The organism is Candidatus Pantoea formicae (assembly GCF_011752625.1).
Classification (GTDB): domain Bacteria; phylum Pseudomonadota; class Gammaproteobacteria; order Enterobacterales; family Enterobacteriaceae; genus Pantoea; species Pantoea formicae.
Genome location: NZ_VWXD01000006.1, coordinates 1 through 57011 on the forward strand (window position 1 = coordinate 1; position 57011 = coordinate 57011).

The 57011-nt window shown below is 53.3% G+C and carries 56 protein-coding genes and 1 tRNA gene (1 of these 57 running past the window's edge); 26 read left to right on the forward strand and 31 right to left on the reverse strand.

The genetic code is table 11. The features are described 5' to 3' along the window. Positions 1–182 precede the first annotated feature (182 nt). Positions 183–1091: a LysR family transcriptional regulator gene (locus F3J38_RS17390; protein WP_167140515.1), complete on the reverse strand. Its 909-nt coding sequence runs from the start codon at positions 1089–1091 to the stop codon at positions 183–185. Positions 1092–1221: 130 nt separating this feature from the next. On the opposite strand from F3J38_RS17390, the gene F3J38_RS17395 reads away from it, so the two are divergent. Beyond that, a complete protein-coding gene (locus tag F3J38_RS17395) occupies positions 1222–1782 on the forward strand; it encodes an antibiotic biosynthesis monooxygenase (RefSeq protein WP_167140517.1) in 561 nt (186 codons plus the stop codon). A gap of 19 nt (positions 1783–1801) precedes the next feature. Next, positions 1802–3670, forward strand: coding sequence for an amidohydrolase (locus tag F3J38_RS17400; RefSeq protein WP_370661731.1), 1869 nt, complete (start codon positions 1802–1804; stop codon positions 3668–3670). 21 nt (positions 3671–3691) lie between these two features. On the opposite strand, the gene F3J38_RS17405 is transcribed toward F3J38_RS17400, so the two are convergent. After that, positions 3692–4639: a sensor domain-containing diguanylate cyclase gene (locus F3J38_RS17405; RefSeq protein WP_167140521.1), complete on the reverse strand. Its 948-nt coding sequence runs from the start codon at positions 4637–4639 to the stop codon at positions 3692–3694. A gap of 380 nt (positions 4640–5019) precedes the next feature. On the opposite strand from F3J38_RS17405, the gene uxuA reads away from it, so the two are divergent. Next, positions 5020–6084, forward strand: coding sequence for a mannonate dehydratase (gene uxuA / locus F3J38_RS17410; protein ID WP_167140523.1), 1065 nt, complete (start codon positions 5020–5022; stop codon positions 6082–6084). 245 nt (positions 6085–6329) lie between these two features. After that, positions 6330–6740, forward strand: a complete 411-nt coding sequence (locus F3J38_RS17415) for an ester cyclase (RefSeq protein ID WP_167140525.1) — start codon at positions 6330–6332, stop codon at positions 6738–6740. Here the strand turns inward: F3J38_RS17415 and F3J38_RS17420 are convergent. The 13 genes from F3J38_RS17420 to F3J38_RS17480 all read right to left on the reverse strand — a co-directional run bounded on the left by F3J38_RS17420 (position 6737) and on the right by F3J38_RS17480 (position 18717). Further along, positions 6737–7153 (reverse strand): MarR family winged helix-turn-helix transcriptional regulator, encoded by a 417-nt coding sequence (locus tag F3J38_RS17420; RefSeq protein WP_167140527.1) that lies wholly within the window; start codon positions 7151–7153, stop codon positions 6737–6739. The genes F3J38_RS17415 and F3J38_RS17420 overlap by 4 nt on opposite strands. Before the next feature lie 137 nt (positions 7154–7290). After that, entirely contained in the window at positions 7291–8553 is a 1263-nt protein-coding gene (gene fabF, locus F3J38_RS17425; protein ID WP_167140529.1) for a beta-ketoacyl-ACP synthase II, read from the reverse strand. Positions 8554–8562: 9 nt separating this feature from the next. Next, positions 8563–10119, reverse strand: a complete 1557-nt coding sequence (locus F3J38_RS17430) for a DHA2 family efflux MFS transporter permease subunit (RefSeq protein ID WP_240156025.1) — start codon at positions 10117–10119, stop codon at positions 8563–8565. After that, entirely contained in the window at positions 10116–11156 is a 1041-nt protein-coding gene (locus tag F3J38_RS17435; protein ID WP_167140531.1) for an HlyD family secretion protein, read from the reverse strand. Before F3J38_RS17435 ends, F3J38_RS17430 begins: the two co-directional genes overlap by 4 nt. Then, positions 11153–11695 (reverse strand): winged helix-turn-helix transcriptional regulator, encoded by a 543-nt coding sequence (locus F3J38_RS17440; RefSeq protein WP_167140533.1) that lies wholly within the window; start codon positions 11693–11695, stop codon positions 11153–11155. Before F3J38_RS17440 ends, F3J38_RS17435 begins: the two co-directional genes overlap by 4 nt. 166 nt (positions 11696–11861) lie before the next feature. Next, the gene (locus F3J38_RS17445; protein ID WP_167140535.1) at positions 11862–12554 is read right to left on the reverse strand and encodes an amino acid ABC transporter permease; all 693 of its coding nucleotides are present in this window, start codon (positions 12552–12554) and stop codon (positions 11862–11864) included. Positions 12555–12570: 16 nt separating this feature from the next. Then, positions 12571–13260, reverse strand: a complete 690-nt coding sequence (locus F3J38_RS17450) for an amino acid ABC transporter permease (RefSeq protein WP_205298314.1) — start codon at positions 13258–13260, stop codon at positions 12571–12573. Between the two features lie 79 nt (positions 13261–13339). Then, complete coding sequence (locus F3J38_RS17455) at positions 13340–14155, reverse strand: transporter substrate-binding domain-containing protein (protein ID WP_039327144.1); 816 nt, start codon at positions 14153–14155, stop codon at positions 13340–13342. 20 nt (positions 14156–14175) lie between these two features. Further along, positions 14176–14913, reverse strand: a complete 738-nt coding sequence (locus F3J38_RS17460) for an amino acid ABC transporter ATP-binding protein (protein WP_160833014.1) — start codon at positions 14911–14913, stop codon at positions 14176–14178. Between the two features lie 12 nt (positions 14914–14925). Next, the gene (locus F3J38_RS17465; RefSeq protein WP_167140539.1) at positions 14926–15492 is read right to left on the reverse strand and encodes a peroxidase-related enzyme; all 567 of its coding nucleotides are present in this window, start codon (positions 15490–15492) and stop codon (positions 14926–14928) included. Then, a complete protein-coding gene (locus F3J38_RS17470) occupies positions 15489–15971 on the reverse strand; it encodes a CMD domain-containing protein (protein WP_167140542.1) in 483 nt (160 codons plus the stop codon). The genes F3J38_RS17465 and F3J38_RS17470 overlap by 4 nt, the downstream gene beginning before the upstream one ends. Beyond that, entirely contained in the window at positions 15968–17422 is a 1455-nt protein-coding gene (locus tag F3J38_RS17475) for an NAD(P)-binding domain-containing protein (RefSeq protein WP_167140544.1), read from the reverse strand. The genes F3J38_RS17470 and F3J38_RS17475 overlap by 4 nt, the downstream gene beginning before the upstream one ends. 335 nt (positions 17423–17757) lie before the next feature. Further along, positions 17758–18717, reverse strand: coding sequence for a LysR family transcriptional regulator (locus tag F3J38_RS17480; protein WP_167140546.1), 960 nt, complete (start codon positions 18715–18717; stop codon positions 17758–17760). A gap of 262 nt (positions 18718–18979) precedes the next feature. On the opposite strand from F3J38_RS17480, the gene F3J38_RS17485 reads away from it, so the two are divergent. From F3J38_RS17485 to F3J38_RS17525, 9 genes are all read left to right on the forward strand, one after another. Further along, the gene (locus tag F3J38_RS17485; protein ID WP_167140548.1) at positions 18980–20374 is read left to right on the forward strand and encodes an MFS transporter; all 1395 of its coding nucleotides are present in this window, start codon (positions 18980–18982) and stop codon (positions 20372–20374) included. A 538-nt stretch (positions 20375–20912) separates the two neighbouring features. Beyond that, positions 20913–21446: a fimbrial protein gene (locus F3J38_RS17490; protein ID WP_167140550.1), complete on the forward strand. Its 534-nt coding sequence runs from the start codon at positions 20913–20915 to the stop codon at positions 21444–21446. Positions 21447–21533: 87 nt separating this feature from the next. After that, positions 21534–22082, forward strand: coding sequence for a fimbrial protein (locus F3J38_RS17495; RefSeq protein WP_167140552.1), 549 nt, complete (start codon positions 21534–21536; stop codon positions 22080–22082). Positions 22083–22095: 13 nt separating this feature from the next. After that, positions 22096–24597, forward strand: coding sequence for an outer membrane usher protein (locus F3J38_RS17500; RefSeq protein WP_369411015.1), 2502 nt, complete (start codon positions 22096–22098; stop codon positions 24595–24597). A 50-nt stretch (positions 24598–24647) separates the two neighbouring features. Then, positions 24648–25412 carry a fimbria/pilus periplasmic chaperone gene (locus F3J38_RS17505; protein WP_167140554.1) on the forward strand — a complete coding sequence of 255 codons (765 nt, stop codon included), beginning with the start codon at positions 24648–24650 and terminating at the stop codon, positions 25410–25412. 28 nt (positions 25413–25440) lie between these two features. Further along, a complete protein-coding gene (locus F3J38_RS17510; protein WP_167140556.1) occupies positions 25441–26046 on the forward strand; it encodes a fimbrial protein in 606 nt (201 codons plus the stop codon). Continuing rightward, positions 26039–26539 (forward strand): fimbrial protein, encoded by a 501-nt coding sequence (locus F3J38_RS17515; protein ID WP_167140559.1) that lies wholly within the window; start codon positions 26039–26041, stop codon positions 26537–26539. Before F3J38_RS17510 ends, F3J38_RS17515 begins: the two co-directional genes overlap by 8 nt. Positions 26540–26620: 81 nt before the next feature. After that, a complete protein-coding gene (locus F3J38_RS17520) occupies positions 26621–27367 on the forward strand; it encodes an MrpH family fimbial adhesin (RefSeq protein ID WP_167140561.1) in 747 nt (248 codons plus the stop codon). A 102-nt stretch (positions 27368–27469) separates the two neighbouring features. Beyond that, positions 27470–27793 carry a gamma-glutamylcyclotransferase family protein gene (locus F3J38_RS17525; protein ID WP_167140562.1) on the forward strand — a complete coding sequence of 108 codons (324 nt, stop codon included), beginning with the start codon at positions 27470–27472 and terminating at the stop codon, positions 27791–27793. Here the strand turns inward: F3J38_RS17525 and F3J38_RS17530 are convergent. Continuing rightward, the gene (locus tag F3J38_RS17530) at positions 27785–28741 is read right to left on the reverse strand and encodes a MurR/RpiR family transcriptional regulator (protein WP_167140564.1); all 957 of its coding nucleotides are present in this window, start codon (positions 28739–28741) and stop codon (positions 27785–27787) included. The two genes, F3J38_RS17525 and F3J38_RS17530, sit on opposite strands and share 9 nt — an antisense overlap. 292 nt (positions 28742–29033) lie before the next feature. Here F3J38_RS17530 and F3J38_RS17535 point away from each other — a divergent pair, with 292 nt between their 5' ends. The 6 genes from F3J38_RS17535 (at position 29034) to F3J38_RS17560 (ending at position 35489) form a co-directional block, all read left to right on the forward strand. Then, positions 29034–29339, forward strand: a complete 306-nt coding sequence (locus F3J38_RS17535; protein ID WP_167140566.1) for a PTS sugar transporter subunit IIB — start codon at positions 29034–29036, stop codon at positions 29337–29339. Between the two features lie 60 nt (positions 29340–29399). Then, positions 29400–29741, forward strand: coding sequence for a PTS lactose/cellobiose transporter subunit IIA (locus F3J38_RS17540; RefSeq protein ID WP_167140568.1), 342 nt, complete (start codon positions 29400–29402; stop codon positions 29739–29741). Next, positions 29734–31050 (forward strand): 6-phospho-beta-glucosidase, encoded by a 1317-nt coding sequence (locus F3J38_RS17545; RefSeq protein ID WP_167140570.1) that lies wholly within the window; start codon positions 29734–29736, stop codon positions 31048–31050. The genes F3J38_RS17540 and F3J38_RS17545 overlap by 8 nt, the downstream gene beginning before the upstream one ends. Positions 31051–31245: 195 nt before the next feature. Beyond that, the gene (celB, locus tag F3J38_RS17550; RefSeq protein WP_167140572.1) at positions 31246–32598 is read left to right on the forward strand and encodes a PTS cellobiose transporter subunit IIC; all 1353 of its coding nucleotides are present in this window, start codon (positions 31246–31248) and stop codon (positions 32596–32598) included. Between the two features lie 220 nt (positions 32599–32818). Further along, positions 32819–33436, forward strand: a complete 618-nt coding sequence (locus F3J38_RS17555) for a glutathione S-transferase family protein (RefSeq protein ID WP_167140574.1) — start codon at positions 32819–32821, stop codon at positions 33434–33436. A 10-nt stretch (positions 33437–33446) separates the two neighbouring features. After that, on the forward strand, positions 33447–35489 hold the full coding sequence (locus tag F3J38_RS17560; RefSeq protein WP_167140576.1) for an FAD-binding oxidoreductase: 2043 nt from the start codon (positions 33447–33449) through the stop codon (positions 35487–35489). A gap of 3 nt (positions 35490–35492) precedes the next feature. Here F3J38_RS17560 and bglB read toward each other — a convergent pair whose 3' ends face one another. Both bglB and F3J38_RS17570 read right to left on the reverse strand, forming a co-directional pair. Beyond that, on the reverse strand, positions 35493–36635 hold the full coding sequence (gene bglB / locus F3J38_RS17565) for a beta-galactosidase BglB (protein ID WP_167140578.1): 1143 nt from the start codon (positions 36633–36635) through the stop codon (positions 35493–35495). A gap of 3 nt (positions 36636–36638) precedes the next feature. Then, complete coding sequence (locus tag F3J38_RS17570) at positions 36639–37721, reverse strand: alcohol dehydrogenase catalytic domain-containing protein (protein WP_167140580.1); 1083 nt, start codon at positions 37719–37721, stop codon at positions 36639–36641. Positions 37722–37988: 267 nt separating this feature from the next. On the opposite strand from F3J38_RS17570, the gene F3J38_RS17575 reads away from it, so the two are divergent. Beyond that, positions 37989–39275 (forward strand): MFS transporter, encoded by a 1287-nt coding sequence (locus tag F3J38_RS17575; protein WP_167140583.1) that lies wholly within the window; start codon positions 37989–37991, stop codon positions 39273–39275. Here F3J38_RS17575 and F3J38_RS17580 read toward each other — a convergent pair. The 4 genes from F3J38_RS17580 to F3J38_RS17595 all read right to left on the reverse strand — a co-directional run bounded on the left by F3J38_RS17580 (position 39247) and on the right by F3J38_RS17595 (position 42468). Continuing rightward, the gene (locus tag F3J38_RS17580; RefSeq protein WP_167140584.1) at positions 39247–40239 is read right to left on the reverse strand and encodes a LacI family DNA-binding transcriptional regulator; all 993 of its coding nucleotides are present in this window, start codon (positions 40237–40239) and stop codon (positions 39247–39249) included. The two genes, F3J38_RS17575 and F3J38_RS17580, sit on opposite strands and share 29 nt — an antisense overlap. Before the next feature lie 344 nt (positions 40240–40583). Next, positions 40584–40751, reverse strand: coding sequence for a YhfL family protein (locus tag F3J38_RS17585; RefSeq protein WP_167140586.1), 168 nt, complete (start codon positions 40749–40751; stop codon positions 40584–40586). A 458-nt stretch (positions 40752–41209) separates the two neighbouring features. Continuing rightward, on the reverse strand, positions 41210–41629 hold the full coding sequence (locus F3J38_RS17590) for a hypothetical protein (RefSeq protein ID WP_167140588.1): 420 nt from the start codon (positions 41627–41629) through the stop codon (positions 41210–41212). 41 nt (positions 41630–41670) lie between these two features. Further along, on the reverse strand, positions 41671–42468 hold the full coding sequence (locus F3J38_RS17595; RefSeq protein ID WP_167140590.1) for a hypothetical protein: 798 nt from the start codon (positions 42466–42468) through the stop codon (positions 41671–41673). A 263-nt stretch (positions 42469–42731) separates the two neighbouring features. Between F3J38_RS17595 and F3J38_RS17600 the strand changes: the two genes are divergently transcribed. Further along, on the forward strand, positions 42732–43343 hold the full coding sequence (locus F3J38_RS17600) for a hypothetical protein (protein WP_167140592.1): 612 nt from the start codon (positions 42732–42734) through the stop codon (positions 43341–43343). Between the two features lie 192 nt (positions 43344–43535). Here F3J38_RS17600 and F3J38_RS17605 read toward each other — a convergent pair. Beyond that, positions 43536–43611 (reverse strand) — tRNA-Phe (locus F3J38_RS17605). Positions 43612–43806: 195 nt separating this feature from the next. On the opposite strand from F3J38_RS17605, the gene F3J38_RS17610 reads away from it, so the two are divergent. The 5 genes from F3J38_RS17610 to F3J38_RS17630 all read left to right on the forward strand — a co-directional run bounded on the left by F3J38_RS17610 (position 43807) and on the right by F3J38_RS17630 (position 48117). After that, positions 43807–45129, forward strand: a complete 1323-nt coding sequence (locus tag F3J38_RS17610; protein WP_167140594.1) for a methyl-accepting chemotaxis protein — start codon at positions 43807–43809, stop codon at positions 45127–45129. A gap of 100 nt (positions 45130–45229) precedes the next feature. Continuing rightward, entirely contained in the window at positions 45230–46453 is a 1224-nt protein-coding gene (locus F3J38_RS17615; protein WP_167140596.1) for a SpoIIE family protein phosphatase, read from the forward strand. A gap of 11 nt (positions 46454–46464) precedes the next feature. Then, complete coding sequence (locus F3J38_RS17620; RefSeq protein WP_084934795.1) at positions 46465–47016, forward strand: SiaB family protein kinase; 552 nt, start codon at positions 46465–46467, stop codon at positions 47014–47016. Positions 47017–47023: 7 nt separating this feature from the next. After that, entirely contained in the window at positions 47024–47410 is a 387-nt protein-coding gene (locus tag F3J38_RS17625; RefSeq protein WP_167140598.1) for a DUF1987 domain-containing protein, read from the forward strand. Then, positions 47407–48117, forward strand: coding sequence for a GGDEF domain-containing protein (locus F3J38_RS17630; protein WP_240156026.1), 711 nt, complete (start codon positions 47407–47409; stop codon positions 48115–48117). The genes F3J38_RS17625 and F3J38_RS17630 overlap by 4 nt, the downstream gene beginning before the upstream one ends. Positions 48118–48212: 95 nt before the next feature. Here the strand turns inward: F3J38_RS17630 and mrdA2 are convergent, their stop codons facing one another. From mrdA2 to F3J38_RS17665, 8 genes are all read right to left on the reverse strand, one after another. After that, positions 48213–50090, reverse strand: coding sequence for a peptidoglycan DD-transpeptidase MrdA2 (gene mrdA2, locus F3J38_RS17635; RefSeq protein ID WP_167140600.1), 1878 nt, complete (start codon positions 50088–50090; stop codon positions 48213–48215). 240 nt (positions 50091–50330) lie between these two features. Further along, on the reverse strand, positions 50331–51044 hold the full coding sequence (gene deoD / locus F3J38_RS27965; protein WP_034828492.1) for a purine-nucleoside phosphorylase: 714 nt from the start codon (positions 51042–51044) through the stop codon (positions 50331–50333). Between the two features lie 33 nt (positions 51045–51077). Further along, entirely contained in the window at positions 51078–52301 is a 1224-nt protein-coding gene (gene deoB, locus F3J38_RS27970) for a phosphopentomutase (protein WP_205298308.1), read from the reverse strand. Between the two features lie 91 nt (positions 52302–52392). Further along, complete coding sequence (deoA, locus tag F3J38_RS17645) at positions 52393–53715, reverse strand: thymidine phosphorylase (RefSeq protein ID WP_167140602.1); 1323 nt, start codon at positions 53713–53715, stop codon at positions 52393–52395. Positions 53716–53794: 79 nt separating this feature from the next. After that, positions 53795–54574, reverse strand: a complete 780-nt coding sequence (deoC, locus tag F3J38_RS17650; RefSeq protein ID WP_084934800.1) for a deoxyribose-phosphate aldolase — start codon at positions 54572–54574, stop codon at positions 53795–53797. Positions 54575–54864: 290 nt separating this feature from the next. Then, entirely contained in the window at positions 54865–55641 is a 777-nt protein-coding gene (locus tag F3J38_RS17655) for a TatD family hydrolase (protein ID WP_167140604.1), read from the reverse strand. Next, complete coding sequence (locus F3J38_RS17660; protein ID WP_167140606.1) at positions 55638–56681, reverse strand: patatin-like phospholipase family protein; 1044 nt, start codon at positions 56679–56681, stop codon at positions 55638–55640. Before F3J38_RS17660 ends, F3J38_RS17655 begins: the two co-directional genes overlap by 4 nt. 179 nt (positions 56682–56860) lie before the next feature. After that, on the reverse strand, positions 56861–57011 hold the 3' portion of the coding sequence (locus F3J38_RS17665) for a DUF1328 domain-containing protein (RefSeq protein ID WP_007893192.1). Its footprint extends 11 nt past the window's final position; only the last 151 of its 162 coding nucleotides appear in the window; its start codon lies beyond the right edge, outside the window — the gene reads right to left on this strand; its stop codon occupies positions 56861–56863.

A 57011-nucleotide genomic window follows, 5' to 3' on the forward strand; every position in this document is an offset into this window, starting at 1 on the left:
TGAGTGCTTGCCGAGATCGATACCAATGAGCGATACGTTTTGCATGATGATCCCCTTCAGAAAGAAAAACACCCTGTCAGCATAGCGCCCGACAGGGTGGAGGTGACCATCTCATTAAGGCCGCCATTTTAAGAAAATGACAGCCTCACCTGAAGAGCCCCTTAACTGACAAGCATTAGGCATTACGCAGGAGAATAAATCTCCTGCAAACCTGGCAGTGTGAGCAAACGCTCGCGCCACCATGTTGCAGCATTGCCACAGGCCGTTTCATTCCATGCCAGATACGCCATATCACGCCGACATTCGCTATCCAACTGACGCGCCACCAGCGCCCCACTCTCCAGATGGGGTTTCGCCAGATACAGCGGCAAATAACCGCAGCCCAAACCATCCAGCTGCGCCTGCAATTTTGCCGGGAAGTCATGCACGCTCAGCGTTTTCTGTTCATCCAGCACACGTAGGTCAATGCCTGCACTATGTCGTGAGGAGTCATGCACTGTCACCGCTCGATACTGACGAATCTGCTCGCGCAGCAGCGGTTCTGGTGCGGCGGCAAGCGGATGCTCTGGCGCAACGGCAAACACATACTCCAACCAGCCCAGCGGCTGGCAGACAATCTCTTTGCGCGTGGCGGGTTCCTGCACTGCGCCAAAGACAATGTCCGCTTCGCCATAATTCAGCGCTTCCCAGCAGCCAGAAAGCACGTCCTGGCGGAATTGCAGCTGAGTATGCGGATGTTCCTGATAAAACTGATCGATCAACGGAGTGAGAATGCGAAACGGCAGTGAGGCATCGACGCTGATCACCAGCTGGCTCTCCCAGCCGCTTTCGACGTAGCGCGCCTGCTGTTCGAGTTCATTCACCGCACGCAGCAGAGTGCGGCCTTTTTCCAGCATTAAACGACCGGTCGGGGTGAAGGTGGCGCGATGGCCGGAGCGATCGAGTAGCGTGATCTTTAAATCGCTCTCCATCTTTTGCACGGTATAGCTCAACGCCGACGCAGTTTTAAACAAGCGCGCCGCCGCTGCCGCAAAGGTGCCGTGACGATCCAGCGCATCCAAAATCAGCAGCGCTTCAAGGTTTAAACGCATTCCCCATCTCTCCCCAAAAATTGTTGAACAACAACCCAAAATCTATCCGTTATCAATAAACGCTCTCATTTCGTATTTTTTTACTTAACGAAGCAAGCACTTTCACCAGCGGAAAATAAAGGAACACACCATGAATTACTCACAACAGGCCAACCATGTGACGCTGGTGATTACTCACAGCATCCTGCCTGAAAAGCAGGCTGACTATGAACAATGGCTCGATACCATCATGCCGCAAGCGGCCAGCTTTCCCGGCCACCTTGGCGTTAACGTGCTGCGCCCAGTCCATGGCGACAACGCTTACACCGTGCTGATTCGCTTTACCGGACTGGATGAGCTGTACGCCTGGCTGAAATCCGATCAACGTCAGGCGCTGATTAAAGACTTACCGACGATGCTGGCACAGCCGGAACATATTGAAGTACGCCCCGGTGCCGCCTTCTGGTTTACCCCGGTGCAAAAAGGCCAGGTGAAACCGCCTAAATGGAAACAATACTTACTGACGCTGGGGGTGATTTTTCCCTCAACCAACCTGGTACCGTGGTTTTGGAATCAGGTATTGCCCGCCGCGCATGGCACGCTGTGGGGTCACTTGTTGAATGATGCCAGCGTGGTGGCATTGGTGGTGTTCTTATGGATGCCCGTCGTCACCCGAGTGTTAAAACAGTGGCTAATTGGCCGCAACGCGTAATCTAACTGGAGAAGAGATGATGACAACGGCCTCACTGATTTTTACTAACGGCAAATTCCACACCGTGGATCGCGCTAACCCTTTAGCCACCGCAGTGGCGATCAAAGACGGCAAGTTTCTCGCGGTGGGCAGCGAAGCGGAAGTGATGCGCTTTGCTGGCAGCGATACGCAGATTATTGATGCCAAGGGCCACACGGGTATTCCCGGCCTCAATGATTCACACCTGCACCTGATTCGCGGCGGTCTTAACTACAATCTTGAACTGCGCTGGGAAGGCGTGCCGTCGCTGGCCGATGCATTGCGCATGCTGCGTGAACAGGCGCTGCGTACGCCATCACCACAGTGGGTACGCGTGGTCGGCGGCTGGAGTGAGTTCCAGTTTGCGGAACGTCGTATGCCCACGCTGGATGAGATCAACGCTGCCGCGCCGGATACGCCAGTATTCATTCTGCACCTGTACGATCGCGCCCTACTCAACCGCGCCGCGCTGCGCGTCGTGGGTTATACCAAAGACACGCCAAACCCTCCTGGCGGTGAGATCCAGCGCGACAGCAATGGCAATCCAACCGGTATGCTGATTGCCCGCCCTAACGCCATGCTGCTGTACGCAACGCTAGCGAAAGGCCCCAAGCTGCCGCTGGAACAGCAGGTCAACTCCACCCGTCAGTTTATGCGTGAGTTGAACCGTCTCGGCCTGACCAGCGCCATTGATGCTGGCGGCGGCTTCCAAAACTATCCCGATGATTACGATGTGATTTCTGAGCTACACGCTAAAAAGCAGCTGACGGTACGCATCGCCTATAACCTGTTCACCCAAAATCCGGGCAACGAACTGCAAGATTTTGAGAAGTGGACCGATATGCTGAAGCCGGGCCAGGGCACGGACTTCCTGCGTCACAACGGTGCGGGCGAGATGCTGGTGTTCTCCGCAGCCGATTTCGAAGACTTCCTTGAGCCACGTCCCGATCTCGCACCGGGCATGGAAGATGAACTAGAGCGCGTGGTGCGTCACCTGGTTGAACATCGCTGGCCGTTCCGCCTGCATGCCACCTATAACGAATCGATCAGCCGCATGCTGGACGTGTTTGAAAAAGTAAACCGCGACATTCCGTTCAACGGCTTGCACTGGTTCTTTGACCACGCAGAAACCATTACCGAGGCCAACATCGAACGTGTAAAAGCGCTGGGTGGTGGGCTGGCAGTACAACATCGCATGGCGTTCCAGGGGGAATACTTTGTTGATCGCTACGGCAAAGAAGCGGCGAAACAGACCCCGCCTGTTGCACGTATGTTGGACGCGGGCGTACCGGTAGGCTTAGGGACGGATGCCACCCGCGTGGCCAGTTATAACCCATGGACTGCGCTCTACTGGCTGGTTTCAGGCCGTACCGTGGGCGGCATGCAGTTGTACGATGATAATGCCCGTATTGATCGTGAAACCGCGCTGATGTTGTGGACCAAAGGCAGCGCGTGGTTCTCCAGCGAACAAAATGCCAAAGGTGAGATCAAAGTCGGTCAGCTGGCGGATCTGGTGCTGCTGTCGAAAGATTTCTTCAGCGTGCCGGAAGAGGAAATTAAAGGGATTGAATCCGTGTTGACGCTGGTCGATGGTGAAGTGGTGTATGCCGCTGGTGGGTTTACGCCACTGTCTCCACCACCGGTGCCTGTGCTGCCTGAGTGGTCACCGGTGGTCACCGTGCCAGGCCACTATCGCAGCGCGCCACCGCAGGCCAGTGGTCGTGCGGCGATGATGCCGAAAGTGCACCAGTGTAGTGGCCCTTGTGGTGTACACAGCCACTCACACGATGTGGCACGCCAGTCATCCGTGCCGGTCTCCGATAACCATGCATTCTGGGGTGCGCTCGGCTGTTCTTGCTTTGCGTTTTAAGTGGGGAGCGGGGTAATAACGTTACCCCGCCAAACCAAACCCTTGCTTGCCGTTCTTCTTAATTAAATACATCGCTTCATCGGCGCGCGTCAGCGCCTCATCAAAACTGTGATGCTCCTGAACTGGCGCCACACCAATCGAAGCACCGATTTGCGCATGGCCGTTATCGACATCAAACGGCGTCAGTGCGGCATCCAACACCGCATTCATCATGATGCGCACTTTGGGAAAATCGATCAGGAACGGCATGAGCAACACAAATTCGTCACCGCCTAAGCGCCCGACAACCACATTCGGTGGCACCAATTCACTGATGCGTTGGCTGAGCTGAATCAGCACTTCATCACCACTGCGATGACCGAGTGTGTCGTTAACATGCTTGAAGTTATCGAGGTCGATAAAGGCGATACACAGGGGTCCTTGCGCTTTCATTTTGGTGAAATGGGTATGCAGCGCATGACGGTTGGTCAGGCCGGTCAGCGGATCGTGATGCGCCAGAGAGGAAAGCTGCGCTTCGTAGTTTTTCTCTTTGGTCATATCGATGTGCGTGCCGGTGACTTTGAGCGGATTGCCCTCTTCGTCCCACTCGGTGACACGGCCGCGATCCAGTACCCAGGTAATTTTGTCATTCTTACCCAGCATGCGGTGCAGCGCCTCATAGTAGGGCGCGCGCCCTTCTATATGATCATAAAAGGCTTTCAACACCTCGTCGGCATCGTCGGGATGCAGGCGTTCACGCCAGACCTCAAACTGCGCCTTGGTCTCTTTTGGCTGAAAACCCAGCATCGAGCCCCAGCGACGATTGAAAATCACCAGCTTGCCGCTGGGAATATCCAGTTGCCACAGACATAAACCGGTTCCATCCAGCGCCGCACTCAGCTTGTTACGCGCGTCATGCGCTATGCGCTTTAAGCGCGCATTATGCTTTTTCAGATTCTGAATCTGCTGACGTAGCGCTTCTTCGGACATGATGACGGTCGGAGAGGAAATAAGGGCTATTTTGCCTATCTGGAAGTTTCTGTAAATAAAACAAATGAAAAGCCGATCAGCAGCGGTAAATTGCATGGACCTCAGACGGAACGGCGAAGTTATCCTGAAAATTCAGCAAACAAAACTTTCTTTAGCGAAAACAGGCAGTGGAATACGCGCCAACCCACGAAACAAATCATTCCTCAATACGCTCAGCACTGACATCAAATCTGAACGACCTCACTAAACATCCCCCTTCAGTGAAAGAATTACGTTCTGTGACGCGGATCAAGGGTTAATCGCCTGGCGATGCTGTCATCATGTTTACTAGAATGGTAGTTTAACAGTATTGCAGCAACACGATGACGGTGGATGAGATTATGCAACTGACAATGCGTTGGTTTGGTCCGAAAGAAGATAAAGTTTCGCTGGAATATATTCGCCAGGTTCCGGGTGTACGCGGCGTGGTCGGCGCACTGTACGATGTACCCGTCGGGGAAACCTGGCCCAAGGATAAGATTAAAGCGTTAGTTGATCAGGTGCATGCCGCCGGGCTAACGGTCGAAGTGATCGAGAGCGTCAACATTCACGACGACATCAAGATCGGCCTGCCCAGCCGCGATCAATATATCGAGAATTATAAGCAGAGCATCCGCAACCTCGCTGAAGTGGGTGTGAAAGTGATCTGCTACAACTTCATGCCGGTATTTGACTGGATGAAGACCGACATGAATTACGTGCTGCCAGACGGCTCACTCACCATGGCGTTCGAAAAGAAAGGCATCGATAAGAGCCTCGACGAAGTGGTGCAGGAAGTTCTCGGCAACTCGAACGGTTTCGCGCTGCCGGGCTGGGAACCAGAGCGTCTGGCAAAAGTGCAGGATCTGTTCGCGCAGTATAAAGATGTTGATGATGCCAAACTGCGTGAAAACCTCGCTTACTTCCTGAAAGCGGTGATCCCAGTGTGTGAAGAAGTGGGCGTGAAGATGGCGATCCACCCTGACGATCCACCGTATTCGATCTTCGGTCTGCCACGTATCGTGAAAAATCGCGAGGATCTCGACTGGATCTGTAACGTGGTAGATTCGGAAGCCAACGGTATTACGCTGTGTACCGGATCAATTGCGGAAGATCCGCAGAACGACGTGTACGGCATTCTGGCCGAGTTCTCTCGCCGCAAACGTATTCCGTTTGCCCATGTGCGTAACATCAAGATTATTCAGGATAAAGATTTCTACGAGTGCGCGCACCCGACGGAATACGGTTCCCTGGATATGTATAAAGTGCTGCAGTCGATGTATGACAACGGCTTTGATGGTTACATCCGTTCGGATCACGGTCGCTTTATCTGGGGCGAAACCGGCCGTCCAGGCTATGGCTTGTATGACCGCGCACTCGGCACCACCTATCTGATGGGGCTGTGGGAAGCCCTGAGTAAGCGCTAGAACAATGCTTGTCAGTTAAGCGCTTTTTCGGTCGCCATAAATGGCGACCCAACATTGTTAGGTGCGGTTTTCGTAGGGTGCGCATTCATGCGCGCCGACATCAAAAATCAATTTTTGCTTGATTGAAAGGCCGCTGCGATAGCGGCCTTTTTATTTCCCTTGTCCACCGCACAGCCTGCCTAACTTTTTCTGCCTGATGCGCCTAAATATATACAGTCTAACTGTATATATTGTGAGGTTTCTGCATGTCAGAATTCAACAAAACTCTCGTGAAACGCTTTAACCAACAGGTCATTGCTGAAGGAGATCGCCATGCTTTTGACGATCTGGTCGCTGAGGATTTTATTAATCGCTCGGCTCCTGTAGGGGCCGCCAACGATCGCGAGAGCCTGTGGCGCACCTTTGATCAGATCTTACGCCCGGCGATCTCGCAGTTGCAGGTCATTATTGAGGATCAGATTGCAGAACGCGATTGGGTAACAACGCGCAAGACCTTGACCGGCCTGCATACCGGCACCTTGTTCGGCGTGGCTGCCAGCGGTAAAGCAGTCAGCATTAGCGTGATCGATATGGTGCGCATTGCTAACGGTAAATACGCCGAACATTGGGGATTAAACACCTTGGCACAGGTGGTGAACCAGCTAAAGCAGGATTAGAGCAACTTGCGCAGCGCGGCAAGGCCCATGTGCAGATCGTTACGCGCGCTTTCATCGAGTTTGTCGGCAATTTGCGCAGCGATCCAGTCAGCACGTTGGGCACGCGCAGCGGACAGGCTTTGTCGTGCTGCTTCGCTTAACACAATCAGTTGCGCTCGAGCATCTTGCGGACTCTTTTCACGCAACACCATGCCCTTTTGCTCCAGCTCGTTTATCACCAGCCGCATACTTTGATGTTTCACGCCGCGCAGGCGCGCCAGCTCCGCGATAGAAAGCGCCTGATGCGTATCCAGCAGGTCTAACGTTTCATGCTGTGAGGTACGCACTGTCGCGGTGGCAACGCGCGCGTTACGCACAAAAGTGCTGACGATCTGGCGCAGTTCTTCGGCCAGTTGCTGGGGGTCAAGGTGCAAAGCGGTAGCTCCAAAGTGAAATCACAGCGCAGTATATAAGATGCACTAAGCGTCGCGGCGCAATTTATTGCGCATATCTGAAACAACCGTGTCTCTACAGACGCACACTATATTGCACCGCTACCGAAGGTATTCCGTTACACCCAGCCCTTAAACAACAGGCTGGCATTCACGCCGCCAAAGCCAAAACCGTCCGACAACACATACTGCATCGCCAGCGGTTGCGGTTCTAACGCCACCAAATTCAGCCCGGCGGCGGCTTCGTCAGGGTGCAGCAGATTGAGCGTCGGCGGGGCGATTTGATCGCGCAGCGCCAGAATCGAGAAGATTGCTTCTACTCCGCCCGCAGCGCCGAGCAGATGCCCGGTGGCTGATTTGGTCGAGGTGATCGCCACCTCGCTGCCCGCAAAAAGTGTGCGGATCGCTGCCAATTCACCCTTATCCCCCACTGGCGTCGAGGTGGCATGCGCATTAATGTGCTGCACGTCGGCAGGCGTAATACCCGCCTGCGTCAGCGCAGTCTCCATCGCACGGCGAGCGCCTTCACCGGTTTCCGGTCCAGCAGTGAGATGGTATGCATCAGCGCTGGTGCCGTAACCGACCAGCTCTGCCAGCGGTGTCGCACCGCGCGCCTGCGCATGCTCAAGTGATTCAATCACCAGCAAGCCTGCACCTTCCCCCATCACGAAGCCATCGCGATCGCGATCAAACGGGCGTGATGCCTGCTCAGGATGATCGTTAAACCCCCCTGACATCGCTTTCGCGGCGGCAAAACCCGCCAGGCTCACACGATGGATCGCCGCCTCGGTGCCTCCGCACAGCGCAATATCCGCCTCGCCGCTGCGGATCAGGCGTGCCGCGTCGCCGATTGCCTGCGCGCCCGCCGCACAGGCGGTCACCGGTGCACCAATCGGACCACGAAAGCCGTGGGCAATCGACACATGTCCCGCCGCCAGATTGGCGAGAAACGAAGGAATGGTGAAAGGCGACAGTCGGCGTGGACCGCGATTGGCGGTGGTTTCTACCGCATTGGCGATTTCGTTGAAGCCACCAATCCCGGTCGCTATCACCGTGGCGGTACGCTGGCGCAGCGCCTCATCCTGTGGGAACCAGTTGGCTTGCGTCAGCGCCTCATGCGCCGCCACCAGCGCAAACTCAATAAAGCGATCCATTTTCTTGCGATCTTTCGGCGCGATCACACGCTCGGGATCGAAGCCATGTTGTGGATCCTGATCCAACGTGGGCACCTGTCCTGCAACTTTGCAGCTAATGTCCTGCACCATCTCTTCCGGCAAGGCACTGATGCCGGATTTGCCCGCCAGCAGTGACTGCCATACCGCTTCCGTGCCGCAGCCAAGCGGCGAAACCAAGCCCATGCCTGTAATCACAATTCGTTTCATTGATAACTCCTAAGCTGCGGGCTTTTTCATAAAAGGAACCAGCAGCGCAGCGATACAAAATCCGACCATGATCAGCCAGAATGCGTCCGAAAAAGCCTGCGTGCGCGCCTCGCGCAGGGTGAGTGAAGCCAGCGATTGCAGCGCTGCAGTGTGCGCGGCATCCGGGCTTAATCCGTTGAGTACTAAGGCTGCGGTGCGCGATTGTAGATAGTCACCGAGCGACAGGCTGGCCGTGTTGAGATGGTCAGCCAGGCGACTGAAGTGCAGGTTAGTGCGGTCGTTGAGCACGGTGCCGCACAGTGCGATACCAATGGCTCCACCAAGATTGCGCATCAAATTAAACAGCCCTGAGGCTAATTTTAGTCGTGCAGGTGGCAAGCTGCCGAGAGTCAGCGTGACGGTAGGTGCCACGGCAAACTGCTGTGCCATACCGCGAAACGCCTGTGGAAACAGCAGCTCCTTCGCGCCCCAGTCGTGGGTGATCGGCACGAAAAAAAACATTGAGACACCAAAACTCATCAGCCCAAATGCCAGCAAAATTCGTAGATCGACGCGATTTGCCAGCCACGCATAAAACGGGATCGACAGGATCTGAAAGATGCCGGTGGAGAAGATCGCCAGCCCAATCTCCAGCGCGCTAAAGCCGCGCACCTGGCTGAGAAACAGCGGTGTGAGGTAAATGGTAGCGAAGATCCCCACCCCAGCCATAAACGAGAAATAACAGCCGAGGGTAAAGCCCGGATCTTTCAGGGCGCGGAGATCCATAATCGGTTTTGCATGATTCAAGGTGCGGATCACGAACAGCACGCCACACAACAAGGCGATCCAGCCCGTGGTGGTGATAGTGCTATCGTCAAACCAACCCCAACGCGGTCCCTCTTCCAGCGTGTATTCCAGACAGCCCAGCGACAGTGCCAGTAGCAAGATGCTGAAGTAATCCGCTCCACGCAGAAGGTCAGGGTCGGGGCTGTCGATCTTCACCAACATCGGCACCGCAATGGCAATATAAATGCCGGGGATGATGTTGATATAGAACAGCCAGTGCCAGCTAAAATTATCGGTAATCCAGCCGCCGACCGTGGGACCCAGCGTTGGCGCTAACGAGGCCAACGCACCGACAGTGGCGGCCGCAATCACCCGCTGCTTGCCCTGAAAAAAAGCAAAGGCGGTGGTGAACACTAGCGGGATCATCGAGCCGCCCGCCAATCCCTGTAAGGCGCGAAAGGCGATCATGCTCTGAATGTTCCACGCCCAGGCACAGAGTAAACTCATCAGCGTGAAGCCACAGGCTGAAGCGGCAAACAGCCAGCGCGTGGACATCACGCTCGCCAGCCAGCCGGAAAGCGGAATAATGATGATTTCCGCGATCAGATAGCTGGTTTGTACCCATACGGTTTCGTCATCACCCGCCGATAACCCCCCGCCAATATCCCGCAGCGAAGCGGAGACGATCTGGATATCCAATAAGGCGATAAACATGCCGATGCACATCGTAGCGAAGGCAAAGACCTTTTTGCTGATCGGCATCTCCGCCGGTGTCAGCAACGGCGCAGCGACGCTGCTCATCGCGCGCTTCTCTCATCGACCGTGACCGTCACAGATAGGCCCGGACGCAACAGCCCAAGCACCGCCGCATCACCGTCCAGCACAATGCGCACCGGCACACGCTGGACGATTTTGGTGAAGTTGCCGGTGGCGTTTTCCGCCGGAAGAATGCTGAAGCGCGAGCCGGTGGCCGGCGACAAACTGCCAACGTGGCCCTTAAAGGTGCGGCCAGGTAAAACATCGGCGACGATGCGCGCAGGCTGCCCCGGCTTCATATTCGCCAGCTGGCTCTCTTTGAAGTTGGCATCGATCCATAACCCTTGTGCCGGCACCAGCGACAGCAGTTGCGCACCGCTGCTGACAAAGGAACCCGACCACGCACGACGATTGCCCACAACGCCATCAAAAGGGGCGCGGATTTCAGTGTATTCGAGGTTAAGCTTCGCCATTGCCAGGCCTGCTTGCGCCTGCACTAACGCCGCTTTGGCCTGCTGCTCACGCGCATCCAATACCTGCAACTGGCGCTCGGCAACGGTTTTGTCGGCACGGGTTTTGCTCTCTTCGGCCATCGCCTGATGGTAATCGGCTTGCGCATGATCGCGGATCTGCTGTGACACAGCAGAGCTGCTGGCCAGCGCACTGTAGCGGCGCTGGTCGGAGGTGGTTTTCAGTGTGACTGCCTGCGCTGCCAGCAGAGAGGCGTGCGTTCCCGCAATAGTGGCAAGTTGCAGCTGGCGCGTGGCAGCGATATCGCTTAACGCAGCCTGCTGTGCTGCCACTTCACCCGTTGCCTGATCCACCGCCGCCAGATAATCACGGTTATCCAACTGCACCAGCAGATCGCCTTTTTTCACCGACGCGTTGTCCTGCACCGCCAGCGTGTGAATGTAGCCGGACACTTTGGCGGAGATGGCACTGATATCTGCGCCGACATACGCATCGTCGGTGGAAGGCATAAAGCGCGCGGTGTGCCACCAGTAGTAGCCGTAACCTGCCGCCGCTAAACCGCCGATTGCCAGTGCCAGCAGCAGAGCGGATTTTTTGCGCGTGCGGGTCATGGCTGTTTCTCTGTAACAGGCGGAGAGAATTTCAGCGTGCTGTCACCCGCGCGTTTTTTCTGCAGATACTCGTGGCGATAGTGCATGATCGGCGCCGCTGCCGGGCCGGGCACCATTTGGTATTTATCGCTGGTAAGCGGTTGACCGTTTTCGCTATCGACCAGTTGCAGTTTCACCGGACGCTGAGTGGCAGTTTCGACCAGCTGCATCTGCCTTCCTTCCGGCGAGAAGTGGGTGCTGCCCCACTCGGCCAGCGCTAGGATAACGCCACGCAAGTCGCGCCCAGCGGCGGTAAGCTGATACTCGTAGCGTACCGGTGTTGTGCTGTAACACACTTTTTCCAGCAAACCATCTTCCACCAGCTCTTTCAGGCGGCGCGACAGGATGTTCGGCGCCACGCCGCTGTTTTTCTGAAACTCATCAAAACGGGTGAAACCGGCCAGCGCATCGCGCATGATCAGCATGCTCCAGCCATCGCCGACACGGCCAAGGCTGCGCGCAATCGGGCAGGCCATTTGATAAAGCGGTTCATTTTTCATGGTAGGTATTCCGCAAAGGATCTGATGCGGGATACTGTTGCAGAGTGACTATCATTTTGCAAGTGACTTGCAAAATGATAGCAAATAGTGTTCATTGCGAAGCACAAATTTGCCAAAAAAAACGGCAGCCACATTGGGCTGCCGTTTCATCACAACTTAGCAATATCTAGGTGCGCACGCGCAGCGCCGCCTCGATTTTGTCGGCGATCTTGGTGACCACATAGGCAATCACCATGTAGAACACCACCGCAATCAGGAAGGCTTCGAGATAGTAGAAATTCAGTGCCGCCGTCAGCTGCGCCTGGGCAAAGATATCCACCACTTCGATGGCAAACGCCAGCGACAGGGCTTTCATAATCACCATAAAGGCATTCGCCAGATCGGGGATCGCCGCCACAATTATCTGCGGGAACATCACCCGACGGAACAGCTGACCGCCGCTGTAACCCAAGGACAAAGCCGCATCCGATTGTCCACTGTCGAACGAGTTCAGCGCGCCTTTCCATACCTCGGCCTGGAACGCCCCGACACAGGCACTCAGCGCCACAATGATGATCACCCAGTTCGGCAGTGAGTGGGCATTCACCTCGACGCCAAATAGCGTGGCAACAAAGTGCAGCGCCGGTGGCAAGCCGTAATAGGCGAGAAAAATCACTACCACCATCGGCACACCTTTAAAGGCGATTTTGTAGGTGATCACCAGCTGGCGCAGCACCGGAATGCGGCGATGCTCGATAAAGGCAAACAACCCGCCCAACAGCGTCGAACAGATAAACACCGTCACCGCCATCAACAGCGTGACCGGCACCGCATCGAGAATGCTCCAAAAGTCCGGCAGCAAAACCTCAGCATCAAACATGGTTTTTCTCCCCTACTCAGACGCTGGTGGTGAACTTCACGCGCGCCGCAGACTTTGAGCTGTACTTCGCATGACGTTGTTCGAAGAAACGAATAATCAACCAGGCCACGCCGCACAGCAGCGAGTAAAGCACCGCCAACACCAGATAGGTGCCGAACTGATACTGGTTGTAGTCGCGTTCCATAATCAGGTGCGCTGTTGCCATCACATCCGCCGCCCCGATGTACATCACCAGCGCCACGTTGTGAATCAGGTAGATAATCGCATTGCCGTAGCCAGGCAATGCGAAGTGCACCGCCTGCGGCCCAATCACACGCAGCATTTTCTGGCGGAAGCTGTAGCCAAGGCTGTCGGTGGCATCGTGCTGACCCCGTTCCACCGCAAGGTATGCCGGTCGCATCACTTCCGACAGATAGCCGCCGTGATACAGGCTCAGGCCGATCATCGCCGCCACGTTAGCGGTAAAGAAGTCGCCAAAGCCAAAATTATCGGTAATCAGCGGCATGCCGTAAAAAGCGACAAACAGCTGTAAAACCACCGGCACACTGCGCGCGTAGGAAACGTAAAGATCGGCCAGTTGGCTTAACACGGGAATACGGCGCACGCGGAAAACGGTGGCGATCAGCGCCAGAAAGAACCCGGCAATCATCGCGACAAACATGATGCCGAGCGTCAGTGGCAGCGCCGACAGCAGTTCTGGAATCATGGAGGATAGATTCACGGTGAAACACTCCTGCTAAAAAGGACAGCATGCACCCGGCTCAACACCGGGCGCAGTGAATCTATTACTTCATGTACTTAGTGACTTCTTCGCCGAACCACTTCTGCGCCAGCTTATCCAGCGTGCCGTCGTCTTTCAGTTCTTTCAGCGCTTTGTTCACGTCATCGTTCAGGGCCTGGTTTTCGGCAGAACGGTGGATCAGCACATAGGTGTTGTTAATCACCACTGGCTCACTGGCTTTGATCGCCAGTTTCTGGTTGTCGATCACCGTCTGCTCACCGAGGTTTGAAGGCAGGATCAGCGCATCGTATTTGCCGTTCTGCACTTCTTTCAGGCGATCCGGGTAAGGCACACCGGCACTGGACGCTTTGATGGTGATTTTGTCGTTCGGGTTATCCTGCTGCCACTGGGTGACGAACTTATACACGCCGCCGCCTGCGGTGACCGGCACGATATTCTTACCGACCAGATCCTTCATACCATTAATATTGCTGTCGCTACGGCTGTAGATCTTCATCAGGCTGGCACCGATCGGTGCATCCGGGATCAGGAACTGTTTGCTGCGTGCAGGCGCTTTGTAGTAACCGCCGGTCGCCATGTCGTACTTGCCGGTGACCAGGCCGGTTTCCTGCGCGATATCCGCCGCGCCTTCCATCACAAATTTGTACTGTGGCAGTTTCGCGTTGATGGCTTTCAGCACGTCCGGCTCATAGCCTTGTGGTTCGTGACCAATCGCGCCCCACGATAGCGGTTTGGATTCTGCTGCGGTGGCGATTTTGATGGTGCGAACCGCGTCAGCGAAGCTGTTACCGCTGATCAGGGCTAAAGCGATGATGCCAGGCGCGGCCAGGCGACGTAATGTGGTTTTGATTGCAGGCATGTCTCTGATTCCTTTAATTATTAGAATGCTCGTTCTGAACTGAGGAACTGTGCAAGGCGCGGCAGGGTTGGGTTATCAAACATTTCAGTCGGACTGCCCTGCGCGGCCACGACACCCTGATCCATAAACACGATGCGATTCGAAATGCTTTTTGCGAACTGCATCTCATGCGTCACCAGCAGCGAGGTAATGCCGGATGACGCCACGTCTTTAATCACTTTCAGCACTTCCCCCACCAGCTCCGGATCGAGCGATGAGGTCGGTTCATCAAACAGCATCACATCCGGACGCACCGCCAAAGCACGGGCGATCCCGGTACGCTGTAACTGGCCGCCAGACAGCTGCGACGGGTAGTGATCGAGCTTGGCACCCAGGCCCACGCGCTCCAGCTCCTGCACGGCGATGTCGCGCGCTTGCTGTTTGGTTTTACGCTGAATGACGATCAGCGGATCCATCACGTTTTCCAGCACCGTCATGTTTTTGAACACGTTAAACTGCTGGAACACCATGGCGGTGCGCAGACGGATCGCCTGGATCGCCGCTTTATCCGGTGACTGATAATCCATGCGGATCTGATCCAGCTGAATGGTCCCGGCTGACGGCTTCGCCAGATAATTAATGCAGCGCAGTAGCGTGGTTTTCCCGGTGCCGCTTGGCCCGATGATCGACACCACATCGCCGCGTTTTACCGACAGATCAACCCCTTTGAGGATCGGATTGCTGCCGTAAGAGAGCGTAATATTGTTGAGTTCTAACATCCGGTGCAGCCCTTATTTGTTCAGGTCAGCATGGCCGAGCACATGCATCAGACGGTTGGCCCAGCCGAAAATGGCGATGGCGTGGATGAGATCAATAATCTCCTGATCGTTCATACCGACCGCCCGCAGTGCCGCCATATCTTCCGGCGTGGCTTCAGAAGGCGTGACCGATAAACGACGAGCAAAGCGGTAGATCGCCGCATCGCGTTCATCTAACGCGTCCGCTCTATCAAAATAGATGGCACTGACCACGGCGTCACTTTCTGCCAGCTGGACGTGACGGCGCGCATGCACCACCGCGCAATAACGACAGCCGTTAACGATGGAAGCCCCCAGTGCGCCCAGCTCACGATCGGCGCGATCGAGGCCACCTTCGACATACATGATGGCGTTGAACAGCCCGGTACGTGCGGTGTAGCTCTCAGGATCGTGGACCAGCGTGCGCACGTACTCGGAGATCTTCTTGTTAGAGGGGGTCACCTTCATCGCATCCAGCTGCGCCGGTGTCGCCTGTTCAACGTCAACAGGGGTGATATACGGATGCCAGTGCAGTGGCTTGAGATTAACCGACGGAATCATGCGGACCTCAGCAGACGTAAGCCAGCCGCCACGCGCGTCTGGAAGTTAACAAAGGCGATCAGCTCAGAGAGCGCGACAATTTGCGGGTTGCTCAAACCGGCCTGCTCCAGCAAGCGAATATGCTGCTCAGTGGCCTGAGTCGGCTGTTGTGTCACCATGTCGGCATGACGCGCGATGGTCGCCAGCGGTTCGTTTGCGACAGCGCAACCCGATGCCAGCGCCAGTAGGGCTTCGGACGGGTTTAACGCCGCCAGCTGCGCCTGGTAATCTCGTTGCAGCGGCGCATCGTAGTTCAACACCGCCATACGCTGCGCCAGTGCCAGACGCAGATCCGCAGGCAACCCCTGATCCTCTTCCGGCGTAAGTACTGACACACGGCACGCTTCCGCACCCTCGACAAATTCGGGACGCAGGCGGCGCGTCTGATACAACGCATCTTCTGGTGTTAATCCGGCTGCTTGATCAATAGCGTCGCTCACAACGCGTTCTCCTGTTTGAGTAAGGGGGTTGAATCCACCCATTCATCGCCCTGTAGTTCAGGGGTGTCAAAAGCTTGTAGGTTGGCGTAATGCTGCTCGACGTCCTCGGCAAACAGTGAGGCAGTGATCCCACGCACCAGACGATCGGCCCCGGCGCTCACCGCAGGAATATCGCCGGAGACTTTGCCGTGCGTCAGCATCGCGGCATCGTTGAAGCAGTGGATATGCGCCAGCATCGGGCAGGCATCGGACGTCAGTTCGCGGAACTCAAATGCCGGGCCAAGATCGGGCGCTTCCAGCATGCTGTGGCGCGGATTGCCCATCTCGGGTTGAAAGCGACCATCAGACCAGCTACGAATATGCGGCGCGATAGCGGCAAACTCCGGGCGGCCGTGGAAATCATTGGTGAAGCCGGTGGCGGCGATCAAAAAGTCGTAGTGCAGTGCGCCCTGGGTAGTTTCAATCAGCAAGCCGTCTTCTTCCTGTTTAACGGCGTTAATGCCGCAATCGAGGAAGAAGCGCGCGTTCTCATGGCGTGATACGCGCAGAGTGGAAGAGCGCGGCGGTGGCGTTTGCGTCGCGGCGGTGTAATCGACAAATTTCCATTTCCACGCATCCGGCAACTGATGCATGCCGTGCACCACGCCCTGACTGCCAATGCCGGTCATCTTGTTGATGCGCGGCATTTCTTTGCGGCGAATCAGCAGATCGACGGCAGCAGCGCCCTGTTCCAGCGCGGTGGCCGCGTTATCCATCGACGAGGCGCCTGCACCAATCACCGCGATGCGCTTGCCCTTTAAAGCAGCGAAATCGATGTCATCGGCGGAGTGTGCCCAGAACTGGCGATCAATGCCCTGCAGGAAATCCGGTACGGCAAAGCCGCCGAGACCAGAGCGTCCGGTGGCGAGCACCAAACGACGCGTATAAACACGATCGGTTTCGGCACCCTCCAAATCCAACGCAATTAAATCCCCGGCCTGCGCAATGTGGGTGACCCGCACGTTGTTCTGCACCGGCAGATTCAGCACCTTGCGGTACCAAATCAGGTAATCCATCCACTGCGCTTTAGGGATTTTGTCCAGCTCCTGCCACGCCTCTTTGCCCCACTGCGCCGTGAACCAGGCGCGGAAAGTCAGTTGCGCGAGGCCCAGAGCCGGGCCGTGCAGCGTTTTTGGTGAGCGCAGGGTTTCCATACGCGCAAAGGTGATCCACGGGCCTTCTAATCCGGCGGGGGCAGCGTCATAGGCCACGACATTATTGATGCCGGTGAATTGTAATTTGGCCAGTGCCGCCAAACCGCACATGCCTGCCCCAATCACCACCACATCGCGAACTGGCGCGTCCTGATAAGTGCGTTCAGGCACCCATGATTTGGCAGGCAGTTCCAGAAATTCCAGATCCTGCTGAAGCTGAGCTTCCAGCGCGGCAAGACCTTTGGCGGCATACGTCATAGAGAGATTTCCCTGGTGTCAGCGATCGCGTTGAGAGCGAGCGAAAACGGTTAAAACGCGCCGATGGCACTGCCTTTTTTATTATCTATAAATCGCATAATAGGCAGCTAACAATCATCAATACGCATAATAGGAGCTAAGTTTTCGCATAATCCTCTTGCGCTAAATGTGAGTCAAGATTTTCGCTCAGGATTTGACCAATGGATTTCTTATATCTTATGCCAAAAAAGTTATAAGCGTTGAAAATGAAGGAATTGTTTATGGCGGTGTGACTGACTGCGCATTGCAAAATTGAGACGCGCAGGGTCACTTTTTATGGGGACCGCAGGCCGCGATCAGTCCTGGTTGATAATTCGCATAATGCGCGGATGTTCACTGGCTGGCAGGCGTTCAAATCCCGGCAGCAGCTGAGCTGCGGCGTCCGCCAGCGCTTCCACCAGCGCCTGCGCAGCGCTGGAAATCTGGCGACCTTGCGGCGTGATCACGCCAAAGAAGTAAGGGATGTCTTCCTGAATCGGACGAATCGCCACCCCGGCCAGCGGCATACCCCAGCCGGTCACGGGTTCGAGAATCGCCACGCCCAATCCGGCGCGCACACACCCCAGAATATTCGCCGACGAGTTGGTTTCAATGGTTTCTGGCAGCGGTGCTTTCACCTTCTTCAAGGCTTTTTCATAGCGTCCGCGTAGGCGCTGCGGGCTCCAGGGGGCAATTAAGCGGCGGCCTGCCAGTTGACTCAGAGATAGCGCACTGTGTGCCGCCAGCTCATCTTCTTCCGGCAAGGCAATCACGCACTGAGACTGACCGATCCAGTGCAACTCCACCGCATGGTGCTCCAGCGGCAAGCTGCACAAACCGATGTCTGCTTCAGCTGTAATCACCGCATGTGCCGTCTGTACGGCGGACTCACTGATGATTTGCACTTTGTTCTGTAAATTGAGTGTCGCCAGCGCCTGCGGCAGTAAACCAGCAGCCAGGGCGGGTGTCGCAGCAATACTCAGCGGGCGATGCTGCTGATGCGCTATCTCCTGCGCCCGCAGGCGGATCTGTTGCAGCGACAGCAAGGCTTTCTGCACATACTGATGCAGCTGCAGTGCTTCTTCGGAGGGATGAATACGCGGACCGTTGCGAATAAACAGGGGATAACCCAGCGACTGCTCCAGCTCCTGAATCAGACGCGATACCGCAGGCTGCGAGCGGTTCAGCGCTTTGGCCGCCGCTGTCACGCTGCCTGCTGAAATCACAGCGGAGAAAGCTTCCAACTGGCGCAGATCGAGGTCGTTTAACAGGGTCATGCGTGGTTACTTCCCTAAATCATTGATTGTCCCCGGCAATATGGCGGGAAAAATCTATCATAGAGAGAGTCTTGCTCATTCGCTACTGCATTGTGACCAAGGCGAAAGCGTCTGCTTATCAGCAATGAAGAATGAGGGTGATTATGCGTTTACGCCGATGAAATGCCGTAAACGCTTGCTTAAGCTGCGGTGAGGTATAAAACTGCCAGTCAGATCACATTTCAATAACATCCTCAGGGCGCAGGAAGCAGGGGAAACCATCATGACGCATCCAACTTCACAACCACACCGTACCCCGCTGTTAGCGCTACTGGTTGCGGTTACCTTCTTTATGGAAAACCTTGACGCCACGGTCATCACCACCGCTATTCCGCAAATGGCACGGGATTTCGCTGCCAGCCCGGTGGCGTTGAATGTGGGCGTGAGTGCTTACCTGTTAGCCGTCGCGGTGGGGATCCCCATGAGTGGCTGGCTGGCAGAACGCTTTGGCGCACGCACCGTATTTGCGAGTGCCATTCTGATTTTTACCCTCGCTTCGGTGATGTGCGGTATCAGCGATACCTTACCAATGTTCACATTGAGCCGAATTTTGCAGGGCATCGGCGGCGCAATGATGGTACCGGTCGGTCGTATGGTGGTGCTGCGCGTGACGGAAAAGAAGGACATGGTGAAAACCATCGCCTTTATTACCTGGCCGGGATTGATCGCCCCCGTACTTGGTCCACCATTGGGTGGATTAATTGTGACCTACGGACATTGGCCTTGGATCTTCTGGCTCAACATTCCGCTTGGTATCCTTGCGATCATCGCCACCGGATATCTGGTACCGCAGTTCAAAGCCGAACAACGGCGCCCATTTGATGTTCGCGGTTTCGTGCTGACAGCCACTGCCTGTACCGCGTTGATTCTTGCGTTAGAAGTCCTCGGTCAGATGCATCTAAACCTCGGCGTTCCGCTGTTGCTGTTGGGTATCCTGTGCAGCGTGCTGGCCTATCACCACAGCTTCCGCCATCCGCAGCCGTTACTCCCTTTCAACACACTCACCATTAGCACCTTCCGCAATGCTGCCGTGGGCGGTTCGCTGTTCCGCGCCTCAATTAACGCCGTGCCTTTTCTGCTGCCTCTGCTGTTCCAACTGGGATTCGGCTGGAGTGCGGCACAGGCAGGTACCATGGTGTTGTGGGTTTTTGCGGGTAATCTGGCAATGAAACCCGCCACGACCTGGTTGATGAAGCGCTGGGGTTTTCGTCAGGTATTAATGATCAATGGGGTAATCAGCCTGGCAACCATGCTGGGCTGCATGTTGCTCAGCCCTTCACTCGGTTACTTCGCCATCGCCACGATCTTGTTCGTTGGCGGGCTGTCACGTTCACTGCAATTCAGCTGCTATAACAGCCTGGGATTCGCAGATGTACCGCAAGCCAAAATGGGGGATGCCTCTGTGATGTTCAGCATTTTCTTCCAGTTCAGCATGAGCGCGGGGATCGCTTTAGCTGCCTTGTTCCTACGCGGTTCAATGCTGTGGCATGAGCACACCACCATTACACAAAGTGATATCCGTATCGCCTTTGCCGGTGTCGCGCTGCTGGTGTTAATGTCGTTGTTTGACGTGTGGCGACTGGAGAAGAATGCCGGATCACAGGTTCTTAGCCGGTAGTCGAGAGCGCCCGTAGCCGTATAAGCTGCGGGCGAATAGCACCGTAAGGGGCAGCACGCCCCCTGAGAAAAAAGGGTTCGTTAGTACGCCTAACCGTAACAAGGCATAATCAATTAGGTGACTATCACATTCACTCGACGCTAATCGTGTTATTTTATTTAAAATGACCTTCCAGCGTCCCTTATGCAATATTGCAGTTAGCTTGCGCCTCTCCATGCTTGCCCGATGTAATATAACCCTGACAAACACCCCATTTATTCACTACAAAAACACCATAGAAATCCGATTCCCCTAGAAATACACCCTATCCATAATGGCTCGCATACAAGCCAACGCATTAAAAAATCAAATGGCTAAGCGAAACATATCATGCCTATTGATATCGCATGATGAAGGAGCACCTGTTAACAGCGTGCAAATGCTGGTCTCTTAAGACGAAATAAGAGTGCCACCTCTCTTTACGTCCTAAGAAACATCAAAACACCATGACTCTTTTAAAAGAGAAAACATGGAAAAATAACAAAATGGAAGATATTAAATGAAAAAGAGTATTATTGCTTTGTCAATGTTAAGTCTGTTTGCCGTCTCCTCTGTACATGCTAAATCGGGAAAAGTCACCTTTACCGGTTCTATTATTGATGCTCCATGTTCAATCGCGCCTGGATCAGTGGATCAAACTGTTTCACTGGGTGCCATTTCAAATGTCGTACTGGCTGAAAATGGCAATACCGGCAGTTCAACACCTCAGCGCTTCACCATTGAATTAGAAGATTGCGTGATTGCCACTCCGGGTACTAAAGATAAAGTCACGACCCGCTTCACGGGAGCCCCTTCTTCTTATGATTCCGATAGCCTGGCGCTGGTCGGTGGCACTGCGGGTGGTGCATCTATTCAGTTATTCGCCAATAACGGCGCTAAAGTCAAAATCAACACACCAACTGCTGAACAACAGCTATTTAACGGTGGCAATACGTTGAGCTTTACCGCGAATGTTAAAGGCGGTGGTTCAACCTCAACAATTGTGCCAGGTACGTTCCAGGTGCCCGCCAATTTCGTTCTGAGCTACAACTAATTAGCCATTCGCCCCAACCGTGAGCGATACCCCTGCGGCAATCATGCCGCAGGTTTTGTAAAACCTTAATGATTTGGGAGCAGAAAAATGAAATTTTGGCTCTCAATTTCATTCGCCTTCACAACCCTGATATCCGTTTATAGCAGTGCATCATTAGGCGCCGAAGCGATGATCGCTGGACAAAAAACGGGACATGTCAATATTACCGGCTCGATAATGGGTGCCCCTTGTACTATTGAAGTCGGTGAACCGGATCAAACACTCAACATCGGCAATCATGCTGTTAGTCATATTATCAAAGAGGGTCGCGGCCCTGAGCACATTTTCTCCATTCAACTCTATGGCTGCTCATTTAACGAAGATGAAAAACAATCATCGACAAACAATATATTCAGAATAATGTTTGATGGCGAAAATGATTTTGGGCACTTCAGAAACCTAGGATCTGCTAACGGTATTGCGATCATGATAAGCGATCCACAAGGAAATATTGCTTCACCTGGCAGGCATCTTCCACATGGAAGATTAGAAAAGGATATGCGGTTTGATTACATTCTTAACTTGATTAGCAATCAAGATATTATCCAACCGGGCGATCTGCAATTAACCATCCGTTTTAGAATAGATTACAACTAACAGGAATATTATTGTGTCGATCTTTTTCGCTCGCAATTTAACCTCAATATTAATCATCATCACACTTGGGGTTATTTTCCTAACAATTTTGGCGAAAACGTCCATGGCTTCCACTGAAGTTCAATTTAACACTGATGTGCTGGATATCAAGGATCGCAGTAATATCGATCTCAGCCAGTTTTCGCGCAAAGGCTTTATCTTACCGGGTAGCTACACTCTTGCTATTCACATCAACGCGAGCACATTGCCTGAGCGAGCCATTCATTTTTACCCTTCAGAACAAGATAAAAACGAAACCCTCTCTTGCATTTCACCTGAGATAATTCCCCTCATTGGGTTAAAAGAAGCGGCGCTTTCTCGTTTGAAATGGTGGCATAACGGGGAGTGTCTCGACTTTCAGAGTCTGAATGGCGTGACGGCACGAACCGATCTCGGTAAATCAACCCTCTTCATCAGCATCCCGCAAGCTTACCTTGAGTACAGCAGCCCGACCTGGGATCCTCCAGCGCGTTGGGAAGAAGGCATTTCTGGCCTGCTCTTTGACTACAACGTTAATGCGCAGAATGTCAGCCAAAAGGTACAGGGAGCCAAAAGTGGCATAAATGTCTCGGGTAATGGCACGACCGGTGTCAATTTTGACGCATGGCGCTTCCGTGCTGATTGGCAAGCCCGCCACGATCGCCGGGATACCGGCGCACAATCCCCCACTCGCTGGGATTGGAGCCGTTTTTATGGCTATCGAGCATTGCGAAAAATTGGCGCGAAATTAACGGCAGGTGAGGACTACCTCAACTCAAACCTTTTCGACAGTTTTCGCTACACCGGCTTAAACCTGATGTCAGATGACAATATGCTGCCCCCTAACCTACGCGGTTACGCACCGGAAATCAGTGGCGTCGCGAAAAACAATGCGAAGGTGGTTATCAGCCAACAGGGAAGAATTATTAAAGAAGTACAAATCCCTGCGGGCCCATATCGCATTCAAGATCTTGATAGTGCCGTATCAGGCAACCTTGATGTCCGAGTTGAAGAGCAAGATGGCGAAGTACACCAATTCCAAGTGAATACGGCCACTATTCCATATCTAACCCGGCCAGGACAGTTTCGTTATAAAACCACCGTGGGCAAACCCTCCGATTTTGCACACAACGTTGAAGGCCCCTTATTTGCTGCTGGAGAATTCGCATGGGGGATCAGCAACGGCTGGTCACTGTATAGCGGAGGGATTGGCGGCGGTGACTATCATGCTTTGTCGCTGGGAATTGGCCGGGATCTCCTCGCACTGGGCGCGTTGTCCACGGACATCACGACCTCAGCGGCTAAATTTGCTCATCAAGAGACCCAGCGAGGTAATGCCTGGCGCATAAGTTATGCAAAACGGTTTGACCAATTAGGGAGCCAAGTGACCTTTGCTGGCTATCGCTTCTCAGACAGTGGTTTCCGCTCAATGGGTGAATACGTCAATACGTTTAAGGGTGATACAACTTCAGGCCGTAATAAAGAGATGTATACCCTGTCATTGAATCAGCAATTTGAGTCACTAAACCTGACGACTTATCTCAATTACAACCATCAAACATACTGGAACCAAGACGCCAATCATCGTTATGACTTTTCACTTTCACGCAGTGTTGATTTAGCAAAATTTAAAAACGTAAACCTCTCACTGACGGCTTACCGTAATAAATTTAATCAGATGAGTGACAGCGGCATGTATATCTCTTTGTCGCTGCCTTGGGGGCAGTCCGGCACCGCAAGTTACAATGGTTCATACGCGAAAGGAAATACACTCAATAATGTGAGCTATTACCGTCGGGTCAGTGACACTGATTCCTATCAAATCAATGGGGGCATTGCCAGCACCGGTACTGACTTAGGTGGCTACTACACACACAAAAGCACTTATGCACAGTTCAACACTTCAGCAAGCTATCGGGCAGGTCAATATCAAGCACTAGGGTTATCACTGCAAGGCGGCGCAACGTTAACGCCACAAGGTGGCGCATTGCACAGCGCGAGCCTTGCGGGCGGTACGCGAATGTTGGTGGATACCGAAGATGTTGCTGGCGTTCCTTTTTCAGGAATTGGTCATTCCGTTAAAACGAATCAGTTTGGCAAAGCGATCATTGCTGATGTGAGTAGCTATTATCGAAATAGCGTACGTATCAATGTCGATAAGCTGGACGACAATATGGAAGCCCTAAAATCAGTCGCACAAGGCACATTAACAGAAGGCGCGATTGGATATCGTCGTTTTAGTGTTATTTCAGGCGAGAAGTCAATGGCAATAGTGAGATTAGCAGATGGCTCCCCTCCCCCCTTTGGCGCAAGTGTCTTTAATAAAAAGAACCAAGAGACCGGGATCATAAATGATGGCGGAAGTGTTTATCTGAGTGGTATTCAACCTGGTGAATCAATGACGTTGCGCTGGAATGATGAAGATCAATGTCGGATAAATTTGCCACAACAAATACCTGCCAATATGTCGGCTAACTTATCGCTTTCCTGTACTTAAATTCATGCTCATGAAGTGAACCTATTAAAAAACCAAACAGAGTATATCTAATGAAGAAAAAAACGCTTAAAAATACCTTTTTGCTTGTCGCGTTGAGTTTGATGGCGCAGTCAGCTTTAGCCGCTATATCTCTTGACAGAACTCGCATTATTTATCCTGGCACTGAGAAGTCAGTGAGTTTGACCGTCAGTAACAAAAACAATGAACTGCCCTACTTAGCGCAGGGATGGCTTGAAGATGAAAATGAAAACAAACTTGAAAGTAATAGCGCATTTATTGTTGTCCCTCCGGTACAGCGAATAGAACCCAAGTCAGAAACTCAAGTGAAAGTACAGTCACTGGTTGCTACTGATGCTTTTAAAGAACTGCCTCAAGATCGGGAATCACTTTTTTACTTTAACTTGAGAGAAATCCCCCCCAGAAGTGACAAACCGAATGTGCTGCAAATTGCGTTACAAACTCGTATAAAGCTTTTTTATCGTCCTGCTGCACTGGCTGAGTCCGCATCGGCCCAACATGCCGCACCCTTTCAAGAGAAGCTGCTGTTAACCAAAAAAGGGGATAAATACTGGGTAAAAAATCCAACGCCTTATTACATCACATTGATTGGTGCCAGTGCGAAAAAAGAGGGTGAAGTCATTAAAGGATTCGAGGCCATGATGGTTGCCCCTTTCTCTGAAAACCTCCTTGGAGGCAGTGCAGCCACATTAGGGGCAAATCCTGTATTGGTCTACGTCAATGATTATGGCGGTCAACCTGCGCTGACCTTTAAATGCCGTGGTGAGACATGCAGCGTAAGCGATCAAAGCAGCTAAAAATAAAACATGATTCTGGGATGAAAAGATGCAAAAGAGTGCCGCCAGCAAGAACGCGTGTATCGCGACTATTACATGCATCGTGGTTTTGACCACACTGCTATGCCCCCCTGCAATGGCTATTTTCAAGGAGGATTTTGCCGCGAGCAACTATGGCATATTACGTGTTCACGGCACATTAACAGAGAGCGCTTGCCGTTTAGATATGCTATCGGCCGATCAAACTGTGAATTTGGGCCACCTATCCACTGCAAACTTAAAAAACGTTGGCGATCAGGGGGTATTAGTCGCGGTTTCACTTGTTTTGCATGATTGCATACGCACCTCATCAACTGAGTCCACTGAAAAAGACAACGTAGCCTGGAGTGCCCATCAGCCCGCGGTATCCTTCACCTTTACCGGCACGCAGGACCCCAGTAACCCACAACTGGTAGAAGTTCGAGGTGCCAGTGGCATAGCTTTGAGACTCAAAGATGCCTCAAAAAACAATGTTGAAATTGGCCAGAAAGGGAAGTCATTACGCTTAACACCTGATAATGCGGTGATGTATTACATTACCGCAGAGCGTACTCGTGGAGAATTGCGAGGAGGAACCTACTCAGCCAACATTAATTTTAGGCTCAATTATGAATAGTAAAATGTTATTCATGCGATGCAACTGTATCGTCATATTGACCACACTCTATTTATTCTCCCCGCATTCGCATGCCTTCTCTTTTGGCATCACTGTTAAGGGAAAAGTCATCGCACCGCCCTGCACAATTAATGATGGCAATGATCTCGCCATTGGTTTTGGTAGCGGTTTAATTGCGGAAAGCATCGATGGTAAGAATTATGAGATACCGATCCCCTACTCATTACACTGCCCTCATGGCTCACCAACCTCACTGAAAATGAAAATTACAGGCTTTGGTTCTCTTTATGATCCTACGCTGTTAAGAACCAGCAAAAACAATCTAGCCATTATGCTGAAAAGTAACAGTCATAAGTTAGATCTAGACAAATGGACTTATTTTAATTACCCAGCAAAACCCACCTTAACCGCGGTGTTAACTCGAAATGCGAGCGGAAGAATTACACTAGGATACTTTTTCTCTACAGCCACGCTAATGGTTGACTATCAATAATCATCAACACCGGCTCTCGAAATAGAAAATAGCTCACTGGACACATGAACTATCCACTGAGAATCACAGCAGGCTAAGAAAATGAAAAAAATAATCATTGTGACGTTGGTTTTCCACATTACCCCTGCAGGTGCTGAAATAATCATGGACGATGTCACGCAGAAGGGGTTTTTAATAACGGGTACCGCTGTTGATAATGGTGCACCCTATCATGATTCCCTACGGTGCGCGCCCTTCAAAACAGACTGCAAGTGGGGAGTGAGAATAAAGTATTATCATGGCATCTTCTCCTACGAGACATGGATCTCCGGCACGGTGCTCACTAAATCTGATGGGGCCAATGCACCGACATTGGAGGAAGGGCGCCAGGCTTGGATCAGTGCATATGGCCATGCAATTCCCTTCTCGGTGAGGTTACCTTTTTATGCCAAATATCCAAGAGTCTGTTGGGGAGCAAGTACCGTACTTTATGGCGACTTTGTAAACTGTTCTTCCGTGGCGCCAGGCCCCTCCAGACCACTATGCTCAGGCAGTGCTGGAACCATCGATTTTGGCAATTTGCAGCAAGATCAGTACAACGGCGCCAGTCAGGCTACTAGCATCAATATCTCATGCACGGCTGCGGCCACCATCCGTTTTACTTCTGGTAGCCAAGTCACACTGAATAATGGCACCAAAGCGACACTCACCTTTAATGGATATTCCCAGGGTAGCAGTTTTACCATGCTATCAGGGGATAACACTGTCAGAGTCAATGCAACGCTGAGTGGCACGCCAACACTGGGTGACTTTACGGGCAGCTCAACCGTCATTCTTAATGTTCTGTAATGCCTGGTTTACTGACTGCATTTTTTGCATCACGACACAGCCGTTGGCGAGTCGCCTGATAAACGTTAGATTCGAATACTTCTGATGACTATGAGGTGTTTAATGCACAGTCTTTTCGTTTACGGCACGCTCGGCCCAGGCCGGCCTAATGCGCATATCATGGAAAATATAGGCGGAAGCTGGCAGCAAGGTTATGTGCTCGGCAACTTGCGTGAAGCGGGCTGGGGTGCAGCGATGGGCTTTCCCGGTATTGAACTCAATGCAGAGGGTGCGCAGGTCAGCGGCTTTGTCTTCAGTTCGGATAACCTTGCCGCACACTGGTCGATGCTTGATGAGTTTGAAGGTGAAGGTTATCAGCGCGTGCCGGTTGAAGTGATGCTGCAAGATGGCAGCACGCTGATGTCAGAAATCTACGCGTTAAAATGATGCCAGTGCCGTTTCCAGTCGATCCAGCGCGCAAAGAATGCCATAGCTGCGCGCGTGTTGGGCGTCAGGCAACGGCAACCAGATGTCGGCTTGGTTCGCCAGATCCAGCCCCGTCGGGCAGATCGCAATCACCGCACTTTTCTGTATGTGTGCATGGTGTACCGCACTGAGCACACTGCTGCTCACCGCATCTGGCGCGAGAATCAGCAGCAGATCATCTGGCTGCAATCGGCTCAGCGTCATGCGCAGCAGATTATCATCCTGAATCCATGCCAGTGACAGCCCCGCAGTCGAAAGCCGCTGATGCACTTCCGCCACCAGCGGTGTTGTCTGCCCTGCCGCACCAATCAACAACACGCTACGGGCTTTTTGTAACGCGCGCGCTGCCCGTTCCCAGGTGGCATTTTCAGCCTGCAACCACTGTTGGGTCAGTGCCTGCTGGATGGCCTCAAGCTGAGGAATTGCTTGTGTGGTCCGCGTTGAAGGAACTGAACTGGCTCGCGCCAGCCGCATGCGCAGATCACGGATATCCTCACAGCCTACCGAACGAGCAAAACGGGTGATGGTGGCGGCGCTCACTTCGGCGCGACCAGCTAACTGTTCAATGGTGGCAGATGCGGCAAACGCGGTATCGTTCAGAATTGCTACCGCAACGCGATTCTCCTGTTGCGTCAGCGAAGGCTGCCGCTGGCGAATCACATCAATAAATACCTCTTCCTGATGTTGACCGGCTTTGCGCACTTGATGCAGAAAATCATCCAGATCACGGCACCCCGCCGAAGCGGCAAAACGCCGTAACACTTCCGGGCTCACGCCTGCCTGTGTCGCCAGCTCTTCCATGGTGGCCTGCGCGCTAACGTGCAGGTTATCCAGAATAAAACGTGCCAGCTTCGATTCCGGCGCATCCATATGTGCCGACTGCTGTCTCAGTTGCCAGACAATATCCATCCGCTCACCACATCCTAGAATTGTGAAGCACCATCATGCATGAAAATATTTTTCAATGTGAGTTTTTTTTCGACTATTTGCACGTATAAGCGGGTTTAAAACGCCAATGCTAACGAAAAATTACAGCACCGATCACAGTCATGAAAAATATTTTCAATTTAAATCACCTCATAAGATATTGATTTAAATGACTTAAATATCTATTCATCAGAAATTCATCTGCCCAAAGGGTATTTACACCGCCTGTGCGACGGGTCTTAAATGGCCTCGACAAATCACAGGAGGAAATCATATGCGAATCGTACTTTGCTGTGCAGCAGGGATGTCCACCAGCATGCTGGTTAGCAAGATGCAGAGTGCCGCCCAAGGACGTGGGCTGGCGATTGATATCAAAGCGGTACCCGTGGCGGAGTTTGAACGCATCCTACCTGACGCTGACGTGGTGCTGCTCGGCCCACAGGTACAATTTGAAGCCGCCAGGCTGACCGCTATCGCAGCGCCGCAAGGCAAATCTGTCGCCGTTATCGACATGATGGATTACGGCATGATGCGTGGTGAACAGGTGCTGGATAAAGCCCTGGCGTTACACGCCTCCTGACTCACCCGTCTTACCCAATCTGACCGACGTAAACACAGCTTTTGCTGTGGGGGATTCTGCATGTCCGAAGAAGTGGTTATCGAGTTTGAAGAACAGATCATGCTGCTGCTGGTTCAGGCTGGCGCCGCCCGCAGTGCGGCACTGAGCGCGCTGCGGGCGGCGCGTGAAGGCCAGTTTGTCGCGGCTGAACAGCAGCTAGCGGCGGCAAGAGCGAGCGTAAAAGACGCGCACCAGCAACAAACCGCGCTGATTAGCCTCGATGAAGGCAGCGGCAAACTGCCTGTCACCCTGATTTTGGTACATGCCCAGGATCACTTGATGAACGCCATGCTGATTCAGGATCTGGCGGGCGAAATCATTGAACTCTACCGCCGCACCGCGGCAGGAGGAAACGATGCTTAAGATGGCGATTATTGGTGGTGGCAGCAGCTATTCACCCGAACTGGTCGAAGGAATCATCAACCGCTATGCACAGTTGCCCGTGACCGAACTGGCACTGGTGGATGTGGAATCGGGACGTGAGAAAGTGAATATCATCGCCGATCTCACCCGCCGTATGCTGCAACAGAATGGATTAGAGCAGGTAAAAGTCAGCGTGCACTTTGAGCTGGACGACGCCATACGCGATGCCCGTTACGTGTTGACTCAGCTGCGCGTTGGCCAGTTGGCGGCACGCGCCGCAGATGAACGCCTCGGTTTGAAATATGGGCGCCTCGGCCAAGAGACTACCGGCGTTGGCGGCTTTGCCAAAGCGCTGCGCACCATTCCGGTGATGCTGGAAGTCGCGCGTAAAGTGGAACAGCTGGCGCCCGATGCCTTTATCATCAACTTCACCAATCCCGCAGGGATAGTGACTGAAGCGGTATCGCGCTACAGCAAAGCCAAAATTATTGGTCTGTGTAATGTGCCCGTGAATATGCATCATATGATTGCTGGCATGCTTAATGCGCCATGGGATGACGTGCAGCTGCGCTTTGCCGGGCTGAATCACCTGGTGTGGGTGCATCAGGTCACCTGTCGAGGCGAAGATGTCACCGCCCAAGTGATCGAGCAACTGTGTGACGGCCAATCGTTGACCATGAACAACATCAAAGATATGCCGTGGTCACCACAATTCCTGCGCGCGCTTAACGCCATTCCTTGTCCGTATCATCGCTACTACTGGCAGACGCCGCAGATGCTGGCCGAAGAGCAGGAGAAAGCCAAAAACGGCCATGAAGGCACGCGCGCAGAGCAAGTGATGAAAGTCGAAGCGGAGCTGTTTGCGTTATACGCCGATCCCCATCTGGCGCATAAACCCGAGCAGTTAAGCTTCCGTGGTGGCGCTTATTACTCTGAAGTGGCGGTCGAACTGATCAGCGCAATTCACAACAACAGTGGCAAAAATCTGGTGGTGAACTGCCGCAACAACGGTGCGATTCAGGGTCTGCCGGATGATGCAGTAGTAGAAGTCAATTGCCTGGTGGATGCCCAAGGTGCGCACCCGCTGGTGTTCGGTGAATTGCCGCCATTGATGAACGGTCTGACGCAGCAGATTAAATCCTTTGAACGCTTAACCATCGAAGCCGCAGTACACGGCGATCGCAACCAGGCGCTGCTGGCCCTGCTGGGGAACCCGTTGGTGGGCGATGTCGCGACGGCTGAACTGTTGCTGGATGAGGTGTTAACGCTGAACCAGCCGTGGCTGCCGCAGTTCTCAGCGGCTGAATAGCGTCGTAGCGGTGCAATCGCGAGAATGTGGCTTCAGACAGGCGCGATACACCGTGTCGCTACGCCATTGAACGGTATTTAGCAAAGTAAAGGTCACCTGCACCAAAGCTAGCGGCGCGATTTATCCGCCGCTACTGACGGTGCAAAAAGACCGCTCATCATCATTTTGTTGCGCCATTGAGCCTGAGGAGGCCCTGTGTCCAACCGTACTCTTATTGAACGTTATGTGTTGCCCGCAGCGCTGAAAGTCGCTGGCCAGAAGCATGTGCTCTCGGTGCGCGACGGCATCATTCTTAACATGCCGTTTATGTTGATTGGCAGCTTCTTCCTGATTTTCGCCTACCTGCCGATACCCGCATGGGGCCATTTGATGGCGGACCTGTTTGGCGACACCTGGCGCAACAAACTGCTCTATCCGGTGCGCGCCACCTACGACATCATGGCGCTGATCTCCAGCTTCGGTATCGCCTATCGTCTGGCGGAGAAGTACCGCACGCTGGACCCGTTAACCAGCGGTGCCATGGCGCTAGTGGCCTTTGTGATGACCATTCCGCAGCAGACGCTGTTTGCTCCGGTTGAAAATGCCCCCGCACAACTGGTAACGGGCGTACTGCCGATTTCGATGATTGGCAGCCAGGGCTTGTTCGTGGCGATTGTGATTGCGCTGATGTCGACGGAGATTTATCGCTTCGTCCATAACCGCAATCTGGTGATTAAGATGCCAGAAGGCGTGCCGCCCGCGGTGGCAAAATCCTTCCTCGCGCTGGTACCGGGCTTCTGCGTGTTGGCGGTGGTGCTGGTGATCCGCCTTGCGGTCGAAGCTTCACCCTTTGGCGATATCAACAACCTGATCGCTACGGTAATTGGATTGCCGATGCACCACGTAGGCGGCACGCTGCCAGGCATGATCTTCTCAGTGCTGCTGATCGGTATTCTCTGGACGCTCGGATTGCACGGCGATGCCATTGTGCTGGTGTTTATCCAGCCGGTTTGGCTCTCCAATATGAGTGAAAACCTGGAGGCGTTTCAGCACAACCAGCCGATCCCGCACATCTTCACACAGCAGTTTTACGATTTGTGGATTGCGCCCGGCGGCACTGGCGCGTTGCTGGGGCTAGTGATCTTTATGCTGATTCGCTCACGCAGTCGCCAGATGAAGCAGCTCGGTAAAATCGCTGGACCGGCGGCCCTGTTTAACATCAGTGAGCCGCTGGTGTTTGGTATTCCGCTGGTGATGAACCCCTACTTGTTCCTGCCGTTTATTCTGACGCCGGTGGTACTGGTGATTGTTTCCTGGGCGGCTATGACCACCGGTCTGGTTGCACCGCCTGCCGGGATTGCCCTGCCATTCACTACCCCGATATTTGTCAGCGGTTATCTGGCTACCGGCGGTCACATTTCCGGCACGGTATTGCAGGTGGTGAACCTGGCAATTTCGATGGTGATCTACTATCCGTTCTTCCGCGTGTGGGATCGTCTGAAGTATCGCGAGGAGCAGCAAAGCGAACAGCAGGCGCAGGCTGTGGCGGGGAGTGCCGTAGTTTCATAGTTCCCGGCCAACCCATGCGCGATACTCGCTATACGCCCTGCGCGCCCTGCAAAAGAGGTTGAACAATTTTGCAGGGCCGTCCTGTATCAGCGCGGCCCATTATTCTTCCACTTTCCGCAATAATGACTTCGCAAACCTGGCTATTCTGCCGCGCAACAGGCTGTGACAACCTTTAGACAGCGTTCGGGATCACCCCGGCCACCACTAAAGGACATCACTGATGAAACTCTACCACTTCCCACTTTCTGGCCATGCACACCGTGCTCGTCTGTTCCTGTCTTTGCTCGATCTGCCACACGAGGTCATCGATGTTGACCTCGCCAACGGCGAGCACAAATCCCCGGCGTTTCTCGCCATCAACCCGTTCGGTCAGGTGCCGGTACTGGAAGATGACGGCGTTTATATCTCTGACTCCAATGCCATTCTGGTATATCTGGCGAAGAAATCGGGCCGTAGTGAATGGCTGCCAGAAGATCCACTGGGTGCATCTCAGGTACAGCGCTGGTTATCGGTGGCGGCTGGTGAGCTGGCCTATGGCCCCTGCGCGGCACGCTTGATTACCGTGTTTGGCCGCCCGTTCAACCCTGACGAAGTGATCGCCCGTGCGCACACGATTTTGTCGCTGATGGATCAACACCTGACCGGGCGTGAATGGCTGGTCGGCGATCGCCCGACCATCGCGGATATCGCACAGTACAGCTATCTGATCGGTGCGCCGGAGGGCAATGTCGATCTTTCCGGCTATCCGGCGGTCAATGCACTGCTGCGCCGTATCGAAGCGCTGCCAGGCTTTGTTCCTTTCCCGCAAACCGCTGCCGGTCTGCGCAGCATCGCGTGAGTGAACCATTATGGGCGAGAAACTTCCGGTATGGCATGCAGGTGAACGAGCCCTGCAACAGCAGGCTGGCGTGGCCGAACGCATGGCGGAGGTTGGCCAGCGCGTGGTTCGCGACTACATGCCTGACCAGCATCGCGATTTTTACGCACAACTGCCATTTATCGTGGTGGGAAGTGTCGATAAACAGGGTGATGCCTGGGCCACGCTGCTGGAAGGCAAACCCGGTTTTATTTTCTCGCCCAACGCCACCATGCTGGATATTGAAGCCTACCCGGACGCCAGCGATCCTGCTGCGGAAGGGATCGCTGATGGCGCGCCGGTGGGTTTGCTCGGTATCGAATTGCACACGCGCCGCCGTAACCGCATGAACGGCGTGCTCAGCGCCATTGGCGGTGGTTTTCGTGTGCAGGTGATGCAGAGTTTTGGCAACTGCCCGCGCTACATTCAGCTGCGAGACTTCCGCTTCGAGCATTTGCCCGGCGAACCTTTTCACGGCGAGGTTGAGGAGATGACCACGCTGGATGAGGCGGCCCGCAGCACCATCGCCAGCGCAGATGCGTTTTACGTTGCCACCTACGCTGAGCAACAGGTGGATGCCTCACATCGCGGTGGTAAACCCGGCTTTGTGCGCGTGGGTGACGATGGTCTGCTGACCATTCCCGATTTTAACGGCAATCTGTTCTTCTCCACGCTGGGCAACATCCACCAGAACGGCAAAGCTGGGCTGCTGTTTGTCGATTATCGCAGCGGCGATACGCTGCAAATGACCGGTGATGCCAGCGTGATCCTCGACTCGCCGGAAATCACTGCATTCCTGGGTGCCGAACGGCTGTGGACCTTCCGCGCACGCCGCATTGTGCGTCGTCGTGCCGCCCTCGCCTTACGCTGGCAAACCGCGCCGGATGGTGTCTCACCAGCATCAGAGATGACGGGCGACTGGCAGTCTGCCGCCGAACGCCTGCGCGCCAGCGAACTGGCGCAGCGCTGGCGCCCCTTTAAAGTGACGAAGATTATCGATGAAAGCGCGTCGATTCGTTCGTTTCATCTGATGCCGGATGATGGTGCCGGATTACTGCCGCATCAGGCTGGGCAACATCTGCCCATTCGCGTGCAGTTGCCCGAGACAGAGAAACCATTGATTCGCCATTACACCTTGTCCGTTGCACCGTCAGACGGTTTTTATCGCATCAGCGTCAAGCGCGATGGCGTGGTATCGCGCTATCTGCACGATCATCTTCGGGTCGGCGATCAAATTCAAACCCGTGCGCCTGCCGGTGATTTCACTATTGATGCCCAGGAAACGCGTCCGGCGGTGTTGATCGCCGCAGGCGTGGGCATTACCCCGATGTTGGCGATGCTGCGTCACCTGGTTTATGAAGGACGCCGCAAGCAGCGCATGCGCCCGACCTATTTTATCCAGTCAGCACGAAGCAAAGCTGAACGGCCTTTTGTGCGCGAATTGGATGCGCTGCTAGCGGCTGCACAGGGCGCATTCAAGCTGGTGCGTGTACTGAGCCAGACGGACGAGGCGGAACAAGGTTTTGATTATGATATCGCGGGGCGCACTGATATGGCGCTGCTCTCCCAGGTGCTGCCGTTCAACGATTACGACTTTTACCTGTGCGGACCGCCGCAGTTTACACAGGCAATGTATGACGGGCTACGCAGCTACAACATTGCCGACAAGCGCATTCACGCCGAGGCTTTTGGCCCCTCATCGCTGCAACGACATGAAGAGGCTGCTGAACCCAAAGCACAGCTGCCACCGGTCTCAACCAGCGATGTGCCGATCAAATTTATGACGTCACTGAAAGAAGCGCGCTGGACACCGCATAGCGGCTCACTGCTGGAACTGGCCGAAGCACGTGGCCTCAGCCCGGAATACAGCTGCCGCGAAGGGCATTGCGGCAGTTGCAAAACCCGGCTACTGCAAGGTGCGGTGACCTATAAAACCGCGCCCAGCGCCAGTGTAGCCGAGGACGAAGTGTTGATCTGCTGCGCGGTTCCCGCGCAACAGGAGGGGAACGCCGAGCCGATTCAGCTGGCGTTGTAACACTCACAGATAGACGTGCAGATATTCGCTCAGGCACAGGATCGCCATCGCCTGGCCATAAGGCATCGGCGTGAGCGGAATCTGGCGGTAGTAATCGAGATTGCTGCCCATTTCAGTGCCGAAGGACGCCTGCTTTAACTCGCCATCATCGTTGATGTTGGCAACCACTGCCTGGATCGCTTTCTGCCCGACAGCGGCATAGCATTGATCGAGATAGCGCTTGCGCACCCCTTTCAGGATGCCATAAGCAAACCCCGCAGTGGCCGAACTCTCCAGATAGGCGTCGCGATCGTCTAACAGCGTGTGCCACAAGCCGCTCTCGTCCTGCCATTCGGCCAGGCTGCGCACCTGATGTTCCAGCACCTGCAACAAATAACGTCGCGTGGCATCCTGCTCTGGCAACTGCAGCAGTTCAATGAAATCCGGGATCGCCACGGTGATCCAGCTGTTACCGCGCGCCCAGCGTGCACGCGAAAAGTTGTGATTGCCGTCGAAGGTCCAGCCGTGGAACCACAGGCCGGTTTCGCGATCCATCAGATACTGCACATGGAGCAGAAACTGGTATTTCGCCTCTTCGACAAATTCTGGCCGATTGAGTAGCAAGCCGATTTTCGCCAGCGGCATCACGGTCATCATCAGCGTGTCATCCCACAATTGCTGGTGGTTCTCTTTGTGGATGACCACATGCTGCAAACCGCCCTGCTCGGTGCGCGGCATTTCATACATCACCCACTCCGCCCAGCGCGTGAGGATGGGCAGCCATGCCGGATTGCGCGTCTCCTCATAGCGATAGGCCAGCGTCAGCAGTGGACAAACGGTGTTGACGTTTTTGGTTGGTAAACCGCGATCAATCTGCGTTTTGAACCAGTCATCAATCACCGCACGCATCTGCTCGTCGCCGGTTTGCTGGTAGTAGTGATAAATACCGTACAGCCCAACGCCGTGGGTCCACTCCCATCCCGCCGCCCAGCCTTTGGCATCAATGATGCGGCCATCATCAAGGTGCAGTGCAAATTCGCCGCTACGATCTTCGATGTGAATCAACTTGTCGGTGAGCTTGTGGATCAGCGCATGGACATCATCACGCGCGATAAAATGTTCTGGCTGGCGCAGCAGCGCACTGTGTTTAACAGCATGTAATGTCATCGTTTATCCTGCCTGTTGGTCGGGAATCAGCAAAATTTTGATGGCTTCGGCCGAGCCAAAGGTGCTGAAGGCCTGCTGCCACTCGTCCAGTGAAAAACGATGCGTCACAATGCCGTCGGCGGTAATGAGCTTACGGCGGAACAGATCGATCACCGTTTCGTAGGTACCCGGGCTGAGGTGCGCACCGCGGATATCCAGCTCTTTACGGTCACCAATGATCGACCAATCCACCGTGGTTTCCCGGCTGAACACACTGAACTCGACAAAGCGCCCTAACTTACGAATCATCTGCAAGCCCTGATTGACGGCGGCTGGATTGCCCGTGGCCTCGATGTAGACATCGCAGCCGTAGCCATCCGTCATGGCCTTCACCTTGGCAATCACATCTTCCATAAGCGGATTCAGCACCACATCAGCACCGAGCTTTTTCGCCAGTTCGAGGCGGAACGGCATGGTATCAATGACGATCAGCTTTTTAGGCGTTTTCAGTTTGATGGCCTGCACCATGCCTAATCCCAGCGTGCCCGCCCCCGCCAGCACCACTACGTCATTGAACTGGATATCGCCGCGATTCACCGCATGCACCGAGCAGGAGAAAGGCTCAATCAGGGCGCACTCCTCTTGCGACAGCGTATCCGGGATTTTATGCACCCGGCTGGTGGGTTTAAATAGCATGTATTCCGTCATGCCGCCGTCGGCATCTTCGGCCTGGAAGCCGTAGATATCGTGCTTTTCGCACATCCAATATTGACCATTCCGGCAGAAACGACATTTATCACAGGGGACGATTTGTTCGGCAATCACCCGATCGCCCACGCTGACCGCAAAATGCTCGAGTGCACCAGCTCCCGCTGCGTGTACCACGCCATAAAATTCGTGCCCCGCCACCACCGGCGTTTTCACATAGCGCGGGAAAGTGTCGTTGCCCCAAAACATCGGAGCACCGTGATAGCAGTGATAATCGGAGGCGCAAATCCCGCATGCGCCCACCTTCACCAGCAGCTCATTCACACCCGGCTCCGGCAGCGTGCCGCTTTCCAGTCGATAATCTTCAGGGCCGTAATTCACCAGCTTTTTAATCTGCATCTGTTGCGCCTCTCATTGGCTGACTTCGCTAGAGAAACGTTAAAATGTTTTCGTAAACATTTCTATTTGACGGAGCGCGTTCTGTGATCGAGTTAACACAGGATCACATTTAGATATTAAATTCAGTTATTTATACATAAAACACACATAACCCTGTAACTTGCTTTGAGATAGAGCTCTCACTTCAAACAACAAAATGTTTGCGTGAACATTAATCAGATTAGTGTTGCCCATCATCACCTCATCCATTAACAAGAGAGCAACATTATGCAGCACACAACAAGCAGGTACTGGTTTGGCTTGCCACTCAGTCTGGCAGGTGGCTATGTGGGTCTGTTTATGTTTATGGCGGGAGATGGCTTTGAGCTGGCCTTTCTCTCGAAGTACATCGTCTCGATTGGCTTCACTCAGGCTGATGCCTCCTTCGTGATCACCATCTATGGCTTAGCCGCAGCACTCTCGGCGTGGGCGTCGGGCGTCATTGCAGAAGCCATCTCACCGCTAAAAACCATGAAAATCGGCTTGGCGCTGTGGCTGATTTTCCATGTGCTGTTCCTGTGGCTGGGATTGAAACAGGCCAATTTCGGCCTGATGGTGCTGTGCTATGCCCTGCGCGGCATTGCCTACCCGCTGTTCTGTTACGGCTTCCTGCTCATGATTGTGCAGAACGTGAAGCAGGAAAACGTCTCGGCGGCCAGCGGCTGGTTCTGGGCGGCCTACTCTCTGGGCATTGGAGTGATTGGTAGCGGTTTGCCAGGACTGCTGATCCCGGTGATCGGTGAATTCAACATGCTGTGCATTTCGCTGCTGTTCGTTGCTGCCAGCGGCGCGATTGCCTTCAGTGCGCTGCGTGGCATCACGCATCATTCAGCTTTGCAGGATGCGAGCCTCAGCACCCGACTGAAAGAGCTGCCCAAAGCCGCCACGCTACTGATTCACAACCGCGCCATTGCCTGGGCATTTGTGATACGCGTGATTAACCAACTGGCGGTATTTGGTTTCTCGGTAATTATGCCGTTCCAGTTCATGAAAATCGGTTTCACACTGGCTGCCTGGTTGCAGGTATGGGCAATCTTTTTTGCCAGCACCATCGTGTTCAATATTTTCTGGGGAATCGTCGCGGAAAAACTCGGTCTGCTCCGAGTGGTACGTTGGTTTGGCTGCGTGGGATGCGGGGTGGCGTGTCTGTTGTTCTACTACGTGCCGCTGTATCTCGGGCCAGAATATTGGGCCGCCGCGATGTGCTCGATCGTACTGGGGTTCTTTATGTCGGCCTTTGTACCCATGACAGCGCTGTTCCCGCGTTTGGCACCAGAACATCAGGGCGCGGCCATCTCGATATATAACCTTGCCGCAGGCATGAGCAACTTTGTCGCTCCGGCCATTGCTACCCTGGCGCTGCCGTTACTGGAGGTCAAAGGCGTGGTGTTTATCTACAGTGGATGCTACTTCGCGGGGGCACTGATTACCTTGCTGATCGGTTTAAAACCACAGCCTCGCAGTCAGGCGCAGGCCTTCTCAGCCGCTAGCGGTGGTTCTTCAGGAAGCCATTGATCATGGTGCGCTGCTGCCATGGGCGCTCTTCAATCGCGGCGATCAGGTTTTCCGCTACAATGGTCGCCCATTGTTTGTAGTCGTGCACCACGCAGCAGTAATGGAAGCCGTAATCCTCGGCATTGGGGATATCATCAATCGAGAGGAAGTCGGCTTTTTGCAGACGCCAGCGCGTTGCGATGTTGCGCGCTGCCAGCGAGATCGCACCATTAATCCCGATGATGGCGTCATATTGTGCCTCGTTAGCTGAAAAGTGGCTGGCGATAATCTCTTTGGCTCGATCATAGCGATAATCGGCGTACAGGCGAGTGACCTGCACTTCACTCGCCACTTGCTGGCAGAAGCTGTTGATCCGGCGCTGAGTAATGCGTGAGTCTTGCTGACCGCCGATGATCAGCACATTGCGATAGCCCTTCTCATTCACCACAGAAGCAATCAACTCACCGGCGCGCTGGTCATTCACGAACACCGCCGGCAGGGTGGCATCAAACTGTCGATCAAACTGAATCAACTGCGTGCGCGAGTTTTGCAGCACCTTAAGATGGCTGACGTCGTAATCATCGCTGTCGCGGATCACGGAAAGCACGATCCCTGCCGCTTTGTAGCCGACCAGAGTATTGATCGCCTTGGCCTCGGATTCCCGCTCCCCGCGCGTGGTGAAGATCATCACCGAATAGCCTTTCGTTTCCGCCAGCTTGCACAACTCCTGAATCACATAGGAGTAGCTCTGGTTGAAGGTGTCATCCGCGACGATACCAATAATCGGGCTTTGCGTGGTTTTGATGTTCTGCGCGAACACGTTAGGCACATAGCCCATCTCATCCGCGATTTGCAGGATCTTGTCGCGCGTCTTGGCTTTCACTTTTTCCGGGGCGGTAAACACGCGAGAGACGGTAATGCTGCTGACGCCAGCGACCTCGGCAATGTCATTGATGGTGGGCGATTTGTGGTCGTTAACACTCATGGACAGGTTCACTTCGCAGCAGCAAAAAACGGATTATAACATCGGTTTTTCAGGGCGATAGTTGATCTGGTTGCTAATCAGCATGGGCACCTCTCATTCCTGATAAGAGGTTAAGGTGCCCTCATCTGTTTCAGGATGGTCTGGTGCAGAACTTTATGATGCACTAAAAAGTAAAATTCAGGATCAGCTTCAGATGATTGATAGACAGTTTGATGATTCGAATAAGAGCCGCGCGCTGCTCAAACAGTTGCTGACTCAGTAGTGCATTTATATAAAAAACTTATTTATTCTTGTTTAACTGCGGCCAGCCATTCGTATGACTGACCGCACATCAGCAATGCCGATTATTTATCTACCGGACCACAACCGCCAATGATTTTGGAGATAGAAACCGCAGGATGCAGCAGGTAATCGTAATCACAGTTCTTTTCTTTGTTATAGACACTGCCAGTACAACCCGATAAAACCGTAACAACTGCAAAGGCAATAGAAAACTTAACAAGCTTATTCATATTAACGCATCCATTTATTAAACATATTTGTAATTTGCAACAGCATTCCTTTCAGCACGCATTATCACGCAATCAAACACCATCAAAACCCGTGAGCCGTTGCGAAGCGTAAATATATAGTCATTACTTGAGAATGCATTGATGAAGATCACATATTTAAAATCATCGAGTGATTTATTTTCTTAATAAAGCATCGAGATGAACTCATCCGTAATACATCCCTGACATAATTAAATATTGTCAGGGTATCTTTCAGGTGATTTATATGAAATGGAATTTTAGATAGGTTGAAAATTTCCTTCAATATAGAGCATAACCAGTCAGATAGTGCCAATCAGTCTGTTCATCACTAAAACGATATCTTCGGTGTAGTGATCTATTCATGATACCAATGCTATGGCTATTCACGGTGTAAACTATGATTATTCCCAATAATATTAGATCATCGATCGTTACTGTCAGTTTGTCAGAATTGACTCAATTCCCCGAATCAATGCAGGAAAATATGACTGATCTATCATTATTCCACCCGTCAGTTTCCAGCTGTCATACACATTAGGGGATGCAGTAAAAGTGAATCCTACGAGATCACTCCCTTCAACAAGATTGAAACCGCAGGTAAAAGTTTCCATTCTTGGCGCGAAGCTTATCGGCTCAGGCTGCTCGCTTCGATTAAGCGAATTATAAAAATCCGATACCATGCTTTTTAGGCTTCCGAGATCATGTGGCGTAAGCTCGCACTGACATTGCAGGCATATGTTGCAGCCATTGATCTCAAGCCAACACATTATTAAATCTTCCTGGGGTTCCTCTGGCTCTTCAACCCTCTCAATAAATGAGAGGCGAAAGAGGGTATCTTCATTCTTTATCTCAAACATTGACTCTCTCCCTCATTCAATTGATATGGAAATGCATAAGGTTAAAAAAATGTCTTTGAGAACCAATTTCGTTTATATCTTGAGCTAATTTCACTTTCAAGAATTTCATTATACTTCTGAGATAATTGAAGGGTTTTAGCATTCCTTTCTTTTTCAACTTTTGAAGCAAATGAAAAAAACTCCACCAATGGTTGTACTTTAGTAGTGATCAGTTCTTGAGTGTACTTGTCGTTTTCATCATTTCTTTTATCTCCAGGGTCACCCGATATAAAGTAAGAGGATAGAACCTTATAAAGATCAATCTTTTTTAACTCTTCACGGAGTTCATCTGCTCGCAGGTTAGCAATTGAGTCAATTTTATTAAGCGAAATGTTGTTTTCATCGTCAAGTAGTTTAAACTCCTTTAATGTTCCAGTTACTAACGCCACGTTAATATATGACTGATGGAGTTCCTCTTTGCACTGCGCAAGAGATCTTGTATGTTTCTCTGAACTTTTCCTAAACTCCCTGTCACTTACCAATAGATTTTGTAAGTAATTTTTAAACTCGTCAGTCAATCTCGGGGCCTGACCGCTCAAGAATAATTTATATTGATTTAACATCACTACATAGTTGCCAGCCAGAGAATTATAATCCCCCGACAATGATTCACCAATATCAATGCATTCCCTTTGCTTTTCCACTAAAGGTGTATAGTAGTCCTTCATGATGTCGCCTCGAAAGTTTAATTCATTTTTATAAGACTCAATCATCATACCAAAAATAAGCGTTCCTAAACATAAGGGAATAATTGTAGTGATTAATGTTTTCCAAATTGAGTCATTTATAGAGATTGCCATTTAAACTCCAAAAAATAATATTTTCCTGCACTTGATAGTGATGAGATTATGTACGAGTATTAATTTGCTTAAATCAACCTTCACGGACCTGAAAGAAGCGCCAATCGGCGGTCCCAATACTCGCACACCTTTAGAGCGGGTGCCATCTACGATGGTTAAGATTCTCTCATCACATCGCCATATGGCTTGTATTACCCACCCTGACGGGGATTTACTCCCGTTAGCGGATGAATCCCCACTTGCACAATCTGGAGGATTTATTCATGGGCTATGTTCACTCATATTACCAAGTGAAATCTGTACCTAACGGTCAGTGGCTGCTGTTAACAACACAAGTCGCAAACGTTTTTTTGTTGACCCAAAAGCGGCATATACCCGGTTATCTGGACCCAATGGTGCTTTGCACTTCAGACGGTAAATATCCACTACTTAGACCAAGCGATTTACTCGTTGAAGGGCTCTACGGCCAACCGGCGATCGAGTTCAACGGCGAAGAACGCCCGGATATATCATATGAAACATTTCACCTCAGCCAGAATTCATCGGGTTGCGGTTTTTGTAAAACCACGTTCCTTTGGACTCCATCCCGGCCATACGACTCCATGGTCAAAGCGACGTTGCTGATAGCGCACCGCTACCGTCCTGGCTGCTACAACATCGGTTCAGACGGCACGCTGGAAGAATGCACTAACGTTCAGGTCTGGCTATCGCTCAACTTAGGCGGCAAGTGGCCAACACCTGATTCCATCGCACCACAAGACGAATTATTTCGATCACTTGATTTGTATTTGCCTGGTTACTTTACTAATCATCTGCATCTTGATGTTCACTACATAGCGCAAACATCTTTTCGTGTCTGGCACTCTGAAAGATGAATAGTGGGCAGATGTTAGATTCAACCTGCGGAAATTATAAAATTTCACACTGCTGAAAACGGAAGGGGAAGTATCGAATGGAGAGTTTACTCGCTCCGATCTCAAACCCAAAAAGTTGGGATCAGTAATCACGAATATTTCAAAACCCACAAAAGCAAAAACCCAGCCATAAAGGCTGGGTTTTCAGAATGTTGGTGCCCGGACGCGGAATCGAACCACGGACACGGGGATTTTCAATCCCCTGCTCTACCGACTGAGCTATCCGGGCAACGGGGCGCATTAAACCCTACTCAGGCCGCACCGTCAAACGCTTTTCAGCAAAAACACGCTGACTGCTGGCTTTTACAGCAACCTTCAGACCAACCGGTAAAAAATCTTCTGCAACTACTAACTTTAGTGGTGAATTTTTAACCGCAACAGCCGATAACCGTGCTGACGACTAATACCAATAATAAGGTCCACCATGTTCAGCACAATTACATCGGGAGTACTGTCACGCCTTGCGTGGCAGAAACGCGGCCATAGCAGTGCAACGCTCAACTCGTTGCAGGATGCTATCGCCATGGTCGAATTCACACCGGAGGGCCAGATTCTCACGGCCAATGCGCTGTTCCTTGAGCGTATGGGCTACACGCTGCCGGAGATTGTCGGCCAGCATCACAGCATCTTCTGCACTGAAGACCAGGTTTACTCACCGCAATATCGTGATTTCTGGCGCCGCCTGAACCGTGGCGAAGGCTTTAGCGATAAATTCCTGCGTGTCGCCAAGAATAGCCGCCCGATTTGGCTGGAAGCCAACTATGTGCCGGTGCAGGATCGCAGCGGCCGGGTGATCAAAATCGTCAAGCTGGCGAGCGACATTACGGCGCGCATTGTCGATGCACAGGAGCAGCGCGCTATGACTGCCGCCATTGAACGCTCCATGGCCGTTATCGCCTTCAACCTTAAAGGCGAAGTGTTGATGGCCAACGACAACTTCCTGAAAACCATGGGCTATCGTGCCAATGAAGTAACCGGTGTGCATCACAGCCAGTTTTGCCCTGTGGAGATGCGTAATAGCGAAGCGTATCGCCGCTTCTGGCACAAGCTGAATCAGGGCGAGTATATCTCCGGTCAGTTTGAACGCGTTAACAAGCAGGGGCGCACCGTGTGGCTGCGTGCGACTTATAACCCGGTGTTTAACGAGGCAGGAGAGCTCTACAAAGTGGTGAAGTTCGCCACCGATGTCACCGCTCAGGTCGAGAAGAACCAGTTGGAGCGTGAAGCGGCGCAGCAGGCCTATCAGACGGCGCTGCAAACCAGCGAAAGCACCCGCCTCGGCGCGACGGTGATTGAAAACAGCGTGCAGACCATCAACGAACTGGCGGGCGAGCTGCACGGTATTTCCGGCGATATTAATAACTTGAGCGAGTCTTCCGATCGCATCGGCGCGATTGTCGCGAGCATCCGTCGCATCGCCGATCAAACAAACCTGTTAGCGCTGAATGCAGCGGTAGAAGCCGCGCGAGCGGGTGAACATGGCCGCAGTTTTGCCGTGGTCGCCAATGAGGTACGCACGCTGGCGGCGAACATTAACCGCGCGACCACCGAGATCGAGAACAAGGTGCAGCAGAACCATATGTTGGCGGAAAAGGCCTTGAAAGGTATCGAATCGAACCTGAAACGTGCCGATCATGGCGTGGTACTCGCCAAAGAAGCGGGTGGCGTGATCTCTGAGATTCGCGATAGCTCCAGCGAAGTGGTGCGGGCGATCAGTCATGTGGCTGAAGCCTTGAAAGAAGAGTAATTTTTCCTCTAGCTCTTCTTCTATTGCACTGCTGTGACATAAAACTGTCATGGCAGTGCAGTAATCTAGGATAATTCCTAACCAATGCCAGAATACTCCCATGCAGTTGCCTGATTTACGCGCAGGATTAGCCTCCCTGTCGAGCCGTTCCCGTGCGCGTTCGCTGTGCATTGAAGTGCCGTTTGTTAGTCCAGCCATGGACAACACCGCAGTCATGGCGTTGTTTACTGAACACAAAGACTTGATTGGCTTGCCGGTGGTGGAGAACGGTACCCCCTTTGGCATGATCAACCGTCATATTTTCCTGTCACAGATGACGCGCCCCTTCTTCCGCGAACTCTATGACCGTAAAAGCTGCATCGCCTTTATGGATAAAGAACCGCTGGTGATTGATGCCGATACCGAGCTTGATCAGGTGGCACAACAGGTGGTCGCCAGCGGCGATAAATCGGTTACTGACGGCTTTATTCTCACGGATCAAGGCCGCTACATCGGCATCGGTCTAGGTATCGACCTCATCCGTACCGTTTCCGATTTACAGGCTCAGCAGCATCAACAAATTTTGCAGAGCATCGATTATGCGCGCGTGATTCAGGACGCCATGCTCGATCGCTCAAAGCAGCAAATGTCGCAGCAGCTCAACGACTGGTGCCTCTACTGGCAGCCACGCGATGGGGTGGGCGGCGATTATTATGCGTTCCATCAGGATGAACACGGCTGGTTGGCATTGATTGCCGACTGCACCGGCCACGGCATTCCGGGTGCCTTTATGACGGTGATCCTGCAATCGGCGTTGGAAAATGCCTTGCAGAAAAATCGTCGCGCACCGTCCGATCTGCTGCAATCACTCAATCGTCATATTAAGCAAACTCTCGGTCAGCTGAATGCCTCGCAGCAAACCTCATTATCCAATGACGGCTGTGATGCGATTGCGCTGCACCTTGATAAGCAACAGCATCAACTCACTTGGGCCAGCGCACGTATGCATGCGCTGTTGCACCCTGCCGCTGGCGATGCGGAATCGCTAAAGGCCGATCGCGTTGGCGTGGGTTATACCGACACCCCGCAGGATTACATCTGGCCACAGCACCAGCGCACGCTCAATCCGGGCGACATGCTGCTGGTCATGACCGATGGCGTCACCGATCAGCCGGGCGGCGAACGACACATTATGTTTGGCAAAAAGCGCATTCAGACGCTGGTAACGCAATATCAAACCCTGCCGATGACCGAGTTGTCAGCGACCTTCGAGCGGGAATTTCTCAACTGGCAAGGCAACCAGCCGCGACGCGATGACGTCACCTGGTTTGGCTTCCGTTATTGAATGAGCACCATATGAACTCAGGTTCAAGCCTTAGCCGCGTTCCGCCCGAAAGCGTTGCGCTGCACTATACTGGCTTTTTCTCGCCGCAGAACATCACCGCCATGGGCGAGGTGATCAAGGTCTTTCTGGAGAATCAGCAGGCGCCGGTGAAAGTGCGTCGCCGCTTGTTCTCAAGCTTTGTTGAAATCGTACAGAACATCCTACGTTACTCGCAGGATAGCCGCATCATGAGCCATGCCGAGCAGGATTTTCGCTTCGGCACCGTCACCCTGCACGTAGATGGCGACAACTACGTGCTGGAGAGCAGCAATCAGGTCGATGAAGTGGCCTGCGAACAACTGCGCTACTGGCTGGATTTGCTGCGCACCATGAGCAATGAAGAGATCAAACAGGCTTACCGAGTAGGTCTGCGTGCCGAGAGCCCTGCGACAAGCAAAGGGGCCAATATAGGATTACTGACGCTTGCAAGAGATGTCAGTGAACCGCTGGAGTATGAACTGCGTCCGCTGGCTTCCAGTGGTTACGCCACGTTTTGGCTCAAAGCCACCATTCACCAGGATTGATTTTGTTATGCAAAACCTTGTTATTGCTGCCACAGAAAGCACCCCCGACGTCAATTTCGATTTCGAAACTGGCCAGTTTGCCCTGCGTGGAGAGTCTTGGCCGGAGAATGCCGCGGCCTTCTATCGCCCACTGCTGGATGCCCTGGAAAGCTGGAAGCCTGAAAATGGCGGCCAGGCTGAAGTGAATATCGCCCTGCGCTATTTCAACAGTTCCAGTACCAAGATGCTGTTCAGCCTGTTCGATCTGTTCAACCAGCTGGCGCAAAACGGCCAGACGGTAGAGCTGAACTGGTTCTTCGACGAAGAAGATGATGTCTCAGAAGAGTTCGGCCAGGAACTGGCGCTCGACTTCACCGATCTGCAGGTCAATCTGCGAGCGGAATTGGTATCATGATGGACCTGAACGAGCTATTCCGCGAAGAGAGCGAAGTATTGACTCGTTCACAGGATGTCGCGGCGCAAGGCTCGCTCAGTGCGGAGGATTACCGTGATGCGCTGCAAATGGTGAATCGCCATTATCAGCGTTTGATGCGTGAGACCTATCGTATGATCTCACGCAGTGACCGCGCCGAACGTGAACTCAACCGCGTCAATGAGCAACTGCATCAACTGGCGCAGGAGCTGGAGTACAAAGCCAGCCACGATCCCCTCACCGCTGTCTGGAACCGCGGTGCCATCATTCAGCGTATTACTAATACGTTGAGCAATGGCCCGGCGGCGCTGATCATCCTCGATATTGATCACTTCAAAAAGATCAACGATGAGTTCGGTCATCCGATGGGCGATAAGGTGATTTGCGGCCTGGTGTCACGTATCCAGACGCACTGCCCGGAAGATGCCAGTATTGGCCGTATCGGCGGTGAGGAGTTTACCGTGCTGCTGCCGCACTACCGTTTATCAGACGCGGTGATTGTCGCGGGCGCAATTCACGCTTCACTGAACGCCTCGCCATTGACGGTGCTGCCGGGCCAGTTGGTGACAGCCAGCCTTGGCGTGAGCTATGGCAAACCAGGTTCGGATTTCGAAACCCTGTATAACAATGCTGACGCCGCGCTCTATGATGCGAAAAACCACGGTCGTAACCGGGTGTTTTTCCGCTAGACCACAGTGTCGCGGCGCAAATTATTGCGCATGTGGCAGCGTGTCAGGCTCGCGCGATTAACCGCACCGCTACGTTGGGTGCGGTCTCGCGCAAATTAGTTTTTCTGCGCAGTTTCCACCGGCGGCTCAGACGGTGGCGGCAGGAAGATGTGATCGAGAATATTGCGCATCAACGGTGCTGCCGTCACCCCTTCACTTCCCCCGTTTTCCAATATCAACGCTACTGCCACTTTCGGGTCATTAAACGGCGCGAAAGCAGTGTAGAAGATGTGGTCACGCAGGCGCGTGGGGATCATCTTGGCGTTATAGACTTGGTTCTGCCTTAAGCTAAAGACCTGTGAAGTCCCTGACTTTGCCGCGATGCCATAAGGTGCGGTGTGGAAGTATTTGTAGCCGGTGCCGTTTGGCGCGTTAGCCATACCGAACATCGCGTGACGTACCAATGACCAGTAAGGCGATTTCGGATCGCCAATCTGCGGCTGCGGGTCTTTCGGCTGGTAGAGCTGCTGCTCAGTGCCGCGCTGCGATTTTTCCAGCAGATGGGGATTGATCACCCGGCCATTGTTGAGCAGTGCCACCAGTGCTTTTACCATCTGAATCGGGGTAGCAATCCAGTAACCTTGCCCGATCCCGACGGATACCGTATCCCCCTGATACCACGCGTGTTTGTGCACTTTCTGCTTCCATTCACGGCTCGGCAGCAGCCCGGCATACTCTTCGTTGAGATCGATGCCGGTAGGTTTGCCATAGCCAAACTGGCTCAGCATGGTATGAATGCGGTCGATACCCATCATAAATGCCACCTGATAGAAGAAGCTGTCCGCTGACTCCTCAATCGCTTTGGTGACATCAAGGGTGCCATGCCCCGATTTTTTCCAGTCACGATATTTACGATCGGTGCCCGGCAGCGTCCAGGTCGGCGCGCCAAAGATGGTGAAACTGGGGGTAATGACCTTGGTCAGCAGCGCAGACATCGCCATATAAGGTTTAACCGTCGAAGCCGGTGGATACAGGCCTTGTGTGACGCGGTTAATCAGCGGCAGGTTTTTATCTTGCAACAGCGTTTTATAGGCCTTGTAGCTAATGCCTTTCACAAACGGGTTAGGATCGTAACTGGGTGCGGAAACCATCGCCAACACGCTACCGTCGCGCGGATCTTCAATCAGGGCAGCGGCGCGTTGCCCAGCCAGTTGGCTCTCAACATACTGTTGCAGATGCAGATCCAGCGTCAGATAGACGTTCTGACCCGCCACTGGCGGCACCTCTTTCAGCACGCGCACGATGCGACCATGGTTATCCACTTCCACTTCCTGATAACCGGTTTTACCGTGCAGAATAGATTCGTAATAGCCTTCGATGCCCTGCTTGCCGATGTTGTGGTCAGCCGCGTAGTTTTCACCGACGCCTTCCGCGTTCAGGCGTTTGAAGTCGTTGTCATTAATCTTTGAAACATAGCCCACCACGTGCGCCAAATCGGCACCGTAGGGATATTCGCGGTCTTGATAGGTATCAATGCTGACGCCGGTAAAGCGGAACTGGTTTACGGAAAAACGCGCCACCTGCTCATCGGTCAGTTCGCCTTTCAGCTCAACCGGCTTATAGCGGCTGTTCTGTTTCAGTTCGTGCTCGAAGGTTTCGATCTCTTCCGGGGTCAGATCCACAATCGGGGTCAGCTCTTTAAGCGTCTCCTGCATATTGTCGATTTTGTAAGGCGTCACGAGGATGTCGTACCAGGTGACGTTACGCACCAGCGGAATACCGTTGCGATCGTAGATCAACCCTCGCGTCGGCGCGATGGGGATCATTTTGATGTCGTTTTCGTTGGAGCGCGTCTGGTAATAGCTGTGCTGCTCCACCTGAATACGATACAGGTTAACGCCAAGAATGATGAAGCAGATGACGACCAGGGCAAAAGCGACAAGCGCACGGCGGACAAACAGTTTCTCTTCGGCTTCGAAATTACGGAAATTCATCAGGGGGGCTTAGTCTCTTTGTTATCACGCTAATGATAAGCAGAGATGGCTTTAGAGCCAGCAGGAAGATGCACAAGCTTGGCTAAAAGTGTGTCAGATGTTTACGAAGAGGGGGTCAGGTCGGCCTGAAGGGTATCGATGATTTCGTATGGTGACAAATAAGGTCGCCATAATGACGACCCTGCACGCTGGTGCGTTCGTAGGGTGCGCATTGATACGCACCGAACGAAACGGGCGGGATTAATCTCCCAGCAGCACCGACTCCAACGCGATCTTGATCATATCGTTGAAGGTGGTCTGGCGCTCAGCAGCGGTGGTCTGCTCGTGAGTACGGATATGGTCCGACACGGTGCAGATGGTCAGCGCTTTAGCACCGAACTCTGCGGCAACGCCGTAAATACCGGCCGCTTCCATTTCCACGCCCAGAATGCCGTACTTCTCCATCACATCGAACATCTGCGGATCCGGCGTATAGAACAGGTCAGCAGAGAAGATGTTGCCGACGCGCGCATCCACACCCAGTGCTTTTGCCGCATCAACTGCATTACGCACCATGTCGAAATCGGCAATCGCTGCGAAGTCGTGATCCTTGAAACGCATACGGTTCACTTTGGAATCGGTGCAAGCACCCAGACCAATCACCACATCACGCAGTTTCACATCTGCACGTACCGCGCCGCAGGAACCCACACGGATGATTTTCTTCACGCCAAAATCAGTGATCAGCTCTTTGGTGTAGATCGAGCAGGATGGAATGCCCATGCCGTGGCCCATCACTGAGATTTTGCGGCCTTTGTATGTCCCAGTGTAACCCAGCATGCCGCGCACATTGTTCACTTCTACTGCATCTTCCAGGAAGGTTTCAGCAATGTGCTTAGCGCGCAGGGGGTCGCCTGGCATCAGTACGACGTCCGCGAAATCACCCATTTCTGCATTAATATGAGGCGTTGCCATGGTTATTTTCCTTATTAAAATTGGTGGGCTGTTTTACAGCAGGCTTTTACCGTAGTCCATGCTGGACAGGCCAAAATACTTCGCAATGGTCTGGCCGATATCCGCGAAGGTATCGCGGTAACCCAGCGATCCCGGCTTCACTTTCGGGCCATAAATCAAAATCGGAATGTGCTCGCGCGTGTGCTCAGTGCCATGCCAGCTTGGATCACAGCCGTGGTCAGCGGTGAGGATCAAAATGTCACCCTCTTTCACTAACTCCATCAACTCCGGCAAGCGGCGGTCGAAGAACTCCAGTCCCCCGGCATAACCGGCGATATCGCGACGATGGCCCCAAGTGGAGTCAAAATCAACGAAGTTAGTGAACACAATCGAGTTGTCCGGCGCCTTTTTCATCTGCTCGATGGTGGCATTGAACAGTGCATCCAGCCCGGTGGCTTTCACCTTCTGGGTAATGCCCTGCTCGGCATAGATATCCGCGATTTTACCCACAGAGATCACTTCACCGCCCTTCTCATCCACCAGTTTTTTCAGCATGGTTGGGGCAGGCGGTTCCACAGCCAGATCGTGGCGATTGCCAGTACGCTCGAAGTTGCCCGCTTTGTCGCCGACAAACGGACGCGCAATCACACGACCGATGTTGTAGCCACCGTTGGTCAGCTCTTCACGCGCGATTTCGCACAGCTCATACAGACGATCCAGACCAAAGGTTTCTTCATGACAGGCAATCTGGAATACCGAGTCCGCCGAGGTGTAGAAAATCGGCTTGCCGGATTTCATGTGTTCTTCACCCAGTTGGTCGAGGATCACCGTACCCGAAGAGTGGCAGTTACCGAGATAACCCGGCAGATTGGCGCGCTTCACCAGCACATCAAGCAGCTCCTGCGGGAAGCTGTTCTCTTTGTCGCTGAAGTAGCCCCAGTCAAACAGCACCGGAACACCGGCGATTTCCCAGTGGCCTGACGGCGTATCTTTACCGGATGACAGCTCGCTGGCGTAAGCATAGGCACCAATGATTTCTGCATTGGCGTCGAGGCCCGGCGGGAAACGCCCCGTAGAGAGTTCAGCCGCTTTACCCAGGCCGAGCGCGGTCAGGTTTGGCAGATGCAGCGGGCCTTCGCGGCCTTCATTGGCGCGGCCTTCGAAGCACGCTTCGGCGATATGGCCGAGCGTATCCGATCCTTCATCACCGAATTTATCGGCGTCTTTGCTGGAGCCGATCCCAAAGGAGTCGAGAACCATAATAAAAGCACGTTTCATGCAAGTCTCCTGCGCAACGGCGCGATGACAAGTCAAAAAAAAGCGATCAGATCAGTATACCCGAACGGCCGCTGCCTGGCACGAAGAAGCGTTACTCGCTGACGCGGCGATACACCACCGGTGTTTGCGCAGGCGCGCTGTCACTTAGCGTGATGGCGGCTTTAACTGCTTCTGCGGCCTGCTGCCATTGCGCTTCTGACGCGGCATGAATCACCGCCAGCGGACGCTGCGCATCAATCTGCGTACCGAGCGTGGTCATGTCACTCAAGCCCACGCTGTAATCAATGCTGTCGCTGGCGCGCTGGCGTCCGCCACCCAGTGCCACCACTGCCATGCCCAGCGCGCGCGTATCCATGGCACTGACGATGCCAGAACGATCGGCGTACACCGCTTTGCTCAGCGTTGGTGCGGGCAGATAGCTGTCCATGCGCTCGATGAAATCGACCGGGCCATTCTGTGCCGCCACCATGCGCGCGAAGACCTCCGCCGCTTTGCCGTTATCCAGTACGTTTTGCAGTTTCTGACGCGCTTCGGCATCGTTTTCTGCCAGCTTGCCGGAGATCAGCATTTCCGAACACAGCGCCATGGTCACTTCCAGCAGGCGTGGATTACGCGCCTCACCGGTCAGGAACTGCACCGCTTCACGTACTTCCAGTGCGTTACCGGCGGTGGATGCCAGCACCTGATTCATGTCGGTGAGCAGCGCGGTGGTTTTGCAGCCTGCGCCGTTCGCCACGCCAACAATCGCCTGCGCCAGGTTTTCTGAGGCTTCGAAGGTGGGCATAAAAGCACCAGAACCGACTTTTACATCCATCACCAGTGCATCCAATCCTTCCGCCAGTTTCTTGGCAAGGATCGAGGCGGTGATCAGCGGGATCGAGTCAACGGTGGCAGTGATGTCACGCGTGGCGTAGAAACGCTTGTCAGCAGGTGCCAGCGAGTTGGTCTGGCCGATAATGGCGATACCGACATCTTTAATGATCTGACGGAAGCGGTCGTCGCTTGGGAAGATATCGAACCCAGGAATGGCTTCCAGTTTATCCAGCGTGCCGCCGGTATGGCCGAGGCCGCGCCCGGAGATCATCGGCACATACCCACCGCAGGCGGCGACCATCGGGCCGAGCATCAGCGAAGTCACATCGCCCACGCCACCCGTCGAGTGTTTGTCCACAATCGGGCCGTTGAGGTTCAGCGACTGCCAGTTGAGCACGGTGCCGGAATCACGCATCGCCATGGTCAGCGCAACACGTTCATCCAGGTTCATATCGTGGAAATAGATGGTCATTGCCAGCGCGGCAATCTGACCTTCTGACACGCTGTTGTCGCGCACACCATTGATGAAGAAGCGGATTTCCGCTTCGCTCAGTGGCAGGCCGTCGCGTTTTTTTCGAATAATTTCTTGTGGCAGGAACAAGGTTGCCTCCCCGGGAGATTGCTGTGAAATGCACCAAACATTCGTTGGGTCGCCATTGATGGCGACCCTGAGGCTGGAATCAATAGCCCGCTTTGCTGGTCGCAGTGGCGTGGCCCAGCGTATTCAGCAGGCTGGCCAGCAGGCTTGATGCACCAAAGCGGAAGTGACGCGCATCGGCCCAGCCTTCGCCCAGAATGTCATCCGCCAGCTTCAGATAGATCGCCGCGTCTTCAGCCGTACGTACGCCGCCCGCAGGCTTAAAGCCCACCTGTTGCTGTACGCCTTTATCGTGAATCACCTGCATCATGATCGCCGCCACTTCTGGCGTCGCGTTCACCGGTACTTTACCGGTCGAGGTTTTGATGAAGTCGGCACCGGCATCAATCGCGATTTCAGAAGCGGCGCGGATCAGGGCTTCTTCTTTCAGCTCACCGGTTTCAATGATCACTTTCAGCAGAACATTAGCCGCAGCGCAGGCTTCTTTACAGGCTTTCACCAGCTCAAAGCCGATGTCGCGGTTGCCAGCAATCAGTGCGCGGTACGGGAACACCACGTCAACTTCATCAGCACCGTAAGCAATTGCCGCACGGGTTTCTGCCAGCGCGATCTCAACGTCATCGTTGCCGTGCGGGAAGTTGGTGACGGTCGCAATCTGAATGTCTGGCGTGCCCTGCTCGCGCAGTGCTTTACGCGCTGCCGGGATGAAACGTGGGTAGATGCAGATGGCAGCCGTATTGCCCGCTGGCGATTTCGCCTGGCGGCACAGTGCGATCACCTTCTCATCGGTGTCATCTTCATTCAGGGTGGTTAAATCCATCAGTTGCAGGGCGCGTTGTGCGGCAGCTTTAAGATCGGTCATGATGTTCTCCAAAAGGTAACCGGCAGGCCATGCCACCGGACAATGTGATAATTCTAACAATCCTTACGCGATAAAATTGGATCATCCGTCACACGATGAAAGAAAACTCGTCATGTAAATACAGTATTTTAGTGATATTTATCACATATAAACCCTGTTAAACCCGTTTCATCCGCAATGATGTTTGTGAATATTATCACAATAAATGGCGAAGAAGTGTATCAACGATGTTATTACTGTAGTCAGTTCGGACCACAGCAGTGGAAAATCCAGAATCTGTCGGGAGGGACTCAGGCAGGTAGCGCGAACAGACTCAGGCTGTTATGCCAAAGTGCATCGGCAATGATTTCAGGCGGTTCGTTGCGTATCTGGCATAACACATCAAACACGTTGCGTGCTCGTTCTGGGCGATTAGGCTGGCCCTGAAAACCTTGTAACGGCATATCTGGCGCATCGGTTTCCAGTAACAACGATGCCAGCGGCAAATTGGCGATGGTGTTGCGGGTTTTGCTGGCGCGTTCATAGGTGATGGTGCCGCCGACACCAATCGCATAACCGAGTTGGATAAAGCGTTCAGCCTGCTGTTGGCTTCCGGCAAAACCGTGCACCACGCCTCGGCGCGCTAAGTTGTGGCGGCGCAGGTGCATTGCCAACTGATCGTGCGTACGCCGCGAATGCAGGATAACAGGCAAATCATACTGCTTCGCCAGCTTCAACTGCGCATCCAGCAAGCGTGTCTGTTTACCAAACTGCGCATCATTCATATAGAGATCGAGGCCGATCTCGCCGATCGCCACTCGTTTCGGATCCGGCGTTTGCAGCCAGCCCTCCAGATCCCCTAAATGTGCATCGTTATGCTCAGCGATATTGATCGGATGCAAACCCAGCGCGGCATACAGCGCATCATGCTGCTGTGCTAGTTGGCTGACGCGTTCGAATCGGCTGGCGTCCACGCTCGGGACAATAATGCGTTCAACACCTGACTGCGCTGCCAGCGCGATGCTGCCGGCTGCGTCATCGACAAACGGTGGGAAATCGAAATGGCAGTGGGTGTCGATAAATCTCATGCCAGCGATCCTGCATCAAAGTCCGCATCGTTATCCGCCAGCAGCGGCGTATGTACTGGGCGATTGTCTGGCGCATTGGCGACCGCCGCCGGCGGTGTCACACGCAACAATGGCTCGGCGTCACTCAGCCATTGGCCAAGCGTGGCGAGGAAATAGCGACCGCTACGGCGCCCTAGATGGTAATCCTGATTGAGCGAAGCCAATCGGCTGCCCAGCGCCATACTCGCCAGCGGTTTCGGCGGATAAATTTCAATGATGCGCAGATCGTCCGGCGGCTGATCGATGAACTGCTGAATTTCCCGGTAGCTCTCTTCGTGATGATGCAGAATATTGATCATCGGCTGGAGTGCGCTGTCACCCAGCCAGCGTTCCATTCGCTTGAACCACTTGGGTGTATATGACATCTGCGAAGGCACGGTGCGGATCACCACAATGGTATCTGCGCCACGCCGTGCCGCTTCGCGTACCGGGATGGCGTCACTGATGCCGCCATCCAAATAGCTGACGCCGTTCATCTCCACACCGCTGCGGTAGAAGCCCGGAATAGCGCTGGAAGCTTTGATGATGTCATGCCAGGTGGCATTAGTGGGATTGAAATACTCGGCCGAGTAATCGTCGCCGCGACAGGCGCACATATAAAACTCACTGCCCTTAGCAAACAATCCTTCAGCCGTATTGAGGGCCAACGGGAACTCTTGTTTGGTGATATCTACCAGCCAGTCAAGATCGATCAGATGACCACCACGTACGAAGCGCAGCGGATCAAAAAACAGTTTGCTGGTGGTATAGCGCGTAATCACACGGCGCGCATAGCCAGGCTGCGAGCAAACAAAAGCCGAGAGGTTTTGTGCCCCTGCCGAGGTGCCTAACATCAGTTGAAAGGGATTAAAGCCAGCGCGTTGAAACTCATCAAGCACGCCTGCGGTGAAGATACCGCGTTGACCGCCGCCTTCACAAACCAAGGCGATTTTATTGGATTTAAATGGGGTGAGCGCTAAAGGCTCAAAGGTGTCCAGCGACACCGGGATGCGTATTCCCAATGGATGTCCCTCAGTTTTCCTGCTCTGAGGGAGCCGCCGTTAGCAGCATCCCGGAGAACCAGTCATTGTCTTTCCCTGACCCATTGCTTCATGCAATTGGCGCGGCTGACTATTATGCCGCAAATGACGGTTCTCCGCTTTAAGTGACTCGCGGGTTAGCGTTGTGTTAACGCAATCGGTCAGGGTCGTTTACGCCCGGTAAACAGGCTTACGAGGAACAGAATAATACCGACGATGAAGACAATTTTAGCTGCCCATGCTGCCGTACCCGCCAGACCGCCGAAACCTAATGCTGCAGCAATCAGAGCGATGACCAGAAAGATAATACCC

What these genes read in the sequence shown, in the direction of transcription:
- F3J38_RS17390 (WP_167140515.1), bottom strand. Translation starts at nt 1,091, where the DNA reads ATGCGTTTAAACCTTGAAGCGCTGCTGATTTTGGATGCGCTGGATCGT.
- F3J38_RS17395 (WP_167140517.1), top strand. Translation starts at nt 1,222, where the DNA reads ATGAATTACTCACAACAGGCCAACCATGTGACGCTGGTGATTACTCAC.
- F3J38_RS17400 (WP_370661731.1), top strand. Translation starts at nt 1,802, where the DNA reads ATGACAACGGCCTCACTGATTTTTACTAACGGCAAATTCCACACCGTG.
- F3J38_RS17405 (WP_167140521.1), bottom strand. Translation starts at nt 4,639, where the DNA reads ATGTCCGAAGAAGCGCTACGTCAGCAGATTCAGAATCTGAAAAAGCAT.
- uxuA (WP_167140523.1), top strand. Translation starts at nt 5,020, where the DNA reads ATGCAACTGACAATGCGTTGGTTTGGTCCGAAAGAAGATAAAGTTTCG.
- F3J38_RS17415 (WP_167140525.1), top strand. Translation starts at nt 6,330, where the DNA reads ATGTCAGAATTCAACAAAACTCTCGTGAAACGCTTTAACCAACAGGTC.
- fabF (WP_167140529.1), bottom strand. Translation starts at nt 8,553, where the DNA reads ATGAAACGAATTGTGATTACAGGCATGGGCTTGGTTTCGCCGCTTGGC.
- F3J38_RS17430 (WP_240156025.1), bottom strand. Translation starts at nt 10,119, where the DNA reads ATGAGCAGCGTCGCTGCGCCGTTGCTGACACCGGCGGAGATGCCGATC.
- F3J38_RS17435 (WP_167140531.1), bottom strand. Translation starts at nt 11,156, where the DNA reads ATGACCCGCACGCGCAAAAAATCCGCTCTGCTGCTGGCACTGGCAATC.
- F3J38_RS17440 (WP_167140533.1), bottom strand. Translation starts at nt 11,695, where the DNA reads ATGAAAAATGAACCGCTTTATCAAATGGCCTGCCCGATTGCGCGCAGC.
- F3J38_RS17445 (WP_167140535.1), bottom strand. Translation starts at nt 12,554, where the DNA reads ATGTTTGATGCTGAGGTTTTGCTGCCGGACTTTTGGAGCATTCTCGAT.
- F3J38_RS17450 (WP_205298314.1), bottom strand. Translation starts at nt 13,260, where the DNA reads ATGATTCCAGAACTGCTGTCGGCGCTGCCACTGACGCTCGGCATCATG.
- F3J38_RS17455 (WP_039327144.1), bottom strand. Translation starts at nt 14,155, where the DNA reads ATGCCTGCAATCAAAACCACATTACGTCGCCTGGCCGCGCCTGGCATC.
- F3J38_RS17460 (WP_160833014.1), bottom strand. Translation starts at nt 14,913, where the DNA reads ATGTTAGAACTCAACAATATTACGCTCTCTTACGGCAGCAATCCGATC.
- F3J38_RS17465 (WP_167140539.1), bottom strand. Translation starts at nt 15,492, where the DNA reads ATGATTCCGTCGGTTAATCTCAAGCCACTGCACTGGCATCCGTATATC.
- F3J38_RS17475 (WP_167140544.1), bottom strand. Translation starts at nt 17,422, where the DNA reads ATGACGTATGCCGCCAAAGGTCTTGCCGCGCTGGAAGCTCAGCTTCAG.
- F3J38_RS17480 (WP_167140546.1), bottom strand. Translation starts at nt 18,717, where the DNA reads ATGACCCTGTTAAACGACCTCGATCTGCGCCAGTTGGAAGCTTTCTCC.
- F3J38_RS17485 (WP_167140548.1), top strand. Translation starts at nt 18,980, where the DNA reads ATGACGCATCCAACTTCACAACCACACCGTACCCCGCTGTTAGCGCTA.
- F3J38_RS17490 (WP_167140550.1), top strand. Translation starts at nt 20,913, where the DNA reads ATGAAAAAGAGTATTATTGCTTTGTCAATGTTAAGTCTGTTTGCCGTC.
- F3J38_RS17495 (WP_167140552.1), top strand. Translation starts at nt 21,534, where the DNA reads ATGAAATTTTGGCTCTCAATTTCATTCGCCTTCACAACCCTGATATCC.
- F3J38_RS17505 (WP_167140554.1), top strand. Translation starts at nt 24,648, where the DNA reads ATGAAGAAAAAAACGCTTAAAAATACCTTTTTGCTTGTCGCGTTGAGT.
- F3J38_RS17510 (WP_167140556.1), top strand. Translation starts at nt 25,441, where the DNA reads ATGCAAAAGAGTGCCGCCAGCAAGAACGCGTGTATCGCGACTATTACA.
- F3J38_RS17515 (WP_167140559.1), top strand. Translation starts at nt 26,039, where the DNA reads ATGAATAGTAAAATGTTATTCATGCGATGCAACTGTATCGTCATATTG.
- F3J38_RS17520 (WP_167140561.1), top strand. Translation starts at nt 26,621, where the DNA reads ATGAAAAAAATAATCATTGTGACGTTGGTTTTCCACATTACCCCTGCA.
- F3J38_RS17525 (WP_167140562.1), top strand. Translation starts at nt 27,470, where the DNA reads ATGCACAGTCTTTTCGTTTACGGCACGCTCGGCCCAGGCCGGCCTAAT.
- F3J38_RS17530 (WP_167140564.1), bottom strand. Translation starts at nt 28,741, where the DNA reads ATGGATATTGTCTGGCAACTGAGACAGCAGTCGGCACATATGGATGCG.
- F3J38_RS17535 (WP_167140566.1), top strand. Translation starts at nt 29,034, where the DNA reads ATGCGAATCGTACTTTGCTGTGCAGCAGGGATGTCCACCAGCATGCTG.
- F3J38_RS17540 (WP_167140568.1), top strand. Translation starts at nt 29,400, where the DNA reads ATGTCCGAAGAAGTGGTTATCGAGTTTGAAGAACAGATCATGCTGCTG.
- F3J38_RS17545 (WP_167140570.1), top strand. Translation starts at nt 29,734, where the DNA reads ATGCTTAAGATGGCGATTATTGGTGGTGGCAGCAGCTATTCACCCGAA.
- F3J38_RS17555 (WP_167140574.1), top strand. Translation starts at nt 32,819, where the DNA reads ATGAAACTCTACCACTTCCCACTTTCTGGCCATGCACACCGTGCTCGT.
- F3J38_RS17560 (WP_167140576.1), top strand. Translation starts at nt 33,447, where the DNA reads ATGGGCGAGAAACTTCCGGTATGGCATGCAGGTGAACGAGCCCTGCAA.
- bglB (WP_167140578.1), bottom strand. Translation starts at nt 36,635, where the DNA reads ATGACATTACATGCTGTTAAACACAGTGCGCTGCTGCGCCAGCCAGAA.
- F3J38_RS17570 (WP_167140580.1), bottom strand. Translation starts at nt 37,721, where the DNA reads ATGCAGATTAAAAAGCTGGTGAATTACGGCCCTGAAGATTATCGACTG.
- F3J38_RS17575 (WP_167140583.1), top strand. Translation starts at nt 37,989, where the DNA reads ATGCAGCACACAACAAGCAGGTACTGGTTTGGCTTGCCACTCAGTCTG.
- F3J38_RS17580 (WP_167140584.1), bottom strand. Translation starts at nt 40,239, where the DNA reads ATGAGTGTTAACGACCACAAATCGCCCACCATCAATGACATTGCCGAG.
- F3J38_RS17585 (WP_167140586.1), bottom strand. Translation starts at nt 40,751, where the DNA reads ATGAATAAGCTTGTTAAGTTTTCTATTGCCTTTGCAGTTGTTACGGTT.
- F3J38_RS17590 (WP_167140588.1), bottom strand. Translation starts at nt 41,629, where the DNA reads ATGTTTGAGATAAAGAATGAAGATACCCTCTTTCGCCTCTCATTTATT.
- F3J38_RS17595 (WP_167140590.1), bottom strand. Translation starts at nt 42,468, where the DNA reads ATGGCAATCTCTATAAATGACTCAATTTGGAAAACATTAATCACTACA.
- F3J38_RS17600 (WP_167140592.1), top strand. Translation starts at nt 42,732, where the DNA reads ATGGGCTATGTTCACTCATATTACCAAGTGAAATCTGTACCTAACGGT.
- F3J38_RS17610 (WP_167140594.1), top strand. Translation starts at nt 43,807, where the DNA reads ATGTTCAGCACAATTACATCGGGAGTACTGTCACGCCTTGCGTGGCAG.
- F3J38_RS17615 (WP_167140596.1), top strand. Translation starts at nt 45,230, where the DNA reads ATGCAGTTGCCTGATTTACGCGCAGGATTAGCCTCCCTGTCGAGCCGT.
- F3J38_RS17620 (WP_084934795.1), top strand. Translation starts at nt 46,465, where the DNA reads ATGAACTCAGGTTCAAGCCTTAGCCGCGTTCCGCCCGAAAGCGTTGCG.
- F3J38_RS17625 (WP_167140598.1), top strand. Translation starts at nt 47,024, where the DNA reads ATGCAAAACCTTGTTATTGCTGCCACAGAAAGCACCCCCGACGTCAAT.
- F3J38_RS17630 (WP_240156026.1), top strand. Translation starts at nt 47,407, where the DNA reads ATGATGGACCTGAACGAGCTATTCCGCGAAGAGAGCGAAGTATTGACT.
- mrdA2 (WP_167140600.1), bottom strand. Translation starts at nt 50,090, where the DNA reads ATGAATTTCCGTAATTTCGAAGCCGAAGAGAAACTGTTTGTCCGCCGT.
- deoD (WP_034828492.1), bottom strand. Translation starts at nt 51,044, where the DNA reads ATGGCAACGCCTCATATTAATGCAGAAATGGGTGATTTCGCGGACGTC.
- deoB (WP_205298308.1), bottom strand. Translation starts at nt 52,301, where the DNA reads ATGAAACGTGCTTTTATTATGGTTCTCGACTCCTTTGGGATCGGCTCC.
- deoC (WP_084934800.1), bottom strand. Translation starts at nt 54,574, where the DNA reads ATGACCGATCTTAAAGCTGCCGCACAACGCGCCCTGCAACTGATGGAT.
- F3J38_RS17655 (WP_167140604.1), bottom strand. Translation starts at nt 55,641, where the DNA reads ATGAGATTTATCGACACCCACTGCCATTTCGATTTCCCACCGTTTGTC.